Source organism: Ruegeria sp. HKCCD6426, assembly GCF_057221115.1.
In genome coordinates, this window is sequence record NZ_JBWVBF010000001.1 from 226,859 (window position 1) to 283,399 (window position 56,541).

At 58.1% G+C, this 56,541-nt stretch carries 53 protein-coding genes; 31 read left to right on the plus strand and 22 right to left on the minus strand.

All coding sequences use genetic code 11. From position 1 onward, the window contains the following. Positions 1-9: 9 nt before the first annotated feature. The 3 genes from topA to tldD form a co-directional block, all read right to left on the minus strand. The gene (gene topA, locus AC2TDA_RS01100) at positions 10-2,649 is read right to left on the minus strand and encodes a type I DNA topoisomerase (protein ID WP_480878392.1); all 2,640 of its coding nucleotides are present in this window, start codon (positions 2,647-2,649) and stop codon (positions 10-12) included. Positions 2,650-2,801: 152 nt separating this feature from the next. Beyond that, complete coding sequence (gene dprA / locus AC2TDA_RS01105; protein WP_480878394.1) at positions 2,802-3,938, minus strand: DNA-processing protein DprA; 1,137 nt, start codon at positions 3,936-3,938, stop codon at positions 2,802-2,804. A gap of 238 nt (positions 3,939-4,176) precedes the next feature. After that, positions 4,177-5,598 carry a metalloprotease TldD gene (gene tldD, locus AC2TDA_RS01110; RefSeq protein WP_480878396.1) on the minus strand — a complete coding sequence of 474 codons (1,422 nt, stop codon included), beginning with the start codon at positions 5,596-5,598 and terminating at the stop codon, positions 4,177-4,179. Positions 5,599-5,774: 176 nt separating this feature from the next. On the opposite strand from tldD, the gene coxB reads away from it, so the two are divergent. From coxB to AC2TDA_RS01165, 11 genes are all read left to right on the plus strand, one after another. After that, complete coding sequence (gene coxB / locus AC2TDA_RS01115; protein ID WP_480847650.1) at positions 5,775-6,686, plus strand: cytochrome c oxidase subunit II; 912 nt, start codon at positions 5,775-5,777, stop codon at positions 6,684-6,686. An 83-nt stretch (positions 6,687-6,769) separates the two neighbouring features. Then, a complete protein-coding gene (cyoE, locus tag AC2TDA_RS01120; RefSeq protein ID WP_480878398.1) occupies positions 6,770-7,726 on the plus strand; it encodes a heme o synthase in 957 nt (318 codons plus the stop codon). Continuing rightward, complete coding sequence (locus AC2TDA_RS01125) at positions 7,723-7,884, plus strand: hypothetical protein (RefSeq protein WP_480878400.1); 162 nt, start codon at positions 7,723-7,725, stop codon at positions 7,882-7,884. The genes cyoE and AC2TDA_RS01125 overlap by 4 nt, the downstream gene beginning before the upstream one ends. Next, on the plus strand, positions 7,884-8,459 hold the full coding sequence (locus AC2TDA_RS01130) for a cytochrome c oxidase assembly protein (protein WP_480878403.1): 576 nt from the start codon (positions 7,884-7,886) through the stop codon (positions 8,457-8,459). The genes AC2TDA_RS01125 and AC2TDA_RS01130 overlap by 1 nt, the downstream gene beginning before the upstream one ends. A 22-nt stretch (positions 8,460-8,481) precedes the next feature. After that, positions 8,482-9,297 carry a cytochrome c oxidase subunit 3 gene (locus tag AC2TDA_RS01135; protein ID WP_480847647.1) on the plus strand — a complete coding sequence of 272 codons (816 nt, stop codon included), beginning with the start codon at positions 8,482-8,484 and terminating at the stop codon, positions 9,295-9,297. Between the two features lie 156 nt (positions 9,298-9,453). Then, complete coding sequence (locus AC2TDA_RS01140; protein WP_480878957.1) at positions 9,454-10,131, plus strand: SURF1 family protein; 678 nt, start codon at positions 9,454-9,456, stop codon at positions 10,129-10,131. Further along, complete coding sequence (gene thrC, locus AC2TDA_RS01145) at positions 10,128-11,516, plus strand: threonine synthase (RefSeq protein ID WP_480847646.1); 1,389 nt, start codon at positions 10,128-10,130, stop codon at positions 11,514-11,516. Before AC2TDA_RS01140 ends, thrC begins: the two co-directional genes overlap by 4 nt. Then, positions 11,513-12,775: a M16 family metallopeptidase gene (locus tag AC2TDA_RS01150; RefSeq protein WP_480878405.1), complete on the plus strand. Its 1,263-nt coding sequence runs from the start codon at positions 11,513-11,515 to the stop codon at positions 12,773-12,775. The genes thrC and AC2TDA_RS01150 overlap by 4 nt, the downstream gene beginning before the upstream one ends. Beyond that, positions 12,775-13,359, plus strand: coding sequence for a GNAT family N-acetyltransferase (locus tag AC2TDA_RS01155; protein WP_480847869.1), 585 nt, complete (start codon positions 12,775-12,777; stop codon positions 13,357-13,359). The genes AC2TDA_RS01150 and AC2TDA_RS01155 overlap by 1 nt, the downstream gene beginning before the upstream one ends. A gap of 103 nt (positions 13,360-13,462) precedes the next feature. Then, positions 13,463-14,281, plus strand: a complete 819-nt coding sequence (locus AC2TDA_RS01160; RefSeq protein ID WP_480847868.1) for an MBL fold metallo-hydrolase — start codon at positions 13,463-13,465, stop codon at positions 14,279-14,281. 38 nt (positions 14,282-14,319) lie between these two features. Next, a complete protein-coding gene (locus AC2TDA_RS01165; RefSeq protein ID WP_480878406.1) occupies positions 14,320-15,732 on the plus strand; it encodes an FAD-binding oxidoreductase in 1,413 nt (470 codons plus the stop codon). Positions 15,733-15,773: 41 nt separating this feature from the next. Here the strand turns inward: AC2TDA_RS01165 and AC2TDA_RS01170 are convergent, their stop codons facing one another. Both AC2TDA_RS01170 and AC2TDA_RS01175 read right to left on the minus strand, forming a co-directional pair. Beyond that, complete coding sequence (locus tag AC2TDA_RS01170) at positions 15,774-16,256, minus strand: fasciclin domain-containing protein (RefSeq protein ID WP_480878408.1); 483 nt, start codon at positions 16,254-16,256, stop codon at positions 15,774-15,776. Between the two features lie 169 nt (positions 16,257-16,425). Next, the gene (locus AC2TDA_RS01175) at positions 16,426-16,965 is read right to left on the minus strand and encodes an adenine phosphoribosyltransferase (RefSeq protein WP_480847642.1); all 540 of its coding nucleotides are present in this window, start codon (positions 16,963-16,965) and stop codon (positions 16,426-16,428) included. 326 nt (positions 16,966-17,291) lie between these two features. Here AC2TDA_RS01175 and AC2TDA_RS01180 point away from each other — a divergent pair, with 326 nt between their 5' ends. Next, on the plus strand, positions 17,292-17,465 hold the full coding sequence (locus AC2TDA_RS01180; protein WP_480783324.1) for a hypothetical protein: 174 nt from the start codon (positions 17,292-17,294) through the stop codon (positions 17,463-17,465). A gap of 5 nt (positions 17,466-17,470) precedes the next feature. On the opposite strand, the gene AC2TDA_RS01185 is transcribed toward AC2TDA_RS01180, so the two are convergent. Together AC2TDA_RS01185 and AC2TDA_RS01190 are read right to left on the minus strand one after the other, a co-directional pair. Then, the gene (locus AC2TDA_RS01185; protein ID WP_480878410.1) at positions 17,471-18,100 is read right to left on the minus strand and encodes a LysE family translocator; all 630 of its coding nucleotides are present in this window, start codon (positions 18,098-18,100) and stop codon (positions 17,471-17,473) included. 50 nt (positions 18,101-18,150) lie between these two features. Beyond that, positions 18,151-19,167 (minus strand): DUF418 domain-containing protein, encoded by a 1,017-nt coding sequence (locus AC2TDA_RS01190; protein ID WP_480878412.1) that lies wholly within the window; start codon positions 19,165-19,167, stop codon positions 18,151-18,153. A 250-nt stretch (positions 19,168-19,417) separates the two neighbouring features. Here AC2TDA_RS01190 and AC2TDA_RS01195 point away from each other — a divergent pair, with 250 nt between their 5' ends. Continuing rightward, entirely contained in the window at positions 19,418-20,275 is an 858-nt protein-coding gene (locus AC2TDA_RS01195) for an alpha/beta hydrolase (RefSeq protein ID WP_480847639.1), read from the plus strand. Between the two features lie 18 nt (positions 20,276-20,293). Here the strand turns inward: AC2TDA_RS01195 and AC2TDA_RS01200 are convergent, their stop codons facing one another. After that, a complete protein-coding gene (locus AC2TDA_RS01200) occupies positions 20,294-21,166 on the minus strand; it encodes an S-methyl-5'-thioadenosine phosphorylase (RefSeq protein ID WP_480878414.1) in 873 nt (290 codons plus the stop codon). A 219-nt stretch (positions 21,167-21,385) separates the two neighbouring features. On the opposite strand from AC2TDA_RS01200, the gene AC2TDA_RS01205 reads away from it, so the two are divergent. Beyond that, a complete protein-coding gene (locus AC2TDA_RS01205) occupies positions 21,386-23,020 on the plus strand; it encodes a SulP family inorganic anion transporter (protein WP_480847637.1) in 1,635 nt (544 codons plus the stop codon). 34 nt (positions 23,021-23,054) lie between these two features. Here the strand turns inward: AC2TDA_RS01205 and AC2TDA_RS01210 are convergent, their stop codons facing one another. Then, the gene (locus AC2TDA_RS01210; protein WP_480878416.1) at positions 23,055-23,693 is read right to left on the minus strand and encodes a CatB-related O-acetyltransferase; all 639 of its coding nucleotides are present in this window, start codon (positions 23,691-23,693) and stop codon (positions 23,055-23,057) included. Further along, positions 23,693-24,298 carry a flavin reductase family protein gene (locus AC2TDA_RS01215; RefSeq protein ID WP_480847635.1) on the minus strand — a complete coding sequence of 202 codons (606 nt, stop codon included), beginning with the start codon at positions 24,296-24,298 and terminating at the stop codon, positions 23,693-23,695. The genes AC2TDA_RS01210 and AC2TDA_RS01215 overlap by 1 nt, the downstream gene beginning before the upstream one ends. Before the next feature lie 72 nt (positions 24,299-24,370). Between AC2TDA_RS01215 and AC2TDA_RS01220 the strand changes: the two genes are divergently transcribed. From AC2TDA_RS01220 to AC2TDA_RS01235, 4 genes are all read left to right on the plus strand, one after another. Beyond that, entirely contained in the window at positions 24,371-24,865 is a 495-nt protein-coding gene (locus AC2TDA_RS01220; RefSeq protein ID WP_480847634.1) for a GNAT family N-acetyltransferase, read from the plus strand. Between the two features lie 53 nt (positions 24,866-24,918). Further along, positions 24,919-25,668: an EcsC family protein gene (locus AC2TDA_RS01225; protein WP_480878418.1), complete on the plus strand. Its 750-nt coding sequence runs from the start codon at positions 24,919-24,921 to the stop codon at positions 25,666-25,668. Between the two features lie 358 nt (positions 25,669-26,026). Continuing rightward, positions 26,027-26,479 carry a DUF1178 family protein gene (locus tag AC2TDA_RS01230; protein WP_480878421.1) on the plus strand — a complete coding sequence of 151 codons (453 nt, stop codon included), beginning with the start codon at positions 26,027-26,029 and terminating at the stop codon, positions 26,477-26,479. 3 nt (positions 26,480-26,482) lie between these two features. After that, the gene (locus AC2TDA_RS01235) at positions 26,483-27,121 is read left to right on the plus strand and encodes an SDR family NAD(P)-dependent oxidoreductase (RefSeq protein ID WP_480878422.1); all 639 of its coding nucleotides are present in this window, start codon (positions 26,483-26,485) and stop codon (positions 27,119-27,121) included. Here the strand turns inward: AC2TDA_RS01235 and AC2TDA_RS01240 are convergent. Further along, positions 27,115-27,471: a hypothetical protein gene (locus AC2TDA_RS01240; protein ID WP_480847630.1), complete on the minus strand. Its 357-nt coding sequence runs from the start codon at positions 27,469-27,471 to the stop codon at positions 27,115-27,117. The genes AC2TDA_RS01235 and AC2TDA_RS01240 overlap by 7 nt on opposite strands. A 166-nt stretch (positions 27,472-27,637) precedes the next feature. On the opposite strand from AC2TDA_RS01240, the gene AC2TDA_RS01245 reads away from it, so the two are divergent. The 6 genes from AC2TDA_RS01245 (at position 27,638) to AC2TDA_RS01270 (ending at position 36,469) form a co-directional block, all read left to right on the plus strand. Further along, entirely contained in the window at positions 27,638-28,876 is a 1,239-nt protein-coding gene (locus AC2TDA_RS01245; protein WP_480847629.1) for an aspartate kinase, read from the plus strand. A 46-nt stretch (positions 28,877-28,922) separates the two neighbouring features. After that, positions 28,923-31,166: a phosphoenolpyruvate--protein phosphotransferase gene (gene ptsP / locus AC2TDA_RS01250; RefSeq protein ID WP_480878424.1), complete on the plus strand. Its 2,244-nt coding sequence runs from the start codon at positions 28,923-28,925 to the stop codon at positions 31,164-31,166. A 162-nt stretch (positions 31,167-31,328) separates the two neighbouring features. After that, positions 31,329-32,774 (plus strand): glucose-6-phosphate dehydrogenase, encoded by a 1,446-nt coding sequence (gene zwf, locus AC2TDA_RS01255; RefSeq protein ID WP_480847627.1) that lies wholly within the window; start codon positions 31,329-31,331, stop codon positions 32,772-32,774. Between the two features lie 2 nt (positions 32,775-32,776). Further along, positions 32,777-34,582, plus strand: a complete 1,806-nt coding sequence (gene edd / locus AC2TDA_RS01260; RefSeq protein WP_480878426.1) for a phosphogluconate dehydratase — start codon at positions 32,777-32,779, stop codon at positions 34,580-34,582. Positions 34,583-34,585: 3 nt separating this feature from the next. Next, positions 34,586-35,221: a bifunctional 4-hydroxy-2-oxoglutarate aldolase/2-dehydro-3-deoxy-phosphogluconate aldolase gene (locus tag AC2TDA_RS01265; protein ID WP_480878429.1), complete on the plus strand. Its 636-nt coding sequence runs from the start codon at positions 34,586-34,588 to the stop codon at positions 35,219-35,221. A gap of 51 nt (positions 35,222-35,272) precedes the next feature. Then, entirely contained in the window at positions 35,273-36,469 is a 1,197-nt protein-coding gene (locus tag AC2TDA_RS01270) for a pyridoxal-phosphate-dependent aminotransferase family protein (protein WP_480878430.1), read from the plus strand. On the opposite strand, the gene AC2TDA_RS01275 is transcribed toward AC2TDA_RS01270, so the two are convergent. Continuing rightward, positions 36,466-37,578, minus strand: coding sequence for a pyridoxal phosphate-dependent aminotransferase (locus AC2TDA_RS01275; RefSeq protein ID WP_480878432.1), 1,113 nt, complete (start codon positions 37,576-37,578; stop codon positions 36,466-36,468). The two genes, AC2TDA_RS01270 and AC2TDA_RS01275, sit on opposite strands and share 4 nt — an antisense overlap. Positions 37,579-37,704: 126 nt before the next feature. On the opposite strand from AC2TDA_RS01275, the gene AC2TDA_RS01280 reads away from it, so the two are divergent. Together AC2TDA_RS01280 and AC2TDA_RS01285 are read left to right on the plus strand one after the other, a co-directional pair. After that, positions 37,705-38,487, plus strand: a complete 783-nt coding sequence (locus AC2TDA_RS01280; protein WP_480878434.1) for a crotonase/enoyl-CoA hydratase family protein — start codon at positions 37,705-37,707, stop codon at positions 38,485-38,487. Between the two features lie 83 nt (positions 38,488-38,570). After that, positions 38,571-39,377, plus strand: coding sequence for a hypothetical protein (locus AC2TDA_RS01285; protein WP_480878435.1), 807 nt, complete (start codon positions 38,571-38,573; stop codon positions 39,375-39,377). Between the two features lie 150 nt (positions 39,378-39,527). Here the strand turns inward: AC2TDA_RS01285 and AC2TDA_RS01290 are convergent, their stop codons facing one another. The 4 genes from AC2TDA_RS01290 to AC2TDA_RS01305 form a co-directional block, all read right to left on the minus strand. Then, positions 39,528-39,860, minus strand: coding sequence for a DnaJ family domain-containing protein (locus AC2TDA_RS01290; protein ID WP_480847621.1), 333 nt, complete (start codon positions 39,858-39,860; stop codon positions 39,528-39,530). A 39-nt stretch (positions 39,861-39,899) separates the two neighbouring features. After that, positions 39,900-41,063 carry a benzoate/H(+) symporter BenE family transporter gene (locus AC2TDA_RS01295; RefSeq protein ID WP_480878437.1) on the minus strand — a complete coding sequence of 388 codons (1,164 nt, stop codon included), beginning with the start codon at positions 41,061-41,063 and terminating at the stop codon, positions 39,900-39,902. A gap of 138 nt (positions 41,064-41,201) precedes the next feature. After that, positions 41,202-44,363: a valine--tRNA ligase gene (locus AC2TDA_RS01300; protein ID WP_480878439.1), complete on the minus strand. Its 3,162-nt coding sequence runs from the start codon at positions 44,361-44,363 to the stop codon at positions 41,202-41,204. Positions 44,364-44,468: 105 nt separating this feature from the next. Beyond that, positions 44,469-45,368 (minus strand): phytanoyl-CoA dioxygenase family protein, encoded by a 900-nt coding sequence (locus AC2TDA_RS01305; protein WP_480878441.1) that lies wholly within the window; start codon positions 45,366-45,368, stop codon positions 44,469-44,471. 164 nt (positions 45,369-45,532) lie between these two features. On the opposite strand from AC2TDA_RS01305, the gene AC2TDA_RS01310 reads away from it, so the two are divergent. Next, complete coding sequence (locus AC2TDA_RS01310) at positions 45,533-47,824, plus strand: xanthine dehydrogenase family protein molybdopterin-binding subunit (protein WP_480878443.1); 2,292 nt, start codon at positions 45,533-45,535, stop codon at positions 47,822-47,824. After that, the gene (locus AC2TDA_RS01315; protein WP_480878444.1) at positions 47,802-48,878 is read left to right on the plus strand and encodes a DUF2235 domain-containing protein; all 1,077 of its coding nucleotides are present in this window, start codon (positions 47,802-47,804) and stop codon (positions 48,876-48,878) included. Before AC2TDA_RS01310 ends, AC2TDA_RS01315 begins: the two co-directional genes overlap by 23 nt. Positions 48,879-48,882: 4 nt before the next feature. Here the strand turns inward: AC2TDA_RS01315 and AC2TDA_RS01320 are convergent, their stop codons facing one another. Together AC2TDA_RS01320 and AC2TDA_RS01325 are read right to left on the minus strand one after the other, a co-directional pair. Continuing rightward, a complete protein-coding gene (locus tag AC2TDA_RS01320; protein WP_480878446.1) occupies positions 48,883-49,527 on the minus strand; it encodes an NUDIX hydrolase in 645 nt (214 codons plus the stop codon). 5 nt (positions 49,528-49,532) lie between these two features. Next, complete coding sequence (locus AC2TDA_RS01325) at positions 49,533-50,102, minus strand: GcrA family cell cycle regulator (RefSeq protein ID WP_480878958.1); 570 nt, start codon at positions 50,100-50,102, stop codon at positions 49,533-49,535. A 126-nt stretch (positions 50,103-50,228) separates the two neighbouring features. Between AC2TDA_RS01325 and AC2TDA_RS01330 the strand changes: the two genes are divergently transcribed. Further along, positions 50,229-51,032, plus strand: coding sequence for an ABC transporter permease (locus tag AC2TDA_RS01330; RefSeq protein WP_480878448.1), 804 nt, complete (start codon positions 50,229-50,231; stop codon positions 51,030-51,032). Here the strand turns inward: AC2TDA_RS01330 and AC2TDA_RS01335 are convergent. Together AC2TDA_RS01335 and AC2TDA_RS01340 are read right to left on the minus strand one after the other, a co-directional pair. After that, positions 51,029-52,264 carry an MFS transporter gene (locus AC2TDA_RS01335; RefSeq protein WP_480878450.1) on the minus strand — a complete coding sequence of 412 codons (1,236 nt, stop codon included), beginning with the start codon at positions 52,262-52,264 and terminating at the stop codon, positions 51,029-51,031. The genes AC2TDA_RS01330 and AC2TDA_RS01335 overlap by 4 nt on opposite strands. 111 nt (positions 52,265-52,375) lie before the next feature. Then, positions 52,376-53,260 (minus strand): DMT family transporter, encoded by an 885-nt coding sequence (locus tag AC2TDA_RS01340; protein ID WP_480878959.1) that lies wholly within the window; start codon positions 53,258-53,260, stop codon positions 52,376-52,378. 294 nt (positions 53,261-53,554) lie between these two features. On the opposite strand from AC2TDA_RS01340, the gene AC2TDA_RS01345 reads away from it, so the two are divergent. Both AC2TDA_RS01345 and argF read left to right on the plus strand, forming a co-directional pair. After that, on the plus strand, positions 53,555-54,742 hold the full coding sequence (locus tag AC2TDA_RS01345; protein ID WP_480878451.1) for an acetylornithine transaminase: 1,188 nt from the start codon (positions 53,555-53,557) through the stop codon (positions 54,740-54,742). 73 nt (positions 54,743-54,815) lie between these two features. After that, complete coding sequence (argF, locus tag AC2TDA_RS01350) at positions 54,816-55,742, plus strand: ornithine carbamoyltransferase (protein WP_480878454.1); 927 nt, start codon at positions 54,816-54,818, stop codon at positions 55,740-55,742. A gap of 87 nt (positions 55,743-55,829) precedes the next feature. On the opposite strand, the gene AC2TDA_RS01355 is transcribed toward argF, so the two are convergent. Continuing rightward, positions 55,830-56,048: a GDCCVxC domain-containing (seleno)protein gene (locus AC2TDA_RS01355; RefSeq protein ID WP_480847610.1), complete on the minus strand. Its 219-nt coding sequence runs from the start codon at positions 56,046-56,048 to the stop codon at positions 55,830-55,832. Beyond that, a complete protein-coding gene (locus AC2TDA_RS01360) occupies positions 56,045-56,434 on the minus strand; it encodes a GFA family protein (protein ID WP_480847609.1) in 390 nt (129 codons plus the stop codon). Before AC2TDA_RS01360 ends, AC2TDA_RS01355 begins: the two co-directional genes overlap by 4 nt. Between the last annotated feature and the right edge of the window lie 107 nt (positions 56,435-56,541).

Genomic DNA, 56,541 nt, shown 5'->3' on the forward strand with positions numbered 1-56,541 from the left:
CTGACCGATTCAGCCGGCAGCCTTCTTTGTTGTTTTCTTGGCGGCGGTTTTCTTTTTCGGGGCAGCCTTCTTCTTTGTGCCCTTCTTGGCAGCCTTTTCATTGGCCAGTTCTACAGCCATTTCCAGCGTCACGTCTTCGGGCTTCATGTCCTTGGGCAAGGTTGCATTGACCTTCTCCCATTTCACATATGGCCCGTAACGCCCGTCCAATACCTGGATCGCGCCACCGTCTGGGTGTTCCCCCAGTTCCTTCAGCGGTTTGGCAGCTGAACTGCCACGTCGCCCGGGGTTCGCGCGTTTTTCTGCAAGCAGTTCAACCGCCCGGTTCATCCCGATCTCGAACACGTCGTTCGGGTCTTTGAGGTTGGCATAGACCGGTTTAGCCTCATCCGGTAGTTGGTGCATCAGATACGGACCAAAGCGCCCGAAATTCGAGGTGATCGTACCGCCATCAGGGTGCTCTCCGATCTGACGTGGCAGGCTGAGCAATGTTAGCGCCTTTTCCAGATCCATGTCATCCTTGCTCCACCCTCGTGGTAGCGAAGCACGCGGAGGCTTCTTGTTCTCAGGGGTTGGCTCACCCCGCTGAACATAGGGGCCAAAGCGCCCGGATTTCAGCCAAATATCATCGCCTGCATCTTCGCCCAGCAGACGCTCGTCACCTTCTGCACCTTCGCCGGCGATAGGCCGGGTATAATTGCATTCGGGATAATTGCCGCAGCCAACAAAACCGCCCGTTCGGGAGGTTTTCAGGTGCAACTGCCCGACACCGCATTTCGGGCAGATTCGCGGGTCCGAGCCGTCTTCGCGTGGAGGATAAAGTTGCGGTGCCAGCGCTTCGTCCAGTTTGTCCAATACTTCGGAAATCCGCAGTTCGGACGTTTCCCCAATCGCGGCAGAGAAATCACGCCAGAATTTTCCCAACAGATCCTTGTAGTCGCGATCACCGGCGCTGACATCGTCAAGCTGTTCTTCCAAATTTGCGGTGAACTCATAGCCCACATACTGGCGGAAGAAGTTCAGCAAGAATATCGTGACGATCCGTCCCTTTTCTTCAGGGATCAGCCGGTTCTTATCTTTGCGCACGTACTCGCGGTCCTGGATCGTGGTCACGACCGAGGCGTAGGTCGATGGTCGACCGATTCCCAGTTCCTCCATCCGCTTGACCAGAGTGGCCTCTGTATAGCGGGGCGGCGGTTGCGTATGGTGCTGCAGGGCCAGAACGGATTCGTTTTCGGAAAGAACTGCCTCTTTCGCGACCTTGTCACGACTGTCGCTGGTCGCCTTGGCGAACTGATCGCGCAGCGAGGATTTGGCAAAGGGTGCCGGATCACCCTGCAGGATCTGCGGCAGGCGCTTTTCGTCGTCATCGGCTACATCATCGCGACCTTCCTCGTAGACACGCATGAAACCGTCGAACAGAACTACCTGACCCGTGGCACGCAGACCGACCTGGCCGTCATCGCTGCCAATCTCAACTGTCGTACGCTCCAACCGCGCGGCGGCCATCTGGCACGCGATTGTGCGTTTCCAGATCAGATCATACAGTTTGCGCTGATCTTCATCTGTCACTTTCAATGCCTTGGCGTCGCGCGCCATATCAGTGGGGCGGATACATTCGTGCGCTTCCTGTGCGTTCTTGGCCTTGTTCTTGTAGATGCGGGGGCTGTCGGGCACGTATTCCGCACCATAGCGATCGGCAATCGTGCCACGCGTTGCCGCCACGGCCTCGGGCGCCATATCGATGCCGTCGGTCCGCATGTATGTAATGTATCCGGCCTCATAGAGCCGCTGTGCCACCTGCATCGAATGACGCGCACCCATGCCGAACTTGCGGCTGGCCTCTTGCTGCAGCGTCGAGGTCATGAACGGCGCACTTGGATTGCGCGCCGCGGGCTTGGCTTCGACCGAGGTGACACTCAGCGCGCGGCTTGTGATCGCCTGCACCGCCAGTTCAGCCTGCGTTGCATTAGACAAGTCGTGCTTGTCCAGCTTCTTGCCGGCCAGCGTGACCAGACGCGCCTCATAGGTCTGACCGCGCGGAGTTTCAAACAGGGCGCGTACCGACCAGTATTCGACTGGGTTGAACGCTTCAATTTCCATCTCGCGTTCTACGATCAGACGCAGGCAAACCGATTGAACGCGCCCCGCCGATTTTGCGCCAGGTAGTTTGCGCCACAGTACGGGCGACAGATTGAAGCCTACTAGATAATCCAGCGCACGGCGGGCCAGATAAGCCTCGACCAGGGGCATGTCGATCTGACGGGGATTCTGCATCGCCTCGGTCACGGCATCCTTTGTGATAGCGTTGAAGGTAACGCGACTGACGGGCGTGTCCTTCTTGATCGAGCGGCGCTTGGTCAGCGCCTCTTGCAGATGCCAGCTGATGGCTTCTCCCTCGCGATCAGGGTCGGTGGCGAGGATAAGGGCGTTATCTTCTTTCAGGGCGTCGGCGATCGCCTTGACGTGTTTGCGGCTGTCGTTTCCCACCTCCCATTTCATCGAGAATTCATGCTCGGGATCGACCGAACCGTCCTTGGGCGGCAGGTCGCGAACATGGCCGTACGAGGCCAGAACCGTGTAGTCGGGGCCGAGATACTTATTGATCGTTTTTGCCTTGGCCGGGGATTCTACAACAACTACGGGCATTTAGGGGAAAACCTCGCTCGACGAATATGGCGCCTTGTATGGCCGTGCAAAATGTGTGGGACAAGGCGAAATTGTCAATGCGTTCCTTTCAATCGTCGAAAGGTGTGGTGATTTCAGTTAGATAACACCAGTTTTCAAGGGCTGCACATACGTCAACCGGCCAGTGACAGAAGGCCCCCGGGTTGTCTCAGGATTCGCCCGTCCAACTCCAAATCTACCAGCGCCGGGCCGATTTCACCTGCCGAAGCCGAGACATCGCGGAGCAACTGATCCTCGGCGATTGGTGATGGACCGAGCCGAGCCAGTATCTGTGCATGAAGCGTTTGAGTGTCCGTGTGGACCCGTTCAGTGTCGTTAGAAATTGCATTGGGTGCGAGAGGGGCAATCAGTTCATCTTGCGTCGGCAACGCGTCAATCACGTCAGCGGCGGACCGGACCAGGGTTGCTCCATCACGGATTAACAGGTTGCAGCCTGCAGCCCGCGCGTCGAACGGATGACCGGGTACGGCCAGAACTTCACGCCCCTGATCCAGCGCGTCACGCGCCGTGATCAGACTGCCAGATTTCGCGGCAGCCTCGACCACGATGACCGCTTGTGCCAGCCCGGAGATGATCCGGTTGCGGCGCGGAAAATGACGCGCCTGCGGGGTGACACCCATGGGCTGTTCCGACAAGCGCACTCCTGTTTCGGTTATCTTGTGCGCCAAATCAGTGTTTTCCGCCGGATAGATCACGTCCGCGCCACCGGCCATTACGGCAATGGTTCCGGCTTCCAAAGCAGCAAGATGAGCCGAGGTGTCGATGCCACGGGCCAGCCCGGACACTACAATATATCCCTTTTCTCCAAGCTCCTTCGCTAGACCTCGCGCCATTCGTGCTCCCAGAGACGAGCAGTTTCGGGCCCCAACCATGGCGATCGTCGGGCGTTTCAATACAGAGATATCACCAATCGCCCACAGCATCGGCGGGGCGTCGGTCACGTCATACAAGGCAGCCGGAAAATCAGCGGCCCCAAGGCACAAAAGCCGGGCTTTTGCGGCTTTTGCGGCCTTGAGTTCCGCCTCGATAACGCCGGGAGGGCAAGTTTCATACCCTTCGATTCCGGCGGCGCGTGCCATTTCCGGCAGCGCGGCCAGCGCATTCTGCGCCGAGCCATGGTCTCGCAGCAGGCGACGGAACGTCGCCGGGCCAACCTTGCGCGAACGCAACAGACGGAGCCAGGAGAACCGGTCCTCTTCCGTGGTGGGTGGGAGTGGGGGGTGATTGGAAGAAAGCTGCTCTTCGGTCATCCATTGCTCCGCCTGATTGCAGAACAGGTTTACGGGATGCAGGGTTAACAGCCTGTGAATCCCTGAAAATTCTATGCAAAACTTTCGGGATTTTTGATGCGTAATCTGCTAAGGCATTGAGTTAATAAAATTAATTCAACCGCTTTTCTAGGGTTGGCGAATGCCGATTGAAACCTTTGGTACGAATTTGCGGCGCAGTGTTAACCCTGCGCCGCGTGAGTAGCGTTTGACAAACGACTCAGGCAGCTGATCCGCCGACAGTTAGTCCATCCATCAGAACCGTCGGTTGACCAACGCCCACGGGCACCCACTGGCCATCCTTGCCGCATGTTCCCATGCCTGGATCCAGCGCCATGTCGTTGCCCAACCCTCGGATGCGTTTCAAGGCCGACGGCCCGTCGCCAATCAGTGTGGCGCCTTTGACCGCAGCTCCGATCTTGCCGTTTTCGACCCGGTAGGCCTCGGTGCATGAAAAGACGAACTTGCCGTTGGTGATGTCCACCTGGCCTCCGCCAAAACCGACAGCCCAGATGCCATCCTTGATATCGGCAACCAGTGCTGCCGGATCGGCAGTGCCGCCCAGCATAATCGTGTTGGTCATTCGCGGCATGGGTTTATGCGCATAGCTTTGCCGCCGTCCGTTGCCCGTCGATGAAACGCCCATGAGACGCGCGTTCTGGCGGTCTTGCATATAGCCGGTCAAGACGCCGTCTTCGATCAGAACCGTACGTGAACTGGGCGTTCCTTCATCGTCTACAGTGATCGACCCGCGCCGGTCGGCGATTGTACCATCGTCGACAACGGTCACGCCCTTCGATGCAATCTGCTGACCCATAAGTCCGGCGAATGCAGAGCTGCCTTTTCGGTTGAAATCACCCTCCAGCCCGTGACCGATGGCCTCGTGCAACAGAATACCCGGCCAACCTGGCCCAAGCGCGACCTCCATCACGCCGGCAGGAGCGGGGATGGCTTCCAGGTTGACCTCTGCGATCCGTAAAGCCTCACGCACTTTGCCTTGCCAGTCGACCGGATCGATTAAACCGTCCAGACCGACCCGCCCGCCGCCACCGGCCGAGCCGCTTTCACGACGCCCGTTCTGCTCGACGATGACCGAGACATTCAGCCGCGTCATCGGACGTACATCGCGGACCACGACCCCGTCGGGGCGCAGGATTTCCACCTCTTGCACAGCTGCGGCGATGGTGGCGCTAACCTGAACGACCCGAGGGTCGAGGTCGCGTGCAAAACTGTCGATGGCGCGCAAAGTTTCGATCTTGACCGGGAAATCTGCGGATTCGATTGGGTCCTCATCTGTGTAGAGACGTGTGTTGGTTGCGCGCGGTGCCTCGGCCAGTGTTCCTCCGCCATCCCCAACGGCCAGGCGTGCGGTTTCTGCGGCCCGCTTCAATGAGGGAATCGATACATCGGTAGAATGTGAATACCCAGCGACCTCGCCTTGTATGGCACGCAGTCCGAACCCCTCGGAAGCATCATAGGACGCCGTGCGCAGCCGCCCATCGTCAAAGACAAGAGACTCGGATTTCCGGCGCTCCACGAACAGCTCGCCATCCTCGGCGCCGGCGGTCGCGCCCTGCAGAATTGACAGGGCTTCGTCCTGTGGAAGGGCGCTCTCAAAGGGGCGAAACGGGTCGTTGGGCATCGGTTGGGACCTTTCGAGTTTGATCCAGATCAAAAATAGCGTCTGTTTGACGCAAGCATTTTGCTTTATCTACCCGCATGAATATGGTTTTTAACACGGTCAAAGACAACGGGTGAGGTGTGACCGATTCACGCCTTTTCGCCAGGGACGTAAAGATCAAACGATCAGGACAGAACATGAAGAATGCTTTGATGCTTTCGGGGTTTGCAACAGCCCTCTCCAGCCTTCCCGCCATGGCTCAGGAGCTTGAGATTATTGGCAAGCCGGTCGATGGCGCCATGGGTTTTCAGCCCGCAGCCACCAGCCTTGCCGATGGGATTCAACGGCTGGATGGAATGATTCTGGTGATCATCACCGCGATCTGCCTGCTGGTTGCCGGCCTATTGGTGTATTGCATCGTCCGTTACAATCAACGCGTTAATCCGACACCGGCACGGTTCTCGCACTACACACCAGTTGAGATCGCGTGGACTTTGGGTCCGATCCTGATTCTGGTTTTTATCGGTGCCTTCTCACTGCCGGTTCTGTTCAAGCAGCAGGAGATTCCCGAAGGCGACGTTGTCATTAAGGTTGTAGGCAACCAGTGGTACTGGACATACGAATATGTTGACCATGATTTCGCGTTTGACAGCTACCTGCTGGGACACCCCGCGACGCTGGACGAAGGTGCTCGCCCTGCCGACGCAGATGTAACACCGTTTGTTCTGGACGACGCGATGCGTGCCAAACTGGCGGATGCTGGCTATAGCCAGGATGAGTGGCTGCTGGCCACCGACACCGCCGTGGTTGTGCCGGTTGGCAAAATCGTCGTCATGCAAGTCACTGCGTCCGACGTGATCCATTCCTGGGCAATTCCGTCATTTGGCGTCAAGCAGGATGGTGTTCCGGGTCGTCTGGCCGAGCTGTGGTTCCAAGCTGACAAGGAAGGCATCTACTTTGGTCAGTGCTCGGAACTGTGCGGCAAGGACCACGCCTATATGCCGATCACGGTCAAAGTGGTCAGCGAAGAGGCCTATGAGCAGTGGTTGCAAGGCGCACAGGAAGAGTACGCAGGTCAGCCGGCAACCTATCAGGTTGCCTCGAACTGATGCCCTGCGCAGGCAATGGACTGCGCTCTGAATGATGTAAGCTGCGCGTCCTTCGCGCGGCTTTCACCCTCAAAGGACCGGAAATGAGCGACGCAAGCATCAATGCCAGCACGGTGACCGCCAAGGCACACACGGACGAGGCCAGTTTTGGCGATTATTTCGCCCTGCTGAAGCCGCGCGTGATGTCGCTGGTCGTGTTTACGGCTTTGGTCGGTCTTCTGGCGGCTCCGATTCCTGTGCATCCCGTCGTCGGATTCTGTGCGATCCTGTTTATCGCCATCGGTGGTGGCGCGTCCGGCGCGCTGAACATGTGGTGGGACGCGGATATCGACAAGGTGATGAAACGCACCAAGGGGCGTCCAATCCCGTCCGGAAAAGTCGAAGAAGGCGAGGCTCTGGCGATCGGGCTTGCTCTGTCTGGCCTGTCGGTGATCATGCTGGGGCTGGCAACGAATTGGTTTGCAGGCGCGTTTCTGGGGTTCACCATTTTCTTCTACGTTGTCGTTTATACGATGTGGCTGAAACGTTCGACGCCTCAGAATATTGTCATTGGCGGCGCGGCGGGGGCCTTCCCGCCGGTAATTGGGTGGGTCGCGGCGACAGGCTCGATGTCCATTGAGCCGTGGCTGATGTTTGCTCTGACATTCATGTGGACCCCTCCACATTTCTGGGCGCTGGCGCTGTTCATGCGTTCTGATTATGACGATGCCGGTGTGCCAATGCTGACGGTTACCCATGGCCGCCGTGCGACACGCACACATATTCTGGTCTACACCGCGTTGTTGGCGGTGCTGGCTATCGGTACTTCGTTCTCCGATATCGGCGGCCCGGTCTACTTGGCGGCCGCTTTGGTAATGAACGCCCTGTTCCTGCGGGGGGCATGGCAGATTTCGCGCCGGTCGGAAGAAGACGCTGAAATGGACAACTTCAAGGCTGAACGCTCCTTCTTCAAGCTGTCGCTGCTCTATCTTTTCCTGCATTTCGGCGCGATTCTCGCCGAAGCGCTGTTGAAACCTTACGGGCTGGGAGGCTGGTCATGAGCCTGCGTAAAAGTCATGAGCTGCATCAGCGCAGATTCAGCCGCAATCTTGGTGTTGGTCTGACTCTCGCAGCGTTCATCGTAATCATCTTCGGCCTGACGATTGTTAAGGTCTCGGGCACGGATTTTGGCATGGCGACGCAAGAGGTGCAGGACTGATGGCGCTGTCCGGTCCTCAGAAAACCGTTGTGCAGACAGTGGGGGTGGTTGTCCTGATGGGCAGCCTCGCCTGGGCGGCGGTGCCGTTCTACGACTGGTTCTGCCGTGTCACCGGTTTTGGCGGGACAACCGGCGTGGCCGAGACTGCACCCGAGGATATTCTGGACCGCACCGTGACGGTTCGTTTTGATGCCTCGAAAGCCAAGGACATGGCTTGGGAATTCAAGCCTGTCGAGCGCGAGATGGAAATGCGTATCGGCGAAACCGGGTTGGCCTTTTACGAGGCGTACAACCCGACCGACCGACCGATTGCCGGCCAGGCGTCTTACAACGTCGCGCCGTATTCCGCCGGCGGCTATTTCCAGAAAATCGCCTGTTTCTGTTTTGAAGAGCAGGTGTTGGAGCCCGGCGAACGGGTTCAGATGCCAGTGACTTTTTTCGTTGACCCGGAAATGGTCGAAGATCTTGAAGCTAAGTATGTTCATACGATCACTCTGTCGTATACATTCTACGAAATTGACCTGCCCGAGGGCTACGCCGCCCTTGAAGCGCAGGCAAAAACAAAAACGAACTAACGCCTGTAGGTGAGGGACGCTGATGGCACATGCTAAAAACCACGACTACCATATTCTGAACCCCTCGATCTGGCCGCTGATTGGCGCCGCCGGTGGGTTTACGATGCTGTTCGGAGCTGTTCTGTGGATGCACGGGATCACCCCGTGGATGTTCTGGGCCGGATTGGTAGCCGTTCTGTACACCATGTTCGCCTGGTGGTCCGATGTCGTGGCCGAGAGCCGCGCCGGGGATCACACACCGGTTGTTCGCATCGGCCTGCGCTTAGGTTTCATCCTGTTCGTGATGTCCGAGGTGATGTTCTTCTTCGCCTGGTTCTGGTCGTTTTTCAAACACCGCATGTACCCGATGTACGATTATGCAGGCACCGAATACATCCAGCCGGACATTCACGCGGTTGATCCGTTCCACCTGCCGCTGATCAACACTCTGGTCCTGCTGCTGTCGGGCTGCGCGATCACCTGGGCGCACCACGCCTTGGTTCATGGCAATGACCGCAAGGCACTTGTGCAAGGTCTGGCGATCGGTATCGCGCTGGGCATCGCGTTTACCTTCCTGCAGGGCTTCGAATACTATGAGCTGCTGGCCCACGATGGCTGGAAGTTCGGTGGCGACCAGTTCTACTCGAACTTCTTTATGGCCACCGGGTTCCACGGTGCCCACGTGATCATCGGGACGATCTTCCTGTCGGTCTGCCTGATCCGCGCACTGCGCGGCGACTTCACCCCCGAAAAGCATATCGGTTTCGAGGCCGCCGCTTGGTACTGGCACTTCGTGGACGTTGTCTGGCTGTTCCTGTTCTTTGCAGTTTACATCTGGGGTCAAGCTCCGCTGATGTAACGACGATCAGGTGATCCAATTGTAAAAGCCGCCCCAAAGGGCGGCTTTTTCTCTATCTGGGGCGCAAGATTGCGCCCCGTACAATTGGGTGGTTGCAATTCGGTCGGCGCCCCCCTTAACAAGACGCCGGTTCCTGCAATGAGATATGGTTCTGTCATGCGCCGCATTCTGTTCCTGCTGATATTCGGTCTCGCCGGTCTGGGCGTGCTGCTGTCGCTGGGGGTGTGGCAAGTTCAGCGGCTGGCGTGGAAGCAAGGGGTGTTGGCTGAGATCGAAAGCCGGATATCCGCCGATCCCGTAGCCTTGCCGCAGCAAGTCTCCCAAGACGCTGACAAATACTTGCCCGTAACGATCTCGGGCGAGATGGAGCCGGGGGAAATCCACGTTCTGGTTTCGGTCAAGCAGGTTGGGGCAGGGTATCGCATCATCCAGTCCTTCAGCATTGATGATCGGACCATTCTGGTAGACAGGGGATTTGTTCCGACAACCGCTAAACAGGCCAAGCGCCTTAACGGTCCGATGGAGATCACCGGCAACCTTCATTGGCCTGACGAGATCGACGGCTATACGCCCGAGCCTGATATCGATGACAACATCTGGTTCGCCCGGGACGTGCCCAATCTGGCTGCGGCATTAGGGGCCGAACCAGTGCTGCTGATCGCACGTTCGGAAACCGACCCGGGGGTGAAACCTCTGCCGGTGGACGCCGCAGGCATTCCCAATGATCATCTGCAATATGCAATCACCTGGTTTGGCCTGGCCCTGGTCTGGGCTGCAATGACCGGATACTTCCTGTGGCGCCGCCGCGCCCCAACTGAGAGTGACACGCAATGAAATACATCTCGACCCGTGGCCAAGCGCCCGAACTGACATTTGAAGAGGCGATGCTGACGGGACTGGCCCGTGACGGTGGCCTTTACCTGCCTGCTGAGATTCCGGTGATGAGCCAGGACGAGATCGCCGCTTTGGCTGGGTTGCCCTATGAAGAGATCGCCTTTCGGGTGATGTGGCCGTATGTCAACGGTTCATTCGCCGAGGGCGAGTTCAAGGAGATCATCGCCCGTGCCTATGAAGGCTTTGGCCACGACGCCCGCGCGCCGCTAAAGCAGTTGAACGAGAACCATTTTCTGTTGGAACTGTTCCACGGTCCGACGTTGGCCTTCAAGGACTTTGCTATGCAGCTGATCGGTCAGCTGTTCCAGGTGGCACTGAAGCGGCGCGGGGATCGCGTGACCATCGTTGGTGCGACCAGCGGCGATACCGGATCGGCAGCGATCGAGGCGTTCCGTGGGTTGGACGCGGTGGACGTGTTCATCCTGTATCCGCATGGCCGCGTGTCCGAAGTGCAGCGTCGTCAGATGACCACCCCTGCGGACGGCAACGTGCATGCTTTGGCCGTGGATGGCGATTTTGATGATTGTCAGGCCGCGTTGAAGGATATGTTCAACGATTTCGATTTCCGCGACAGTGTGAAGCTGGCGGGCGTAAACTCGATCAATTTCGCGCGTGTACTGGCGCAGATCGTCTACTACTTCTCCGCCGCAGTCAGCCTTGGCGCACCGCACCGCAAAGTCAGCTTTACTGTTCCGACCGGCAACTTCGGAGATATCTTCGCAGGTTACCTCGCCAAGCGCATGGGCCTGCCCATCGACCGACTAGTGGTTGCGACCAACCAGAACGACATCCTGCACCGCTGCCTGTCGGGCGAGGGGTATTTCAAGGGCGACACCATCCCCTCGATCAGCCCGTCGATGGATATCCAGGTCAGCTCGAACTTTGAACGTGCGCTGTACTACGCCTATGGTGAGGATGGCGGCGCCGTCGCGCAATTGATGGATGAACTCAAGAATGGCGGCTTCAACGTCAGCCAGGGTGCGATGGAAGCGCTGCGCGAGAGCTTTGACTCGGGGCGTGTGTCCGAGGACGAAACTTTGGAGACTATCAAGCACACATTGGATCACAGCGCCGAGCTGGTCTGCCCGCACACGGCCGTCGGTATCATGGTTGCCGAAGAACATCGCGCAGCGGACGTGCCGATGATCACTCTGGCCACAGCGCACCCGGCAAAGTTCCCGGCCGCGGTAGAGAAGGCCAGCGACGTACATCCGCCTCTTCCCTCTCGCATGTCTGATCTGTATGAACGTCCGGAACGGGTGACCCGCATCGCCAACGATCTGGGCACTCTCGAGGATCATATCAAAAGGCATATTGCTGAGTGACTGTCAGACAAGACCAACTGAAGAACGGATTTCGTATCGTCAGTGAACATATGCCGGGGCTGCAATCTGCGGCCATCGGCATCTGGGTGACCGCCGGAGGGCGGCATGAACGGATCGAGCAGAATGGTATCGCCCATTTCCTTGAGCATATGGCCTTCAAGGGAACTCAACGGCGGTCAGCGTTGCAGATCGCCGAGGCGATCGAGGATGTCGGCGGGTACATCAACGCCTATACGTCGCGCGAAGTGACGGCTTATTACGCTCGCGTTCTGAAAGATGACGTGGCACTGGCGATGGATGTCATCGGGGATATCGTTCTGAACCCTGTTTTCGACCCGCGTGAGATCGAGGTCGAGCGTGGCGTGATTCTGCAGGAGATCGGTCAGGCTTACGATACACCTGACGATGTGATCTTTGATTGGCTGCAGGAGCAGAGTTATCACGATCAGCCCTTGGGCCGCACCATTCTGGGCCCGACCGAGCGGGTCAGTGCGTTTTCTCGCGAGGACCTGTCGGGCTTTGTAGCCGAGCATTATGGACCCGATCAGATGATCCTGTCCGCAGCAGGCGCGGTGGATCACGACGCACTGATGAAAATGGCCGAAGAGATGTTTGGCCACTTGCAACCGCGCAAAGGACTGATCCCCGAGACCGCCCGCTTTACTGGCGGTGAGGCCCGTCAGGAGAAAGAGCTGGAGCAAGCCCATTTCGCACTGGCGCTGGAAAGCCCCGGCTATCGCGATGATGCGATTTATACAGCGCAGATATACTCTACCGCTCTGGGCGGAGGGATGTCTTCACGCCTGTTTCAGGAGGTGCGTGAGACTCGCGGCTTGTGCTATACGATCTTTGCGCAGACCGGCGCTTATGCCGATACCGGGACGACGACGATCTATGCCGGGACATCAGCGGATCAGGTCGCGGAGCTCGCCACCATTACAGTCGATGAGATGAAGCGCGCCGCCGAGGACATGAGCAACGAAGAAGTTGCCCGCGCCCGGGCACAGATGAAGGCCGGGATGCTGATGGGGCTGGAAAGCCCGTCGAACCGGGCTGAACGTCTGGCGCGGCTGGTGCAAATCTGGGGCCGGGTGCCGTCGCTTGAGGATACCGTTGCCAAGATCGACGCGGTCAGCATGGAAGATGTGCGCTTGTTTGCCGAACAGATGGCCGTTCAGGCTCCGGCAGCGTTGGCTCTTTACGGGCCGGTTTCAGGCGCGCCGACATTGGCTGAATTGCAGGAGAGGCGCGCGGCGTGATGCTGTTGGGCAGACGCAAGCTTAAACTCGAGACCGAGCGGCTGAGCCTGCGTCCGCCTGTCCATTCCGATTTCAATGATTGGACCGCATTGCGACGGGCGTCAAAAGAATACCTGACCCCGTGGGAGCCGATCTGGGCATCGGATCATCTGACGCGCAAGTCGTTTACCAACAGGGTGTACTGGGCCCAACGCTCGGTTGCCAGCGGGACTGCCATTCCCCTGTTTCTGTTTCGACGCAGCGATAACGTTCTGTTGGGGGCAATTACGTTGGACAATATCCGGCGAGGGCCGGCGCAGGCCGGGACTCTTGGCTATTGGACAGGGCAAACCTTTTCACGGCAGGGATATATGCGCGAAGCCATCGGCGCCTTGGTGCATCACGCGTTTACCCGGCTGGACCTGAGCCGGATCGAAGCTGCTTGCCTGCCAGAAAATACCGCTTCGCGCGGGCTGTTGGAGAGCTCCGGGTTTAAATACGAGGGCGTGGCTCAGTCATATCTGCAGATCAACGGTAGGTGGCGCACGCATGTGCTGTATGCCAGCCTGCGATCTGATCGGCGGGGGAAGACAGACGCGGGTTAGGTGGCCCTGCAGGGGCACTGGGATTATGCCTCAAACCTCGTGGTGTTTTGGGTCATTTGAACAAGGGGCATGACTTGTGAGCGCAGTGCGCTACACTCAGGAGATGCGCTGGGTTGTTGTGGCATTGATGGTGATCTCTGGGGCGGCTGCGGCGCAGGAACGGCGGCCGAGCCATTGTATAGCAATCGCAGACGCCGCGCCCGGGATCGAATACCTGCGCAAAGCTGCCTGGAGTGATCCGGTTCCCGAGTTTTCGGTTCGGATCAGCTATATCGCCCATGCCTCGTTTCTGATCCAAACACGCGGCGGGTTGAACGCGGTAACGGATTTTACGGGCTTCATTGGTGCGGCAGATATGATCCCCGACATTGTTACCATGAACCATGCCCACAGTACCCATTGGACCGCGCATCCCGATCCGGCTATCCCGTATGTCCTACCCGGCTGGGGCGAGTTTGGTGAGGGTATCGACCATCACCTCGACTTGGGAGAGTTGCTGGTACGCAATGTGTCGACGGATATCCGCTCAGGGTTTGGCGGTGTCGAAGAGCGCGGAAATTCCATCTTTGTGTTCGAGATTGAAGGGCTGTGTGTTGGCCATCTGGGACATCTCCATCATGTCCCCTCAGACGCGCAATTCGCCGCGTTGGGACGGTTGGATGTCGTGATGGCAGCCGTCGACGGCGGCACCACCATGCCGTTGCCGGAAATGATCGAGGTTCTGAAACGGCTGAAAAGCTCGATCATCATTCCGATGCATTGGTTCTCAGGGTTTTCTCTGGAGCGGTTCCTGACTGATATCCGGGGTGAGTTCCCGGTTGAACGAGATGGGATATCCGAAATTGTCGTCTCTCTTCGTACCTTGCCGGACCGGCCGACGGTTGTGGTTTTGGAGCCCCGGTACCTGATCGAATTGGAATAAGGCTTGTCGCGAGGCACAGGCTTGGGCAAGGAATGGGTATGACATTGAATCCCGCCGATGAAAGCCTTGCCGAAAAAATCCGGGCGCACCTGCCCGAAGATGTCCTGCGCCCCGTCGCTGCGCGCTATCTTGAGGAGCCACGAGGTCGTTTTGCGGGGCGAGCAGGGCTATTGGCGCTGCCCAAAACGGTCGAACAGGTCAGTGCGGTAGTCCGGCTTGCCTCGGACGCCTGCGTACCGATTGTTCCCTACGGCGGTGGCACTGGATTGGTCGGTGGGCAGGTGGTTCCCAGCGGACCTGCACCGCTTGTGATTTCGCTCGAACGGATGACCGCGATCAGGTCTGTCTACCCGACCGAAAACATATTGATTGCCGAGGCCGGCGCCATTTTGGCGGACATTCAGACTGCTGCGGATAACGCAGATCGATTGTTCCCGCTTTCGCTGGCGGCGCAGGGGTCCTGCCGGATCGGCGGGAACCTTGCCACCAACGCTGGCGGCCTCAACGTACTGCGTTATGGCAATGCGCGCGATCTGTGTTTGGGACTTGAGGCAGTCATGCCCAACGGCGATGTCTGGCATGGCCTTAGCCGACTTCGCAAAGACAATACGGGTTATGACCTGCGCAACTTATTGATCGGCTCCGAAGGCTCGTTGGGGATCATTACCGCGGCGTCTCTGAAGCTGTATCCAAAACCTGCGGGTGTAGGAACAGCGGTCTTCGAAGTAGCGTCGCCAGACGCCGCTATCGACCTGCTGGCGGTGTTGCGGGATCAGGTAGGTGAAGGGGTCAGCGCTTTTGAGTTGCTTCACCGCCAAGGGCTTGAGTTTCTGGCAGAGGTGCTGCCGAATACCCGACAACCTTTTGATACGCCACCTGAATGGTGCGTCCTGGTTGAACTGGGTCTGGCGGCAGGTCTGGATCCAGTTGCAGCGCTGGAAGGCTTGTTCGAGGCGGGGCTGGCGCGGGGGTTGGTGACTGACGGAGTCATCGCCCAGAACTTGTCCCAACGGAACGACTTGTGGTCTGTGCGCGAGCAGATACCTGAGGCCAACCGGATCATTGGCTCTGTGTCCAGCCACGATATCTCGGTTCCGATTTCGACCATTCCCGAATTCATCCGGCGCGGTGCCGAAGCCGTTGCGGGACTTGGGGATTTTCGCGTCAATTGTTTCGGGCACTTGGGCGACGGCAATCTGCACTACAACGTGTTTCCGCCCAAAGGGTGCGACAGGGAAGAGTTCGAAAGTCAAAGATTGATCGTTAAGCACGCGGTACATGATCTGGTGCACAAATTTGGAGGCTCCGTCAGTGCCGAGCACGGAGTGGGACGCCTGAAAACCGAAGATGTGGCGCGTTATGGCGACCCCACAAAACTGGCTGCCATGCGTGCCATCAAAGATGCGCTGGACCCCAAAGGGATCATGAACCCCGGTGCTGTTCTTCGGTAAGGAAGGCGGCCCAGATGCTCCGGGCCGCACCACGGCAGCGGTTAAGACGCAGGCAGAATAACTTTGTCGATCACATGAATCACACCGTTGTCGGCTTCGATATCGGCCTGAACGACGTTGGCGCCGTTAACCATAACGCCGTTATCCAAATCGATTGTGATCTCTCCCCCCTGAACAGTAGCTGCGGACATATCATCGGACAGGTCGGTCGACATCACCTTTCCCGGTACCACATGATAGGTCAGAATGGCCACGAGCTGATCCTTGTTTTCCGGCTTGAGCAGGGTTTCTACCGTACCTTCAGGCAAAGCGGCAAAGGCTTCGTCCGTGGGCGCAAACACGGTAAATGGCCCTTCGCCCTTCAGGGTGTCAACCAATTCGGCAGCTTGAACAGCTGCGACGAGGGTGGTGAAGCTGCCAGCACCCACTGCGGTGTCGACGATGTCTTTCTTGTGACCGTCGGCAAAGGCGGTTGTCGTCAGAAGAACGGTTGCGACGCTAGCGAAAGCGGTTTTGCGGAACATCGGATATCTTCCCTTGTTGAAAATGCCTCAGGTGGCATCGTCACAAATACGGCGCGGGACCGGGATAAGATCACCAGCTGCAACAGATCAGGGGAGTTGAAATGAAAAACGCCCGCGCTAAGCCCGGGCATATAACATTTACCAATCACGTTCTTGTGATGTGAGGGCTTTACAAACCTTCAAATTCACACAGGACGTGAACGTCCATTCCCAGATCCTCAAGCACCTTTCGGCCGCCCAGTTCGGGCAGATCGATGATGAACGAGCACGAGACGATCTCACCTCCCAGACGTTCGATCAGCTTGATGCCGGCCTCTGCCGTGCCGCCAGTAGCCAGCAGGTCATCGACGACCAGAATTTTTTCGCCGGGCTGGATGGCATCATCGTGGACTTCGACGATAGCCTCGCCATATTCCAGTTTGTAATCCTGACTGATGGTTGTGCCGGGCAACTTGCCCTTTTTGCGGATCGGTACGAAACCCACGCTTAGCTGGTGCGCAATAGCGCCGCCCAGGATAAAGCCGCGCGCCTCAAGCCCCACAACCTTGTCGATCCGTTCGCCTGCATAGGGATGCAGCATCTGGTCGATAGCAATGCGAAATCCGCGCGGATCCGCAAACAGGGTGGTGACATCACGGAACATGATCCCCTCATGTGGGAAATCAACGATCGTCCGGATGTAATCCTTGACGGTTTTGTTTCTGGACATGGGCACTCTTCTTCGCGTCAAAAAAACACGCCAGTGTTTGGCCCATCAGGTCCTGTCATGCAAGGAAAGTCTTTCGCCTGCGGTTATTTGCGGCGGCGTGCCAGGGTGTTCGGCAGGCTATAGTAGCGGTACAGCGTAGCCGGTAGCCAGGAGAGGTGCGGTTTGCGCCAGTTTCGCTGGTCTCGCAAAAGAAATGCCTGAGCCACATTAAGATTCATTGCCATAATCCCATTTTTGTTGTTTGGTGCCCGATAACTACAATCTATATGCCATGTATATACATTGCATCTCGAAAAGAATCAAGTTTTTTAATAGGATCAGAACGCGTGGCAAAAAAAGATGGTAAGGTTTCCACCAAGAAAAACAGTCAGTTGGTCCTGCGTCTGGACAAGGATGAACGGGATGCATTTGTCGAACTGTGCAAAGAGCTCGACACTTCAGCCGCGCGAGAAATTCGGCGGTTTATCCGCGGCTTCATGAAAGAGAATGCGGAAAACTAGGTGTTTCAGGCCGGGCGACGCAAGATGGCGGTTGCCACGCCCATTCCAATCAGTGTCAGCCCGCCAACGCGCGTCAGTGCAGTAATGACACCTGAGCGGCCGATCGTCCTGCGCAGGCGATCCGCCAGCAGCGCATAGGCCAGGGCATTCACCCATGCCAGACCGACAAAGGTCGCAATCAGGATTGCGAATTGTGGGCCCAGTGGGTCGGTCGGGTGCAGGAATTGGGGCACGAAGGCGATGAAAAAGGCGATGGATTTAGGGTTCAGCGCCGTGACCGCTGCCGCGTGGCCGAAAACGCTGCGCGAAGTGACGTCTTTGCCGGTATCCACCGGGTTCAACCCGCCCGAAGGCGCGCTGCGCAACAATTTGAACCCCAGCCAAACCAGATAGGCGGCCCCCACCCATTTCAGTGCGGAAAACAAGGTGGCCGACGCCACAACCAGCGCACCCAACCCCAGCAGCGAAGCCGTCATTGCAATCAGATCGCCAGCCGCCACACCAGTGGCCGAGGCGACGGATACACTGCGCCCTTTGGACAGCGCATAGCTTAGCACCAGCAACACCGTCGGGCCGGGGATCAGCAAAAGCGCGGTTGAAGCAGCCACAAAGGCCAGCCAAAGGTCAAGTTCCATGGGACGTCCTTTTCGTTACCGCGCCAGCAAGCCTCGGCAACACTGTAACGTCAAGCCCTTCGAGGGTCAGTCACGCGCCGCATCAGCGCCTCAAGAGGACCACGCTTGAACCAGCGGGACCAGAAACGCGCAAAGATGGATGAAGCCGCGAAGAACAAAAAGGCATAACCGGCGATTTCCGGTGCGCTCAGCGAACCATTCAGCAGGCCTGCCTCTTCCAGCAGCCCCATTCCGATCAGGATATGGGCCATGTACAAGGTCAGGCTTTGTTTTCCCGGGGCCGTCAGGGCGCGGGCAAGGTGCAAGCGTTCGATCAGAGGCCAATATTTCAGGAGCATCCCGATCACAAGGCACGCGGTACCGGTGCCTGCAAGAACGTAGAATGGACCGGGCGGAATGGCCTCGGTTCCCAAATAGGCTGCAAGTTCTGCATCCGAGACCAGCATCTGCGGTAACAATGCCAGAACAGCTGCACCTGAACCCCACATGATCAGGCGGTGCTGAATGCACAAGTCACGCAGGTCTGACCGGCCAATCGCCATGCCGATCAGCAGAAATGCGGCCCAGGGCAGCACGGGGTGCCAGCCATTGAACAGCGCGTTGCGCAGAAATCCGGGCAGGGTCCAGAGGTCGGAATAGGTCAGATTGGTCCAGTCCCACCCCCTTTCGTAATCAAAGAGCAGAACGGCCAGAACAGACAAGCCCACAATCGCGAGCGCACCCAGCCACAGCGACCGTTGGGATGTGGTCAGGAAGGCCGCGCCGACTACGAAATACAGCGCGTAAAAGTGCAGGATATCCGCCTCAAAAACGGTCATATTGACCAAACCCAGCACGAATAAAAACGCAGCCCGGCGCAACAGCAGCACGGCGGGTATTCGGGCCAATCCCAAACCAATCCCGGCCAACACCACAAATAAAGCCGCAGCACGCCCCTCCAGCGCATCGATCAGGATCGAGGCCCAGTCATTGCCCGGTGCGACCTGAGCTGCGACGCGGAAGTTGACCAGCACCATGCCGCAGAAGGCCAGAAACCGCGCACCGTCCAGTGCATCGAGACGTTTCATGCTGCGTCCTTGTTGTGTGCCGCCGATTCCCAAGCCGCTCGGGCTCGATTGCTGGAGACCTGTCCTCTCATTGTATATCTGACCCAACATGGCTTAGCTCATACGCGATTCAAGTTGTGAAGCATGATTTGGTTTCATTGTTGGTAACGGGGTAACAGGTTAAAGATTGCATTAACCTTTGCAGGCGTTTCTTGAATTCTCCCGATGAGTTCCCAGACTTCTGGAGCAGTCCACACTGACGGAGGAACTGATGACACAGACGCGGGATATGGAGCCCAAAGCCTTTTTCCGCTTTCGGCCGATCAGGGTTCGGAAGGCTCTGATTGGTGTTGTCGTGCTCGGCTGCGTTCTCTACGCTTTGGCGGTCGCTTACATGTACGTTAACCAACAGGCATTGCTGTACAAACCTGATGGCGAATTGCCTGAGCCCGGCGCGATCGGCCTGGCGGATGTTGATGTTGTATCGCTTCCTATGTCAGACGGTGTTCAGTTGACAGGCTGGGTCGCGCCAGCGGCCACAGATGGGGCTCCCACAGTTTTGTTCTTTCACGGACAAAGTGGAAATCTGTCTGACCGGGCCGACAGATTTCGTGAAATTCTCAATAGCGGCTATGGCCTTCTGGCCCCAAGCTATCGAGGGTTTCCGGGCAGCGGCGGCGAACCCTCGGAAGAAGCTTTGATTTCAGATGGGCTCGCGCTGTTCGATTATCTTCAGGAGCAAGGTGAAGAGGTCGTGCTCCACGGTCAGAGCCTTGGAACCGCAATAGCAGCCGCAGTGGCCGAGCAACGACCAAACGCTGAATTGCTGGTTCTTGAGGCTCCGTTCACTGCGACCGTCGATGTTGCGGCGGAAAGATACCCGTGGTTGCCTGTACACACCCTGATGAAAGACCAATTCGCCACTCGCGACATCATTGGAGCAATCGAAGTGCCCACAATGATTTTCCATGGTACAGATGATGAAACCGTCCCTGTGCATCACGGTCAGGCGTTGGCGGACCTGACGGATGAGTCCGCGCTGCTTTTTGTAGTTCCAGGCGGAACGCACAACGATTTGTGGTCACGCGGATTGTGGCAGGATGTACGCCAGCAATTGTCGCAGAAATAAGGTAACCCGGCGCAGACGTCAGAGGATTCTTCCGGCAACGGCATCCAGTTTGGCCAGCAACACCGGGTCACGTTTCTCGGGCGCGGTCAGGATGGCGTATTCCAATGCCCGGTCGCATCCATGCGGGCAGGGCTTGCGCTCGGCACCCAACAGGGCTGGCAATCTTTTGACCAAAGCGCGCCCTTTGTCGGCATTCCCAGTCAGAGTCGCTATGATTGCCGCCACGTCGACCTCTCCGTGGTCCGGGTGCCAGCTGTCGTAATCTGTGACCATTGCAACCGAAGCATAGCAAAGCTCGGCTTCGCGGGCGAGTTTAGCTTCGGGCATGTTGGTCATGCCGATCACATCGCAGCCCCACTGCTCGCGATACATTTTTGACTCGGCCAGCGACGAGAATTGCGGCCCCTCCATTGCCAGATAGGTACCGCCGCGATGGATAGTGATGCCCGCGGCTTTGCCCGCGGTTTCACAGGCATCTGACAGGCGCGGGCACGTTGGATGGGCGACGCTGACATGCGCCACGCATCCGCTGCCGAAGAAGCTTTTCTCACGCGCGAACGTCCGATCGATGAATTGATCAACAATGACGAAATCACCCGGCGCCATATGTTCACGAAACGACCCGCAGGCGGAAACCGAGATTATGTCCGTCATACCGAGACGCTTCAAAGCGTCAATATTAGCGCGATAGGGCACTTCTGTCGGGGAATGCAAGTGGCCACGACCGTGACGTGGCAGAAACGCCATTTCTATCCCGTCCAGCGATCCGGTCAGAATTTGATCCGACGGCTCCCCCCAAGGCGTTTCAACCGTAACCCATGCGGCACCTTCCAGACCTTCGATGTCGTAGATGCCTGATCCTCCGATAACGGCGATTTTTGTTTGGGTCACGTGTCGTCTCCGCTTGATGTCTATGTTCGAATTATCTGCGCATCATGGGCTCATTTGGCAAGTGTGTTCAGCGGTTTGCGTGGAATGAATCCGAAGTCAGGCAAAATGAGTTATGCGCCCGGTGCATACCAGCATCCCACCTAGTGCGGTATCCCACATTGTGTGGGGTATGTAAAAAGGCGCTTTCGCGCCAACAGACCCAATCCACAGGACACACCCATGCCTCGAGCCATGCTGGCAAGTTTTGCCAAACGCCTTGCCATTCCCGATTTGCGCTGGTCGCCGGACGAAGGGCTGACCGTGTCCCGCCTGCGGATCGAGCTGTTGTCGGGCCTGACCGTGGCGCTCGCACTGGTGCCCGAAGCAGTGGCTTTTGCCTTTGTCGCTGGTGTTCACCCGCTGGTGGGCCTTTATGCGGCGTTTCTGGTTGGTCTGATCACAGCGCTGATCGGTGGACGCCCTGGCATGATTTCCGGCGCAACGGGTGCCTTGGCGGTGGTCATGGTGGCGCTGGTGGCACAGCATGGTGTTGAATACCTGTTCGCGACGGTTGTGTTGATGGGCATTTTGCAGGTCATTGCCGGCGCGATGCACTGGGGGCGGTTTATCCGTCTGGTGCCGCACCCGGTGATGTTGGGTTTCGTAAACGGCCTGGCGATTGTGATCTTTTTGGCCCAGATGGGGCAATTCAAAGTCCCCGGTACCATGGAAAACACCGGCCACGGTATGAGCGGGGGAGAATGGCTGTCCGGCATGCAGCTCTACACGATGCTGGGGCTTGTTGCGTTGACCATGGCGGTGATCTGGGTCATGCCGCGTATCACACGTGTCATTCCTGCTCCGTTGGCCGGGATCGTCGTGGTTGCGGCCATCGTGATCGGCATGGGACTGGATGTGCCGCGAGTGGGTGACTTGGCCTCGATCGAAGGTGGTCTGCCTTCGTTCCACATTCCGATGGTGCCGTTGAACTGGGAAACCTTTGAAATCATCTTGCCTTACGCGGTTATTCTGGCCGCCATCGGCCTAATAGAATCTCTGCTGACACTGAACCTTGTGGGCGAAATCACTGGTAAGCGCGGCGGTGCCTCGCAAGAGTGTATTGCGCAGGGTGCAGCCAACGTTGTGACCGGATTCTTCGGTGGTATGGGCGGTTGTGCGATGATCGGTCAGTCGATGATCAACGTGAAGTCCGGCGGTCGGACCCGCATCGCCGGTATCGCCGCAGCGCTGTTCCTGTTGGTGTTCATCTTGTTTGCGTCACCCTTGATCGAGCGGATTCCGCTGGCCGCTCTGGTTGGGGTAATGTTCATGGTGGTGATCGGTACCTTCGCCTGGAACTCGTTCAAGATTCTGCTCAAGGTTCCGTTGATGGATGCCTTCGTGATCGTGCTGGTGACTGTTGTCACGGTGATGGAAGACCTTGCCGTTGCGGTCGTCGTCGGTGTGATCGTCTCGGCGCTGGCCTATGCCTGGAACAACGCCAAGCGGATTCACGCCGTAACCCGCGAGTCTTCCACCGAAGAGGGTGCAAAGGTTTATGAGATCCAAGGGCCGCTTTTCTTTGGATCCTCCGATGGGTTTGTCGAGTTGTTCGACGTAGCGAACGATCCGGAAACCGTGATTGTTGACTTTGCAGACAGCCGCGTGGTGGACCAGTCCGCATTGCAGGCGATCGAGAACATTGCCGGCAAATACGAGGCTGCGGGCAAGCGTGTAATGCTGCGCCACCTGAGCCGCGATTGCCACAAGCTGCTGACCAAAGCCGGCCATCTGATGGTCGATAGCGATGATGACCCGGATTACGAACTGGTGGTGGATTATTCGGTCCGCACCGGTATTCTCGGCGGGCACTGAATGTTAAAGGGCGGCCGATCTGGCCGCCCTTTAACTATGGAGCGAGGCGCTCCAGCAGTTCGATGTCCCCCGATTGCAGGGCGCTTTCAGCCTGGGTAACAGCTTCAGCTGGCCAATCCCACCAGCACAATGCTTGAAGCCTGCCGATCACATCGGCATCGAACCGAAAACGCCGGACCTCTGCGGGGTTTCCGGTCACAATTGCATATGGCGGAATCTCACCCCGAACGACCGAACCTGCCCCAATGATGGCGCCATTTCCGATCTTTGCACCCGGTAAAATCAGAGACCAGTAACCGATCCAAACATCATGCCCGATGATGGTGTCACGCGTATCAGGCTGAAAGCCAGTCATGCGTTCCGGGTCGAAAACAGAAAACGGGAAACAGGTCAGCCCATCCATTGCATGGTTTGCAGACGACGTGATGAACCGCACCCCATGCGCGATTTGACAGAATTTCCCCAGTACCAGCTTTTCCCGGGAGAACGGAAACAAGTAGGGAGCCAGATGCGACGCCCAATCCTCTGGCGCAGCAAAATCCGAGGCATAGCTGAAAGCTCCAGCCAAAAACCGAGGATGATCAACCGCCTCAGACAGGAATACGGTGCCCTTGTGATCGGAGCCATCTGGCAAAGTGATAGGGTATTTGCGGGTAGGGTCGGGTAGAGGCATCAGTCATCCGGTCTTGAAAGGCTGAACAGTTCTGTGACCACCGAGTAATCTCGGTACCCAAGCCGTGCCAGCGGTTTGAAGGATGTGACGTCGAACTTTCCGTCCCGTATATGAGCGTCATGCAGGTGGATACCCGTCACTTCACCGAAAACAACCCGGTTGGCTTCGCCGGGTAACGTGACGATCTGCGTCAGCTTGCATTCCAGTGCAGCCGGGGCACCCTCGATCCGTGCGCAGGGGATGGTTTCACACTCAATTGGCGTCAGTCCGGCATGATCGAATTCGTCGATGTTTTTCGGTAGCCCCGCTGAACTGGCATTCATCGCGTCGCGTTGGGCATGCGCCACGACGTTGACGCAGAACACGCCTGTCGCCTCGATATTGGCGACGCTGTCCTTGCCGCCATCCTGATCGTGCTTGGTGCCGGTTGTGGCAAACATGACCTGTGGCGGGGTGTAGGCAACGCCATTGAAGAACGAATAGGGCGCCAGATTGTTGATCCCTTTCGCGTCGCGGGTCGATATCCAGCCAATAGGGCGGGGGGTTATGATGGCGTTAAACGGGTTATGCGGCAGGCCATGACCGTCTTCGGGGCGATAGAACATCTGATCTCCAAGCGTTTGCCCAAGGCGTAACGAAGTGCTAGGGCGAATTCCAGCAAGGAAAAGAGGGCTGGGGTGCAGCAGTTCAATATCAGGCCGGAAGAGCCAGAGGATTGGTGGGAGGTCGAAGCCCTTTATGACCTGTGCTTTGCGCCCGGGCGCGAGGCCCTGTCGTCGTACCGTCTGCGCGATGATGTTCCACCGGTTTCTGGTCTGTCACAGGTGGCACGCGACGGTGAAGGCATTCTGGCCGGCGCCATCCGGTTCTGGCCTGTTCATATCGGCAAGTACGATGCGCTGTTGCTGGGGCCGGTCGCCGTTCACCCGACCCATCAAGGTGAAGGGTTGGGGGGGTATCTGATCCACCAGGGGGTCGAAGCCGGGCGCGCGCAGGGTTGGGACCGTGTCATGCTGGTCGGCGACGCGCCCTATTACGCCCGGTTCGGATTTGATCGTTTGCAGGGGATCGAAATGCCGCCTCCGACAAACCCGGACCGTGTTCTTGGATTGTCACTGAAGCCCGGAGTTTGGGCGGGAATTCAGGGTTCTGTCACCCGGTGGACCCGCTGAACCATTGAAAACCTGCTGCAAAATGCCGATCTTTCCAAGACAGGAGGGTGCAGATGCAGAACGTTGTTCTTATCGAAGAAATCGATACCGAGGCCGAACTCGACCGTTTGGCAGCGCATTACAGCGCCGCTGGAGGGGCAGGGATCAAGCTGCTGAACAAGCTTGGAGGGTCGGCAGAGTCCCTGTTGGAACAACTTCCCGAACCTGTGCGGCAAGGATTGACTGGCGCGACTGAACAAGCCCTTTGGGTGGCTATGCATGCGGCGCAGGGCTCTCGGCACGCAGTACCTGATCAGCCACCGTGGGTGGACACTGTTGTGACTACCGCGATGGGAGCCGCTGGCGGACTTGGAGGCGTATCAACTGCGTTGATGGAGTTGCCTGCGACCACGACGATGTTGTTGCGATCCATTCAGGGCGCGGCTGCGCGCGAAGGGTTTGACCCTGCCGAGGAAGGGGTCAAATTCGACTGTGTCCGAGTATTGTCCGCTGCGGGTCCGCTTTCATTCGATGATGGCGCCGATACGGGATTTTTCTCGGTGCGCCTGACCTTGACTGGCCCGACAATGCAACGGCTGATCGCCGCCGTAGCGCCACGCTTGTCGGTTGTTCTGGGGCAAAAACTTGCGGCTCAGTCAGTGCCGATTCTGGGTGCGTTGGCAGGCGGAGGTACGAACTATGCCTACACGCGCTATTACCAGCAGATCGCTCACGTTCATTTCGGCCTGAGGCGATTGGCCGTGGACGCCGACATTCCGCACGAAGAATTGGTCCAACGCCTGTCGACCCGCATGTTGCGCTGACAAAGGGCAGATTTAAGGCTTTCTGAGTGCTTCAGCCTGCACCCCAAAATGGTCATAAGCCACTGCAGGGCATATGAAAACGGGATATGGGGGCGGCATTTCGGATTGCGCCGTGCAGCTGGTTTCTATTGCATTTGTTTCAAGGAAAGTGGGGCATATTTCTTTGAGACCGCAGGCTACGGTATTGTTTTTTTACGCTTATTGGGTGCGAATTGAGCCTGCCACATGCCGGGCGTATCTTCTGAACCAGGTGCGTGATATAAAAACGCTTATCCTTCCTGTTGCGATCCGATTTCGGAAGGGCTTGATATTACCATTCCGGTTGGTATCTATTCGCCGACCGACAATTGGACCGAACATGATTCAATATGCGTTGAAATGCAAAGATGGCCACAGCTTTGACAGCTGGTTTCAATCAGCCGCAGCCTTTGACAAACTTGCTGCGGCTGGTTTGGTGACATGCGCCGTTTGCGGATGCGGGGACGTCGAAAAAGCAATCATGACACCGCGGGTGCGCCCCGCTCGTGCAGCAGAGCCCCCTATCGCGAAAAAGCCCGACGCCGAACGTATCGACGTGACGACACCCGCGCCCGAAATAGAACGGGTTCTTGCAGATTTGCGCCGCAAGGTCGAAGAGAATTCGGATTATGTAGGTCAGGAGTTTGCTGCCGAGGCCCGGAAGATGCACCTGGGTGACGCGCCCGAACGATCGATTTATGGCGAGGCCAAACCCGAGGAGGCGCGGGCATTGATCGAAGACGGGGTTCCCGTTGCGCCGCTTCCTTTCATCCCCAGCCGCAAAACGAACTGAATTATGCACATCGTTATCACCGGCGTTAATCGCGGTATCGGAAAAACTCTGGCCAACCACTATCGTGCGCAGGGGGACGAAGTTACGGGAACCGCGCGCAGCGACGGTGCGGAGGTGGTTCTCGATGTCACTGATCCGGCACAGCATGCAGCCATGTCCGAAACGCTGACAGACCGACCTGTCGATCTTCTGGTCTGCAACGCCGGAGTGTATCTGGACAAAGGGCAGAGTATCGATGGTTACCCGGTCGAGATGTGGGCGCAGAGCTTTGCTACAAATGTGACCGGCGTATTCCTGACAATTCAGGCCCTTCTGCCAAACCTGCGCGCCGCGCGGGGTAAGATCGCGATTATTTCGTCACAGATGGCGTCGCACACGCGCGCGCCAGGGGGCAGTTACATCTACCGTGCATCCAAGGCCGCAGTTCTGAACCTGGGTCGAAATCTTGCCACTGACCTGCGGCAAGATGGCATTTCCGTGGGCATTTACCACCCCGGCTGGGTGCAAACTGACATGGGCGGTGCGGTGGCCGAAATCACGGTGGACCAAGCCGTAGCTGGGCTGGCTGCGCGATTTGATACTTTGTCGCTGGATAATTCCGGCTGTTTCGAAACCTGGGACGGTCGCCCCCACGACTACTGAGATTTCAGGGCCGCTATTGGAATTTCGTAGACTTCGCCCGGTTCAATAAAGATCACCATCAGGTCTCTGGGTGTCTCATATGTGATTTTCGCGGTCGAACTGCTGGAATCCGGTACGCCATCGGTGAAATAGATCCTCCGCACTTCACCCGTATTCAGCTGAACGGCCAGTGTTGCCGTGCCGTCCTCTTTGTGGCGCAGTTCGGCAGGGCAACTGGACAAAGGCTCTCCGGCGATTGCGGCGCAGGGCACCGTTCCAAGTGAATTCTGGCCGTCCGTGCCCGACAAGGTTGCCACCTGCGCCAAGGCTGGAGACGAAATCAGGGTGAGGGCGAAAGCAAAGCGATACATGGAAATCCTCGTGGATTAAACGGTTAGCGCCACGCTGACATCGCTGCCCGGCAATGTAAAGCGGCCCCGTGCCGCAGTCAGAGTGTCTATGCGCACTTGCCCTTACGCCCCCCCTCGCATAAGAGGCACGAGATTGGAATTCCAAGGCGCGGAGACACTAGCCCCCATGCCCGTACTCGTGATGAAATTCGGCGGCACTTCGGTCGCCAATCTTGACCGCATCCGCCGCGTTGCCAAGCGCATCGGCGTTGAGGTGGCAAAAGGCTATGACGTGATTGTCATCGTGTCCGCCATGTCGGGTAAGACGAACGAGTTGGTGGGATGGGTCGACGAGATTTCGCCGCTGTATGACGCCCGCGAATATGATGCGGTTGTGTCCTCGGGCGAGAACGTGACTGCCGGCTTGATGTCGCTGACTTTGCAGGAAATGGACATTCCGGCCCGCAGTTGGCAGGGCTGGCAGGTGCCGTTGATCACTAACGGCGCCCACTCGGCGGCCCGGATCGAAGAGATTCCAACTGACAACATCAACCAGAAATTCGGCGAAGGTATGCGGGTTGCCGTCGTGGCTGGTTTCCAGGGCATCAGCCCAGAAGGCCGTATCACTACGTTGGGCCGGGGCGGGTCGGACACTACCGCCGTGGCCTTCGCTGCCGCGTTCGATGCCGAACGTTGCGACATTTATACGGATGTGGACGGGGTCTACACCACCGACCCGCGCATCTGTGAAAAGGCGCGCAAACTGGATAAGATCGCGTTCGAGGAGATGCTCGAACTGGCCTCGCTGGGGGCTAAAGTGCTGCAAACCCGCTCGGTCGAGCTGGCGATGCGCTACAAGGTGAAATTGCGCGTTCTATCGAGCTTTGAAGAACAGTCCGACGAGGCCGGAACGCTGGTCGTCGACGAGGAGGATATCATGGAATCCAATGTAGTGGCCGGTGTGGCCTATTCGCGGGACGAGGCAAAGATGACCGTTGTTTCGGTCGCAGACCGTCCCGGTATCGCCTCGATCATCTTTACCGCGCTCAGCGAAGAGGGCGTGAATGTCGACATGATCGTCCAGAACATTTCGGATGAGGGTCGCACTGACATGACCTTTTCCTGCCCGACCAATCAGGTGGCGCGCGCCGAACAGGCGCTGCTGGCGATCAAGGAAAAGGGCGAGCTGAACTACGCGGAACTGGTCGCGGATGAGGACGTCTGCAAGGTGTCCGTCGTCGGTATCGGTATGCGTTCGCAGTCAGGTGTTGCGGCCAAAATGTTCAAGATCCTCTCGGATGAGGGGATCAACATTAAAGTCATTACAACCTCCGAGATCAAAATTTCCGTCCTTGTTGATCGGAAATACATGGAACTTGCGGTTCAGGCACTGCATGATGCCTTTGAACTGGACAAGGCGGCCTGAGCATTTCAGCCAAAGGTCTCGCCTGACACCATAAAGCGATTGGCCCATGGCGGACGGCACCGAAACAGAATCCCGCAAGCTGCTGGGACGGCTACGTGAAGAGATGGCGAGCGAAGCCGCCGGTCAGGAACGTCTTGACCGGATCACGCATCTGATTGCGGACAGTATTCGGGCCGAGGTCTGCTCGATCTACCTGTTTCGCGATGAAGAAACGCTGGAACTTTGCGCGACCGAAGGGCTGTCGCCTGAGGCCGTACACAAGACCCGGATGCGCATGGGCGAGGGGCTGGTGGGTCGCGTCGCCAATAGCGGCAAAGTGGTCAACGCTGCTGATGCGCCTTCGGCCAAAGGTTTCCGCTACATGCCCGAAACGGGCGAAGAACGGTTCTCGTCTTTCCTTGGCGTTCCTGTGCAGCGTCTGGGCGAAAAACTGGGTGTATTGGTCGTGCAGTCGCGTGAGGCCCGTGAGTTTTCAGCGGATGAGGTCTATGCGCTGGAAGTGGTTGCCATGGTTCTGGCTGAAATGGCTGAACTGGGCGCCTTTATTGGCGAGGGCGCGGCCCTGTCACCGCTCCACCAGCAATCAGTTCTGTTGCGTGGTGGTCCGGCTCAGGAGGGTTCGGCCGAGGGCCACGTCTGGCTGCACGAACCTCGTGTTGTCATCACTAACCCCATCGCCGACGATCCGCACCGAGAGCTTGAGCGTCTGTCAGAGGCAGTGGACGAATTGCGTGTCGGCGTCGACAAGATGCTGGAAATCTCGCAGGACGGCGACAAGGAACAGTTACAGGTTCTCGAAGCCTACCGAATGTTTGCCAACTCCAAGGGCTGGATGCGGCGTATGGAGGAAGACATCTCCCGCGGTCTCAGCGCCGAGGCTGCTGTGGAGATGGAGCAATCTCAGGCCCGCGCCCGCATGAGCCAGGTTTCAGACCCCTACCTGCGCGAGCGGTTGGCGGATCTGGACGATCTCAGCAACCGGTTGCTGCGCATTCTGACGGGGCAGGGCAACGCTAACGGGGCGGATTTGCCCCCCGATCCGATTTTGATAGCGCGTAATATCGGCCCCGGCGACCTGCTGGAATACGGTCGGTCGCTAAAAGGCATTGTGCTCGAAGAAGGCTCGGTCGGCAGCCATGCCACCATTGTTGCCCGCGCACTGGCAATTCCACTGGTGGTCCATGTCGGGCGGATTACGACCGAAGCACTGAACGGCGACCATGTTTTGGTTGACGGTGATAATGGCGTTGTCCATCTGCGGCCCGAGGACACGGTTGTCAGTGCTTTCCGCGACAAGATCGCGATGCAGGCCAAGGCGCAGGAACGCTATGCCTCGATCCGTGAAACCCCGACCGTTACGCGGGACGGATCGCGGATCAATCTGGTGATGAACGCCGGGCTGATGGCCGATCTGCCATCGCTGGGCAATTCGGGCGCTGAAGGTGTGGGTCTGTTCCGGACCGAGTTGCAATTCCTGATCCGCAACCAGATGCCCAAACGCTCGGAGCTGGTCCAGCAATATCAACGGGTTTTGGATGCGGCCGGGGACAAGCGTGTGGTGTTCAGAACGCTGGATATCGGCTCGGACAAGGTTCTGCCTTATATGAAACATGTCGCAGAACCGAACCCAGCATTGGGCTGGCGTGCAATTCGTGTCGGTCTGGACAAGCGTGGTGTGATGCGGATGCAATTGCAGGCGCTGCTGCGTGCCGCCAATGGTCGTCCGTTGACGATCATGTTCCCCTTTGTCGCGCAGGCCGAAGAATACCGCGAAGCCAAGTGGGAAGTGAACAAGACCATCGAGCGGGAAAAGCGTCTTGGCCATGTTCTGCCGGAATCGCTCGAGGTGGGTGCAATGCTGGAAACGCCATCGCTGGCCTTTGCGCCGCAAAAGTTCTTTGATGAGGTGGATTTCATCTCGATCGGCGGTAACGATCTGAAACAGTTCTTCTTCGCCGCCGACCGCGAAAACGAGCTGGTGCGCCGCCGCTACGATACGCTGAATGTCAGTTTCCTGAGCTTCATCGAACGGATTGTCGAGCGCTGCAACATATCGGATACGCCGCTCAGCTTCTGTGGTGAAGACGCCGGTCGCCCGATCGAAGCGCTCTGTCTGGCGGCTATGGGCATACGGTCTCTGTCGATGCGGCCCGCCTCAATTGGGCCGGTCAAAAGCTTGCTTCTGCGGTCCGATTTGCAGGCTGTGCGCAAAATCATCGCCGACGCCCGACACCGCGGTGAGCAATCAGTGCGCCCGGCAGTGATGGATTGGTTGCGTAACCAGGCATGAGGCCTCGGGGACCCGTATTTTTTTGCTTGCAAGTCAGAGCTTGATTTTCCTGATCAGTTTCCCTATCCACGGGGCAATGTTAGCGATAACATGGCCTGAGTTGCCGATGAGGCGGGATAGTCGTGTTAAATTGGATCAGGTGGCCACTGAAGGAGCCCGGCAATGGTTTCACGCGTAATTCCGGTTGATCCGTTCGACCTTGTACTGTTCGGTGCGACCGGCGATTTGGCGCAGCGCAAGATATTGCCAGGCCTCTATCACCGGTTTGAAGTGGGTCAGATGCCGTCAGAGGCCCGGATCGTCGCAACCGCTCGTTCGGAGCTGGACGATGATGGCTTTCGCGAGCAAATCAGATCGTCGATGCGGGATTTTGCTCCCGGATTCGACAAGGATGTTCTGGATCGTTTCTTAAACCGCGTAGAGTATGTTCCGGTCGATGCATTGGGGGATTCCGGCTGGCCCGAGCTTGCCAAGACCTTGCGCCCGGATGTCGTGCGGGCTTTTTACCTTTCGGTAGGTCCCACCCTTTTTTCTGGCATTGCGCAGCGCCTCAATGAACATGAACTCGCCACGCCGGACAGCCGGATTGTGGTTGAAAAGCCTTTTGGCCACGATCTGGAGTCAGCCAAAGCGCTGAATATAGGGCTGCGGGCCTGTTTTGAAGAGCATCAGATTTACCGGATCGATCATTATCTGGGTAAGGAAACCGTGCAGAACCTGATGGCCCTACGTTTTGCCAACTCCTTGTTCGAACCGTTGTGGAATTCTACCCATATTGATCACGTCCAGATCACCGTAGCGGAAACTGTGGGGGTCGAGGGTCGCGGGGCATATTACGACCAGTCGGGTGCGATGCGGGACATGATCCAGAACCATCTAGTGCAACTGCTGTGTCTGACTGCGATGGAACCGCCTTCGAAGTTCTCACCTAACGCGGTGCGCGACGAAAAGGTCAAGGTGATCGAAGCACTGGAGCCTGTTGCCCAGAGCGACATCGCGCGCGGGCAATACAGGGCGGAAAAGGGCGGCGACGGCTATTTCGATCATGTTGGCAATCCGGACAGCCGCACCGAGAGCTTCATCGCCCTTAAGGTTCACTTGGGCAACTGGCGTTGGGCAGGGGTTCCGTTCTACCTTCGTACTGGTAAACGCCTGCGGGCTCGAGAATCCGAGATTGCGGTGTATTTCCGCGATCCGCCGCATACGATCTTTCCCAATGTTGGCCCACTGCGCGGCAACGTTCTGGTCATCCGGCTGCAACCGGACGAAGGCATCACTCTGCGCACCACCATCAAAGATCCCGGCCCGGGCGGTTTCCGCTTGTCCGATGTGTCGCTGGACATGAGTTTCGCCGAGGCGCTGGGCGCGGACGTGCGCGCGCAAGATGCTTATGAACGGTTGGTCATGGATGTCATTCGCGGCGATCAGACCCTGTTCATGCGCGGGGATGAAGCCGAGGCCGCCTGGGCTTGGGTCGATCCCATCATTAAGGGCTGGGAAGAACGCGGAGACCGTCCGGCGCACTACGATCAGGGTAGTTCCGGGCCGGAAGACGCATTGATGCTGATGCATCGCGATGGACGCCGCTGGCGCCAGATTGGGGGTTAGTCATGGTTCACAAGGTCATCAGCGATGTCACTCAGCGAATTATTGACCGCAGCGCACCTCAGCGTTCGCTGCATCTGGAGCGGATGGAGCTCGCCAGCTCTAAAGGTCCCGCGCGCGGCCATCTGTCGTGCAGCGGCCAAGCTCACGCTTATGCGGGTGCTGGCGAAGATCAGCAGGCCATGGTCACCGGCACGGCTGGCAATCTGGGCATCGTCACCGCGTACAACGACATGCTGTCGGCGCACCAGCCCTTCGAACGCTATCCTGGTCTGATCCGCGACGCGATCCGCACCGCAGGTGGCACTGCACAGGTTGCGGGCGGCGTGCCCGCCATGTGCGACGGCGTCACGCAGGGCGAAGCTGGAATGGAGCTGTCGCTTTTTTCGCGCGATGTGATCGCTTTGGCTGCAGGAGTGGCACTCAGCCACAACACGTATGACGCTGCCGTGTTCCTTGGGGTTTGCGACAAAATCGTGCCAGGTCTCGTAATCGCGGCTCAAAGTTTTGGTCACCTGCCAGCCGTCTTCCTGCCAGCCGGTCCGATGACCAGCGGGCTTCCCAACGACGAAAAAGCCAAGATACGTCAGAAATTTGCCGCCGGTGAAGTGGGCCGCGAGGAATTGATGGCCGCCGAAATGGCCGCCTATCACGGCCCCGGGACCTGTACCTTCTATGGCACGGCCAACACCAACCAGATGCTGATGGAGTTTATGGGTCTGCACCTGCCGGGATCCAGCTTCATCAACCCCAACACACCCCTGCGTGATGCGCTGACGGAAGAAGGCGCTCGTCGCGCTCTGTCCCTTAGTGCGCTGGGCAACAATTACACGCCGGTCTATCAGGTTCTGGATGAACGTGCCTTTGTAAACGGCATTGTCGGGTTAATGGCAACGGGTGGTTCAACCAACCTGCTGATCCACCTGATCGCGATGGCGCGCGCCGGAGGGATCGTGCTGGATTGGCAGGACTTTTCTGACGTTTCCTCCGTGGTGCCTTTGGTTGCCCGGGTTTACCCCAATGGTCTGGCCGACGTGAACCATTTCCACGCCGCAGGCGGTCTAGGTTACTGTATCGGTACGCTGCTGGAAGACGGTCTGTTGCACCCCGACACGTTAACTGTGGCGGGACAGGGCCTGCAGAATTACACGAAAGAACCCAAGCTGATCGATGGCGAGCTTGTCTGGCAAGACGGCGCAGGCCACAGCCTGAACGAAAAAATTGTCCGCTCGGCCAAAGACCCGTTTCAGCCGACCGGTGGCTTGTCTCGCCTGACCGGCAATCTGGGGACGGGTGTCATGAAGGTATCAGCTGTTGCCCCGGAGCATCAGGTCGTTGAAGCACCGGTTCGCGTATTCCAGGATCAGGACGAAGTGAAAGCGGCATTCAAGGCCGGGGAATTCACCGACGACGTTATCGTCGTTGTGCGCTTCCAAGGACCAAAAGCAAACGGTATGCCGGAATTGCACTCGCTGACCCCGATCCTGTCGATCCTTCAGGGCAGGGGGCAAAAAGTAGCCCTGGTCACGGATGGCCGCATGTCTGGTGCATCCGGTAAGGTTCCTGCCGCGATCCATATCTGCCCCGAGGCGCTGGACGGTGGCCCTATCGCGTATCTTCGGGACGGCGACGTCCTGCGCGTCGATGCGGTTAAGGGTGAGCTGGAAATCCTGACACAGGGCGTTCTGAGCCGAGCGCCCGCTACAGCCGACCTTTCGGCCCACCAACATGGCGTCGGACGGGACCTCTTTGGCACCTTTCGCAACACTGTCGGCTCAGCCGACACCGGTGCCAGCATTTTCGGAGTTTAAACCATGTCCGCCAAAACCCAGCGCACTCGTGAAATCTGTGCCCTTGCGCCCATCGTCCCGGTTCTAGTCGTGGACGACGCGACACATGCACGGCCGTTGGCCGAAGCATTGGTTGCCGGTGGTCTTCCCGCGTTGGAGGTCACCTTGCGGACCCCGGCGGCTCTGGATGCGATCCGCGCGATGGCCGAAGTGCCCGGTGGTGTCGTAGGTGCAGGCACGCTTGTCACGCCTGAAGATGTCCGTGCCGCAAAAGAGGCTGGCGCTCAGTTCGGTGTCTCGCCTGGCGCGACGGACACCTTGATCGCCGCCTGCGAGGCCGAGGGCCTGCCCCTATTGCCTGGCGCTGCTACGGCCAGTGAGGCGATGCGCTTGCTGGAACAAGGCTATGACATGTTGAAGTTCTTCCCAGCCGAGGCTTCCGGAGGTGCACCCGCGTTGAAGGCGATCGGTGCGCCTTTGCCACAGATCACATTCTGTCCTACGGGCGGGGTATCTCCGTCCAACGCTCGCGATTACCTGTCACTGTCCAACGTCGTCTGTGCGGGTGGCAGCTGGGTTGCGCCCAAGCAGATGGTGCAGGATGGCAACTGGGCCGGGATCGAAAAACTTGCCCGCGAGGCTGCTCAGCTGATGGATTGACGCCGCCCGGTCACGCGCTAGGGTGGGCGACAATTCAAACAGGTTGACCCCATGACAAACCGCATTTCTCTCGCGCAGGGGCGCGAGTATCTGGCAATTCCGGGCCCGTCCGTCATGCCCGATGTAGTGCTGCAAGCGATGCATCGGCCATCGCCCAATATCTATGAGGGCGAGCTGATCGACATGATGCCCGCGTTGACGACCGATCTGCGCCGCGTGGCAAGGACTGAACACAACGTTGCCATTTACATCGCCAACGGGCACGGAGCGTGGGAGGCCGCGCTTTCCAACGTTATCGCCCCGGGTGAGACCGTTCTGGCTCCGGCTTCCGGTCGTTTTACCCACGGCTGGGCCGAGATGGCAGAGGGGATCGGAGCCAAAGCGGAGCCGGTCGATTTCGGGACGTCTGCGGCGTGGGATTTCGACCGGATCGCCGAGGTGTTGCAGGCGGACAACGCCCATCAGATCAAGGCTGTTCTAGCCGTCCACGTAGATACCTCCAGCTCGATCCGAAACGACATCCCGGCGCTGCGGGCTTTGCTGGACGATCTGAACCACCCGGCGTTGCTGATGGCCGATTGTATTGCCTCGCTGGGCTGCGACCGGTTTGAAATGGACGCCTGGGGCGTCGATGTCACCGTTTCCGCCTGCCAGAAAGGGTTGATGACCCCGGCTGGAATAGGCTTTGTTTTCTTTAATGAAAAGGCGCAGGCCAAGCGGGCTGCGATGCCGAGAGTCTCGCGGTACTGGGATTGGCAAACCAGGACAAATCCCGATCTGTTCTACCAGTATTTTGGCGGTACGGCGCCCACACACCACCTTTATGGGCTGCGCGCGGCGCTGGACCTGATCCACGCCGAAGGCATCGACCATGTCTGGGCCCGCCACGCGCGTCTGGCCAAGGCGGTCTGGGCCGCCTGCGAGGTCTGGGCCGAAGGTGGCGCGTTACACCTGAACGTTGCCGATCGCGCCTACCGCAGTCACGCAGTGACCGCCCTGAGGCTGACGGATGGTCGCGGTACGCTTCTGCGTGAATATACCGAGGCCAATCTGGGGCTGACTTTGGGTATCGGTCTGGGCATGGAGGACTGGGATTCCTGCTTCCGCCTCGGCCATATGGGGCATGTGAACGGGCAGATGGTGATGGCTATGCTGGGTGGGACCGAGACTGCCATGGCGGCGCTGAATGTCCCACGTGGGTCAGGCGCTCTTGAGGCGGCGGCCGCCGTATTGGCGGAACAGGGCTAGTTCTGCTGTCGTGCCGTCGCCAGCGCTGTCGGAAGGGCGGCGGCAAACGCGTCCAGATCGGCCTCAGTTCCGCAACTTATCCGGATACAGCGGTTTTGTGGCGCGGCGAACGGCATTCGGACGAACACGCCCTGTTCCACTAGCGCCTCCAGCACTGTCTTGGCGAAATCCCCATCCCGCCCACAATCTATGGCCACGAAGTTGGTGGCCGAAGGCAAGGGATCCAATCCATTTTCCTGCGCGATCCGGCAGATCCGTTCCCGTGCATGAACAATTCGGGTCTGAACCTGAGCCAGCCATTCCTCATCCTGCAACGCAGCCAATGCCCCGACCTGCGCCGCCCGGTTCATGCCAAAGTGATTACGAACCTTGTTGAAAGCCGAAATCAGCCCCGGCGCACCGATTGCATAACCCACCCGAGCACCGGCCATGCCGTAAACTTTGGAAAATGTCCGCATTCGGATCACACGCGGGTCATCGGCTTCGATCTGGGCCGCGGTTCCGTCGGGGGCACATTCCACATAGGCTTCGTCCAGTACCAACAGGCATCCGTCTGGCAGGGCTTCCATAGCAGCCACGATATCCGCACCGGGATGCCAACTGCCCATCGGGTTGTCGGGATTGGCGAGGTAAACCAGCTTGGCATCGACCTCGACCGCTTTGGCAAACAGTACGTCCGGGTCTTCATGATCGCCGGAATACGGGACCTTATGCAGCGTGCCGCCAAATCCCGCCACGTGATAGTTGAAAGTCGGATAAGCGCCCTCTGAGGTCACGACCGCATCACCCGGTCCAACCATCAGCCGAACCAGATAGCCCAGTAAACCGTCGATCCCTTCTCCAACCACAACATTCTCGGATGCAACACCATGGTATTTCGCCAGTGCCTGGCGCAGATCATGGTTCTCTGGGTCACCATACATCCAAATGTCGCCAGCAGCTTGACGCATCGCCTCAATCGCACGGGGCGAAGGGCCAAACACGCTTTCGTTCGCACCTAGCCGCGCCTTGAATGGCGTACCGCGTTGGCGCTCTTGCGTTTCCGGGCCGACAAACGGAACCGTGGCAGGCAGGGAATGGGCAAGCGGGGTGTAGCGCGGATCGGTCATATGCGCAGATAAGCGTAGTGGGCAGGGTTGGGCAAGCGCCCCGTTAGTCGATCTGCCCTGACGTCGCAGTGGAACTGCCACCACCTTTCAGGGCATGGTTGCAGAAACAGGATCTTGGAGGCCCGCATGGCGCGCGTATCTGTCGATTACAAGGACCACATAGCCCACGTAACATTGACCCGGGGCGACAAGATGAACGCGCTGGATGACGCCATGATCAAGGCGCTGCTGTCCGCCGGGCAAGAGGTCGAGGCCTCGGATGCCCGGGCCGTAGTACTGTCGGGTGAGGGTAAAAGCTTCTGCGCTGGGCTGGATATGGCGAGTTTTGCCAAGATGGCCCATATAGACCCGACCGAATGGCTGATGACGCGCAGCCACGAAGATGCCAATGAGATGCAGGAACTCGCCCTGATCTGGCGGCGAATTCCGGTTCCGGTGATCTGCGCCATTCAGGGCGTGGCCTATGGCGGCGGTCTGCAAATCGCGCTGGGGGCTGATATCCGTATTGCACATCCCGAAAGCAAACTCGCAGTGATGGAGATGAAATGGGGCATCATCCCAGACATGGGCGGCATGGTCCTGCTGCCAAAACTGGTGCGGTCTGATATCCTGCGCCTACTAACCTATACTGCGAGACCTATCGGAGCGGCTCAGGCGGCGGAATGGGGGTTGGTCACGAAGCTTTCGGACGATCCGCTCACCGAGGCATGGGCTTTGGCTGAAGATATTGCTGGCAAAAGCCCCTCGGCCATTCGCGCAGCGAAGCGCGTGATCGAAGTCGCTGAGGTGAAATCCCGCGCCGACGTGCTTTTGGAGGAATCTGCCGAACAAGTCGAACTGATCGGTAAGCCGGATCAGTTGGAAGTCATTGCTGCCCAATTGCAGGGTCGAAAGCCCGAATTCAAATAACAGCTCTCCCGTTTTGGCGTGTTACTGTTTGATGTTGCATATTTTTCCCCGCTCACTGTAGTTGACAGGCTGCGACAGGCGCGGTGAAATTGCTGTCATTACCGCAGCAAGTAAATGTGTGCGAAATAACGCACAAAACGAATAGTTTGGCGGCATTTGGCGCAGGCTTTTTCCTTTCCATTGCAACCCCGGGCATCGCTGGCGACCGGGCAAGCCATCGGAAACATCAACCCAGCTGTTCTGAAACAGGAACGCGACAAGCTGGACGCCATAGTTCAGGTGGTGCTGTCGGAACAGCAGAGGAAATGCTATGGATCAACGGAGTCATGGCGGGCGTCGAGGATATTAGTCGCACCCGCGACTTGTTTGATCAGGAGCTGGAAAAATTTGGATGGCCGCCGGAAATAACGGCGCTTTCCGTCGGATTGCCGGAGCTTGTCGAGGAATACCTAAAATTCCTCGCCGACGAGGACCTGATTGAAGATTTGGAAACGGTCAGGAATTTAGCGTATGAACGGATTTACGAATTCGGTGGGCCCTCATTTGATGACCTGCAAAAGCTGAAATCCAATTTCGAGAATTTGGTTGAGCTGGATGAATATTCCAAAGTGGATTTGCTTGACGGTCTCACACTGACCGGCGACCCGGCCTTCTTGACTGTGTATGAGAATACAAAGGTCGAGCGTGGCGAAAGAGCGACCATGGCAATGGTGACCTACCAGTTCGTAGCCGGCGAACCTTCAGAAGCGGTGGGATATTTTCAGGAACTCAGGCCGCAGACCTCAGGACAGGCATTGCGTGGGTTTGCCGATCTCACTCTTCCCCGCAAGGGCACGCGACGTGCAATCGGCAATGAAAACCCTAACCAAAAGCTCTCTGCTGGCCAATAAATCCGTAATTCAAAGCACCCATAGCTCTGACCAGGCGGAGGCCATCGAACTCGCGATTTATGGGGAAAAATCTGGCGTCTTGTTAATGGTTTCGGGGGTTTTGCAATGAACCTCTGGAAGTTGACCAGTCTGAATTTGTGCTGAGCACGGCTACCGCATAAAGGCCCGCCTTGCGTCGCGTGCCATATTGTACCGCATCTCAAGATCGGCCAGCCGTGCCATCGTGGCCTTGCGTTCCTCGGGATCACTGAGGTTCGCATAGTGTTTTCGGGCGGCATCCAGCTCCTTCTTGATCTGGAACTCCTCGGGCAGAACTCCGGCCTGGGCCATGATCCTGTGACCTGCCGCCAGCGCGGGATCGGTCTGAGCCTCGGATGAACGGTCGGGCAGGGGTTGTCCTTCGCCCTCCAGCCCCTCCAGTTGGCCTTCAGCCTGCGCCTTTTTGATCTGGCGTTCGATCAGTTTTCCCAGTGATCCAAGCATGATTGCATTATACTTCAACGTTGTGGCTGGTGATAGTGCTCAACGAACTCGCATGGTGACAAGATAGGCAATTCCGCCCGCCGCCAACCCCCAGACTGCAGCGCCAAGCCCAAAGACTGTAATACCAGAGGCAGTGACCGCAAAGGTCAGGATGGCGGCCTCGCGTTCAGCAGGAACCTCCAGTGCCGCAAAGGTGGCGTTTGCCATCACGCCAATCAGCGCGATGCCAGTGAGAGTTCCCATCAGCAATGGGTCGGCATGCGTGGCAAAGCCGGTTATTGCAACGGCAAAAACACCGAACAGGCAGTAGAACACTCCTGCCATAATCGCCGACCAATAGCGCTGGGTCGGATCCGGGTGGCTGTCCTCGTTCGAACACATTGCAGCCGTGATAGCGGCCAGACAGGTTGCAGGAGCGCCGAACGGGGCGGACAGGATACTGGCCCCACCGACCGACGAGAACAGCTTGCCGGGGTTGGGTGTGTAGCCAAAGCTGCGCATCACCGCGATGCCGGGGATGTTCTGGGTCGCCATGGTGACAATAAACAACGGTATGCCCAATCCGATAGCCGAGGCCAGTGAGAAACTGGGCATCGTCCAGACCGGGGCGGCCAAGTACTGTGCCGGACGTACCGAAGCGTCGCCCGCACTGAAGATGACGGCCAGTGCGGCAGCAACCACCGCAGCCGGAACTGCTAACAAGCGGTTGAACTGTCCTGCGATGAACCAGGTCAATATCACGGGAAGGGCCTGCCACGGTAACTCGGCGGCTGCTTTAAACGGAACGATGCAAAGCGGCAGCAAGACACCGCCCAGCATCGCCTGCGCCAGTGTTGTCGGAATTGCGGCTGCCAGCCGTCCGAGAGGGCGCCACAGCCCGGCAATGACGGTTAAAGCCCCCGCGCAGAGGAACGCGCCGATTGCGCCTGAGAACCCCTCGGCCGGTGTCGCCGAAACTGCCAGCAGTGCAGCACCCGGCGTGGACCATGCGACGCTGATAGGTTGACGGTGCCAAAGGCTGAGAACGATTGCGGCCAGCCCCATGGCAATTGCCGCCATCATCAGGCCCGAGGCCGATTCAGCCGGGGACGCGCCCATGGCGGTCAGCCCTTGCAGGACAATGGGAAAAGAACTGAAGAACCCGACAACTGCTACGACCAGCCCGGTTGAGACAGTTTGCATCGGTGGAAATGTCTGCGCCATCAGGTCCTCGGGTGTTGCCACCCGCACTTGCTAACAACCGCAAGCGGCTGTGAACAGGGGCAAATGACTGGCCCAAAACAAAACCCCGCCGACGTAGAAGTGGCGGGGTTCGGAATTTCTGTTGTTACGCGAAATAGATCAGGCGATTTCTTCCAGACGCGCGAGAGCTTCGTTTAGTTTTGCTTCTTCTTCCTCGCGGGCGGCAAGGTTGGCTTTGGCCTCTGCCACAACTTCTTCCGGGGCCGAGGCCACGAATTTCGGGTTGTTCAAGCGCCCGCGCAGGCCGCCCAGCTCCTTGGCCAGCTTACCCTTGGCCTTTTCCAACCGTTCCTTTTCGGCGCCGATGTCGATAATATCCGCTAGCGGTAATCCGAAGGAGGCTCCGGGCGCGGCGATCGAGATGGTACCTTTGGGCAGATCATCCGCCTTGGTCAGGCTGTCGATCCGTGCCAGCCGTTTGATCAACGCTTCGTTGCGGTCCCACGCGGCTTGTCCGTGTGCGTCGATCTCAGTCACCAGCATTGGCACATAGAGGCCCGCCGGAACCCGCATCTGCGCGCGCGCCGAGCGGGTGTTTTCGATCACCGAGATCACCCAGTTCATCTCACGATCTGCTTCCGCGTCGATCAGATCTGCGGCGGCATAGGCTGGCCAATCTGCGTGGACGACCATCTTGGCGCGGTTGCCGGTCAGGCCCCACAGCTCTTCGGTGATGAAAGGCATGATCGGGTGCAGCAAGACCATGCACTGATCCAGTACCCAGCGCATGGTGGCGCGGGTTTCGGCCTGTGCTTCGGCGTCGTCGCCCTGCAACAGCGGCTTGGACAGTTCCACGTACCAGTCGCAGACTTTGCCCCAAACAAAAGCATAAAGACCGTTGGCGGCGTCGTTGAAGCGATAGCTTTCCAGCGCCGCGTCGACCTCTTCCCGCACGCGGGCGGTTTCGCCGATGATCCAGCGGTTCACGGCGGCCTTGGGGTTCAGGTCGGCAACGTCCAGTTGCGGAACGGCGTCGGTGAAGACTTCGTTCATCTCGGCAAACCGGACGGCGTTCCACAGTTTGGTGCCGAAATTGCGGTAGCCGGTGATGCGTTCTTTGGACAGTTTCAGCACACCGCCAATCGCCGCCATTGATGCGTTGGTAAAGCGCAGCGCGTCGGCTCCGAATTCGTCCACGATCTCCAACGGGTCGATGACGTTGCCGGTGGTCTTGGACATCTTCTTACCCTTCTCGTCGCGGACGAGCGTGTGCAGGTAGACCGTGTGGAACGGAATCTCGTTCACCACGGCCAGCTGCATCATCATCATCCGGGCGACCCAGAAAAACAGGATATCCGCCCCGGTGATCAGAACGTCGGTCGGGAAGTAGCGCTCCAGCTCCTCTGTCTGCTCAGGCCAGCCCAGTGTACCGATGGGCCAGAGGCCGGAGGAGAACCACGTGTCGAGAACGTCGGGATCGCGCCAGACCGGGTAGACCAGCTTGGTCGGATCCTGTTCGACTGCATATTGAGCGAGGCTTTCCGCAAACTGATGGATTGCTTCCTGCTTGTTTGCGACTTCGATAACCGTCGCGTGGCTCAGCGGGCTGGGTATGTTGGCGTTGTCGTCCAGGAATTTCTCGACAACGGCATCGAAGTTTGACGCACATTCCATGACATTGCCACGGTGCAGCATGCCGCCTTCGTTCAGAAGGCGGCCAAGTTCGACCAAATCAAGGTCGCCGTCGTTCTCGTCATCCTTGAAATCTTCCGCAGACAGATCAAGGCCATACCAGACCGGGATCTGATGTCCCCACCACAGTTGGCGCGAAATGCACCAGGGTTCGATGTTTTCCAACCAGTGGTAATAGGTTTTCTCGCCAGATTCTGGGATGATCTTGACCGTGCCATCTTTGACCGCGTCCAGCGCCGGGCCAACAACCTTTTCGGCATCGACGAACCACTGATCGGTCAGCATCGGTTCGATCACAACTTTTGAGCGATCGCCAAAGGGCTGCATGATCAGCTTGGATTCGACCAGCGGCACCGCATTGTTCGCGCCCTCATGATCAGGTTTCAGAGCGGTCGAACCCAATCGCACGTCATCCGCACGGGTCATGACAGCCAGACCTTCGCTGGTAATCTCTTCTACAACCTTGGTTCGTGCCTCGAACCGGTCCAAACCCCGCAGGTGATCTGGTACAAGGTTGATTGCGTCGATCTCGCCTTCGGTAAAGGACTGACCGCGTGCATACTGCCCTGCCTTGTAGGCCTCGTTGGCGTAAGGTGCCCCATCTGCGCGCATGTGGCCGCTTGTGTCCATCAGGCGATAGCAGGGGATGTTGCCACGTTTGGCGACGCCATAGTCATTGAAATCGTGCGCCCCGGTGATTTTCACCGCGCCCGAGCCGAAATCGGGATCGGGGTATTCGTCGGTGATGATAGGGATCTGGCGGCGATGTTCCTTGGGACCGACCGGTATTTCACACAGCTTGCCGACGATAGGTGCATAACGCTCGTCCGAGGGATGAACGGCAACCGCGCCGTCACCCAGCATAGTCTCGGGTCGAGTGGTCGCGATCGAGATGTAGTCGCGCTCTTCCTCAAGCACGATATTCCCATCTTCGTCCTTCTCGACGTAAGTATAGGTCTCGCCACCGGCCAGCGGGTATTTGAAGTGCCACATGTGGCCCGCGACTTCGATATTTTCGACCTCAAGGTCCGAGATCGCGGTCTCAAAATGCGGGTCCCAGTTGACCAGACGTTTGCCGCGATAGATTAGGCCCTTGTTGTACATCTCAACAAAGACCTTGATCACCGCATCATGGAAGTTCGCTGAATTTTCGTGCCCTGTGCGCGGGTCACGTGGCGCGCCTGCCATGGTGAATGCATTGCGCGACCAGTCGCAGGACGAGCCCAGACGTTTCAGCTGTTCGATGATCGTGCCGCCGTATTCGCCTTTCCATTCCCAAACTTTGTCGAGGAATGCTTCGCGGCCCAGCTCACGCCGTCCAGGCTGCTGGGTTGCGGCGAGCATCTTTTCCACCTGCATCTGCGTGGCGATGCCCGCGTGGTCCTGACCGGGTTGCCACAGCGTGTCGAAGCCGCGCATCCGGTGCCAGCGAGTCAGAATGTCCTGCAGGGTGTTGTTGAAGGCATGACCCACATGCAAGGCACCCGTCACGTTGGGTGGCGGGATCATGATGGTGAAGCTTTCGTCGCGCGATTTGTTCGCGCCTGCCTTGAAGGCTCCGGCCTCTTCCCAGGCCTGATAGATGCGGGCCTCGGCCTCGGCCGCGTTGAATGTCTTTTCCATCGCCATGGGGTGCGTCCTGCGTCAACGATTTCGGGTCAGCGCCTGCAATAGCGAATGCGCGCAGGAAGGGGAAGGGTCTGCGCCCGACCACAGCGACTTATCCCGACAGATTCAGCGATTGCCTGACGAAATGACCTCATACAGGCGGGTTTTGTCCTGTGCGCCCTCGGCTAGCGCTTTGGCTTGATCCTGCCGGATGCGTTCGTGCAGATTCAGCGCCTCAGACGAGAACAATTCGTCGGGCACGGGGATATGTATGAAATTCCCGCTCCGGTCTTCTCCACGTGCCGCAACGGCATAGTCGCGGTCCGCAACCATCTGCTGAGCATTCGGGTTTAGGTACCGGATTGCCAGCCCGATCCGTCGATCATCTGACAAATTAGGCCCGGACCCGTGTATCGTCAGCCCGTGATGCAGCGACATCTGTCCAGGTTGCAATTCGATGTGAGTTTTCTCATCTTCGGCCACATCGACCGCCACTTCCTGCCCTCGCGATAACAGGTTGTTGTCGGAAAATGTATCAATATGCGGCAGGATCGGGTTCTTGTGGCTGCCTTTCACGAAATCCATGCAGCCACTTTCCGTTGTGGCTGGGGACAGCGCGATCCACGCGGTCACTTGATCCGGCGTCTCACCCATACCCCAATAGGTCAGATCCTGGTGCATGCCCACCACATGCGTCGAGTGCGGTTCCTTGATAAACAACTCAGCTGACCAAAGCAGCAGGTCGGGGCCCAGCACCCCCTCGACCACATCCAGAATCCGTGAATCCAGAGCGATACGGGCCACGAGCGGCATAACCACATGTGCGTTCACCCGTTTGTACATGTTGAGCGGCAGGGGCAGATCTTCCTCGCCCCATGTTTGTTCGATGTCTTCAAACTCAGCGCGCAGAGTGGCCGCTTCGGACTTATCGAACACGTTTACCGGGAAGACAAAGCCGTTTTCCCAGTAGGCGTCGATCTGATCGGGCGTCAACCGGCCATTCGTCAGGGCAATTGGGCGTGTCATGAAACCTCCGTCAGGCTGAACCGCACGATCAGTCTACGGAACGTTTTTCTGATACAGCTACGCTGTTTGCGACACGCACGTGGCCTTTTTCATTTGTGCAAGGCGCTGGACATCAATTTGCTGAAGGCTAGTTTCGCGTCGGTGGGCAGTCAAAGGATCAGGCAATGAAAAAATTTGGCAAAAGCCAGTCGGTCCCGCGGACCGAAGATCAGCGGTTTCTGACGGGGCAGGGCCAATACATGGATGATGCTGTGCCCACAGGTGCTTTGCATGCAGTGTTCTTTCGTAGTCCGGTTGCGCACGCAGAAATCACTTCGCTGGATCTGGATGCCGCGCGCGAAGCTGAAGGTGTGCGTCTGGTCATGGCGATTGATGATCTGGCAGCAGCAGGCATTGACACGGTGATGAATGCCACCGTGGTGCCCAATCGGGACGGATCCAAAGGCGCTGCGCCAGAGCGGCACATGCTGGCCAAAAGGCGCGTCCGTTTTGTAGGTGAGCCGGTGGCCGTGGTCATTGCCGACACACGGGCTCAGGCCCATGATGCGGCAGAGCTGATCTGGATGGACGCCAGCGACCTGCCCGCCAAGATCGACGTGGCACCGGGCGGAGAGCCCCTGCATGAACAAGCCCCAAACAACCGAGCGTTTGACTGGGGGCTGGGCGACGAGGCCGCGACCGAGGCAGCCTTTCACGCCGCTGCCCATACCGTCTCGCTAAATGTTCTGGATAACCGAGTGATCATCAACTCGATCGAACCGCGCGGTTGCCAAGCCGATTGGTCAGACGGGCGACTGCGTTTCGCATATGGTGGTCAGGGCGTTTGGGCGATGAAAGCGCAATTGGCGCAGAAACTGAAACTGGACCCGAAGGCTCTGCGCGTTACCACCCCGGATGTCGGTGGCGGGTTTGGCATGAAGGTGATGCCGTACCCCGAGTATTTCTGTGTCGCAGTCGCTGCGATGAAGCTGGGCCAGCCGGTTCACTGGATGTCCGACCGGACCGAGGCGATGCTGTCCGATCACCATGGTCGCGACCTGACTTCATTGGCAGAGCTGGCCTTCGATGAAAACCACAAGATCACTGCATACCGCGTCCACAGCAAAGTCAACTTAGGGGCCTACAACAGCCATTTCGGGCAGGCAATCCAGACCGACCTTTTCAGCAAGGTCCTGATGGGCGCCTATGACGTGCAGACCACCTATCTGCGCGTTGAAGGCTTCTACACCAACACAACGCAGGTCGATGCCTACCGCGGCGCGGGCAGGCCCGAGGCGATCTATGTCCTTGAACGGGTCATGGACCGCGCTGCACGTGAACTTGGCGTTGACGCTTGGGAATTGCGCCGCAAGAACTTTATCCGCCCTGAGAAGTTCCCGTACAAAACTGCCACTGGGGAGACTTATGACGTAGGCGACTTTGATATGGTGTTGAGCCGCGCGGGCGATCAGACCAAGGGCTTTGCTGCCCGCAAAGCCGCAGATGCGGAACAAGGTCTGATTCGGGGGCGGGGGCTTTGTTACTATATCGAAAGCATTCTGGGTGACCCTTCAGAAAATGCAAAGATCGAATTTTGCGACGACGGTAGGGTGAACATCTATGTCGGCACTCAATCGAACGGGCAGGGCCACGAAACAGTCTATACCCATTTTTTGTCCGACCAGACAGGTATCCCGGTCGACCGGATTACAGTGGTTCAGGGCGATACTGATAGGTTGGCCCATGGCGGAGGGACCGGCGGGTCGCGTTCGGTCACGGTGCAGAGCACCGCAACTCTGGCCATGATTGACAAGATGATCGCCGCATTCACGCCTTATCTGGCTGATAAAATGGGTGTGGAGGAGGCAGATGTGCGTTTCGATCATGAAACCTTCCGTGCACCGGGTTCGAACCTGACGCCCACCTTGACTGAAGCAGCGGATATGGCCCGCACCGATGGTCGTACCGATCTGTTACAGCACGAGGCCCGCGCGAATCTGGATGCGCGCAGCTATCCAAATGGCGCCCACGTTGCCGAAGTCGTGATCGATTCTTACACTGGCGAGGTGAAGGTGGATCGTTACACCGTGGTGGATGATTTCGGCAATCTTATCAATCCGATGTTGGCTGAAGGACAGGTGCATGGCGGTGTCGTACAGGGTATCGGGCAAGCGCTGAATGAGCACGTCGTGCATGATGCCGACGGGCAACTGCTCACGGCTTCGTTCATGGATTACGCCTTGCCCCGCGCGGCTGACATACCCATGATTAAGTTTACCTCGGCGCCCGTTCCGTCAACCTCTAATCCGATGGGTATGAAAGGATGTGGCGAGGCTGGCACCGTGGGCGCGCTGGCCGCTGTAGCAAACGCGGTTCAGGATGCGCTCTGGGATCACGGGGTGCGGCAGGCAGATATGCCTTTCACGCCTCACAAAACATGGGAATTGCTGACGTATGGTTCTGTCGCAGCTGAGTAAAAAGGTTCTGGGATGGCTCGGACGGCCTCTGCGTTCCGAGCATTCTGCCGAGGCGCTGCACCGCGACCCGATCAGCCACGTCATCATACTCGACGGCACCATGTCCACTCTGGAACCGGGGTATGAGACCCATGCAGGCCAAGCCTATCGCCTGTGTCGGGAGATGGGCAGCCAAGTTTCGGTCTTCTACGAGTCCGGCGTTCAATGGGAAAGTTGGAAATCCTCGCTGGACGTTATGATGGGGCGGGGTATCAACCGCCAAATCCGCCGCGCCTATGGCTATCTCGCCTCGCGTTACAAACCGGGGGACCGTATCTATTTCATCGGATACTCGCGTGGCGCCTACGGGGTACGAAGCCTGGCAGGGGTTATCGACATGATCGGGTTGCTCAAAGCTGAACATGCCACCGAGCGGAACATCAAACAGGCCTATCGCCACTACGAATGCAACTCCAGCGGAACAGCAGCGCGCGATTTCCGCCGGAAATTCTGCCACGAAGACGTCGCCATCGAGATGATCGGCGTTTGGGATACGGTCAAAGCGTTGGGCTTGCGCCTGCCACTGCTCTGGCGTTGGGCTGAGGAGCGTCATTCCTTTCACAGCCATCAACTCGGCCCGGCAACTCGCCATGGCTATCACGCGATGGGTCTGGACGAGACACGCGAAGTGTTCGAGCCGGTCCTGTGGAAGTGTACCCCCGATTTCAAGGGCCATGTCGAACAGGTCTGGTTTCGCGGAACACATGGCGATGTCGGCGGACAACTCAACGGGTTCGAAGAAGCGCGCCCTCTCAGTAACATTTCCCTGATATGGATGCTGGACAAGGCCGAGTTGCATGGTCTCCCTTTGCCAGGCGGCTGGAGAGATCGGTATCCCACCGATACGTCCGCCCCGTCCGTCGGAACATGGCGCGGCTGGGGCAAGATTTTCCTGCTGCGCAAGCATCGCAGGGTGGGCAAGGACCGGTCAGAGAAGCTGCATGTCTCGGTTTCTCCGGATGAATTGCCCCGCTGGGTGCCAATGCCGGATTTGCCTTCACATCCGGCGCAGTAGGCACCTAGTCGAACTCGGCGGCACGGTTGGCTGAATTTGATGCATTGAATGCGGTCATGATATCAGCTTGGATATTCCGCCCCAGTGAAAGCGCAGGCAGTTCGTCTGCCGCAAAAAAGGCTGCATCTAAAGTCTCGGCACCCGCAACCGGAGCGTCCATTTCAATTTCGTCGCAAAGGAAGAACAGCTTATAGAAATCCCGGGCATCAGCGGGATAGGGGTGTCGTGCCTTGTGGCGCAGTGCGTATAATTTCCGAGCTTGCACCCTTAGCCCAGCCTCTTCCCAAACTTCGCGTTCAATGTTTTCCGCAGGTGAACTTCCAATATCTGCAAATCCGCCGGGCATAGCCCAGCAACCATCGCTTCGCTCTCGCACCAATAACAGTTTTTGATCACGGAAAACTGCACCGCGAATATCAATGCTGGGCGTGGCGTAGCCGGCTGCATGTTTTGAAATCAGTCCGTCGATCCGGGACAGCGGAACATGGCCCAGATCAGCAAGCATAGCGCGGGCGATGTCAGCGAGCTCGTCATATCGCTCGCGGTCAAAAGAATCTTTGGTGAAATGCTGGCCGGTTTCGGCCAGCGCCAACAGGCGTTTTGCGCGTGCCAGCCAGGTATCCTCCATCGCTGTCGGATCCTGGCGCATTGGCCTTACCGCCGCCGATCTCTGCGCGAGCTCATCGGCTGGAAGGCCACGCCCACATGTGCCTCGCAATAGGGCTTACCAGCCTCAGTTGGCAGGCCGCAGAACCAGAAATCCTCGGTCGCGGGGTCGCCAACGGGCCATTTGCAGGTCTTTTCGGTCAGCTCCATCAGCGTCAGCTTCTTGGCCTTTTTCTCGATTTCGTTGACCTTGGCAAGCGCCTCAGGACTGATTTCATTTGCCGATGGCTGCGGTGGAAGAGGTTGCCCCGCCGGGATGATCTGGCGACGTGCCGGAATAGCCGGTTTCGCCTCGGGCGCCGGGGTTGGGCGGGCCGGTTCCGTCTTGGGGGCGGGCTTCGGTTTGGCTTCGGCCTTGGGCGCTGGTGCCGGCTTTTCCTTGGGTTCCGACTTGGCCGGGGTCGCGCCAGTTGCGCGGTTCGACAGACCCAGGCGATGCACTTTGCCGATCACGGCGTTGCGGGTAACACCGCCCAGTTCCTTGGCGATCTGGCTGGCCGACTGGCCCTCGCCCCACATCTTCTTCAGCAGTTCTACGCGCTCGTCAGTCCAGGACATCATTTGCCTTTCAAAAGCGGAAAGCGGCCCCGGATTCGGGCCGCCTTGGGAATTCGTCTCAGCACCCTATTTTAATCACTGCGGCCCGAGTTACAAGCGGTCTTCGAATCAGGTAAGGGGCAGAACATGCAGATTCACACTGATCACGACCCGCGTCGTTTCGGAGCAGTCAACTGGATGGGGCTCTACACGCTGGCTCAGCGCGAAACTCTGCGCTTTCTGGCCGTTTGGACACAGACCCTGGTGGCGCCGCTGGTGACAGCGGGATTGTTCCTGCTAATCTTCAATATCGCCGTCGGCCCAGGGCGGCCAGATGTGATGGGTGTACCATTCCTGACCTTTCTGGCGCCGGGGATCATGATGATGACTGTGATTCAGAACGCCTTTGCGAATACGTCGTCGTCAATGGTGATCGCCAAGGTTCAGGGCAACATCGTCGATACGCTGATGCCCCCACTGTCGCCGCTGGAAATTCTGTTGGGCTATCTTGCTGGTGGCATTGTTCGAGGCGTCCTGATCGCCTTTGTTGTGGCAGTGGCCCTGGCGCTTGTTCTGGGGTTGGTACCTCAGAACCCTCTGATCGCACTTCTTTTTGTCATTCTCGGCGGTGCATTCATGGGGGCGCTAGGCCTGTTTGCGGGGATTTTCGCCAACAAGTTCGACCAGATGGCAGCCATCACCAATTTCATCGTGACTCCTTTGGCGTTTCTGTCCGGCACGTTCTATTCGGTCGAGGCCTTGCCGCCCGTCCTGAACCGGCTGAGCCACGCAAACCCGGTCTTCTATCTGATCGACGGTTTGCGCAATGGCATGATCGGAGTTTCCGACAGTTCACCCTATCTGGGTATGGCAGTATGCAGTGGCGCAACCCTTCTGGTTGGGGCTGCGACCTGGCAAATGTTGCGGACAGGGTATCGGCTTAAGGCCTAAGCTGCCTCGGCCAGCGATCCCGGCTGCAATGCGATCCTTGGCCGCCCCAGCCGGGGATGAAGGCGAGCGGCCACTGCCCAAGCCCCGAACAGAGCAAATCCGCCAGCAGCAAACACGCCGGCCACAGGTGCAAACAGCAGAACCAGAGACGCGGCACCGGGCGTTAGAATGCCTGAAACGTCACGATAGCTGGAGTAAATTGCCGACATTTCGGTACGCTCGGACGGTTTTACTGCCATCAGAAACGGCAGTCCCGCACAGATATCCAGCACGATCAGCCAGACCGAGCCCAATACCAGCGCCGCGACCGAGGCGACAGGCCACCCGGCAAGCACACCGGCGACGACAAAACAAACGCCGCAGGCAGCAAACCCCACGCGAACCGCGGTTCGCAAAGACCGCCCTTGTACCCATCGCAAAATCAGTGGGGCAACGAATAGCATCGCGTTTGTTGCCGACAACAGGATACCACCCAATTGCTCACCCAGCCCGTTTTGAATTGCGAAGATAGGCAGATAGACAACGTAAATCCACCAGCCGCAGGACCGGATCATTGCGAACAAGTATCCGGCAACCAATCTGGGTTGTGCAAAGAACCGAGGTAAAAACACCAGTGGGTTGTTGGCAGGTCCGCGTGCCTTTGTGATCAGTTTTCCATTACCCAGGCGCATACGCCAGAACAGGGCCAGCATGGCGACGGCCGCAATCGCGCTGATGACAAAGGGGGCAGGGGCCCAGACCTCCATCAGCAATACGCCCGCCATCGGGCCGCCGGTCCACCCCAAAGCGCTGTAAAACATGCGGCTGGTCTCGCATCGGCCCAGTTCAATTTTATTGATGTAGTCAAGTACATAGGCGTTGAAGCAGATAAAGGTTACGACCGTGGCGACTGTGTTCAGCGCCAAAGCACCCACAACTGCTGCAGGGCTGCCCTCGATCGCCAGCAACGCGCCGCAGATGAACATGATACAGCCAACGCTGTAGGCCCATCTGCGTGGTACAAACCGTATGATAAACGGCACCATCAGTCCGGCGATCAGCGAGATGATCCCGACCAGAAAGTACAAAAAGGAGACCGAGGACGCGTCGCCCAGCGCACGATACATCACCAGCGGAAAGACTGAGATCAGGATTCCGCGTACAATGGCCTCGAACCCGGCAAGGATGCCAAAATCGCGGACTGAAGGGGCAGGGGCGTGGCGAACCCATTCTGGGATGCGTCGTTCATGCATGGGCAAACTCTCAAATCAACTCGGGCCGGTTAGCATCCGGGATCAGAGTGTTCATGAGGGTTTGCGACATGGGCGTCGCCCTCAGGCTAAGCGCAATGAATTTTTGTATGATTAGCTGTGACGCGCGCGGGATTCCCGCCAAACCATGATCAGCGCGCCGGTCAGGATGATGGCCGATCCTGTCAGGCTGATTGCATCCGGAATAACGTCAAATACAGCAAAGTCGTAGAATGCTGCGAAGATAAGCGTGGCATAGCTGATCGGAGCCACAAATGAGGCGTCCGCTCGCGCCATTCCGTTCACGAAACAGGCCTGCGCGCAAGCCATCAACACGCCGATTCCCGCCAACGCCGCCCATTGAGCAGGGGTGGGCATTTGAAACACGAAACTCACCGCAACTGTCGCGATGGTCAGCCCCATAGCGTTGTTCACAAGCAGGATCTGGATCGGCATCTCGCGGCCCGAGAGTTTCTTGATGAAAATCAGCTCCATCCCGATCACCGCTGCAGCCGTCAGCGCCAGCAATGCGGCGGGCTGAAAGCTATCGGGTGTCGGTCGCAGAAGGATCAAAGCGCCCGTCAACGCCACAGTGGCGGCAAGCCAGCGCCATGGTCCCACGCCCTCCTTCAGTAGAGGAATGGCGAGGACCATCGCGAAGACCGGGTTCAGAAAGGAAATCGCCGTGGCGTCGGCTATCGGAATATAGGCGACCGAGGCGAACATCAGTGTAATCCCCAGCCAGCCAAAACTGGTTCGCCCGATGTGCAGGCCCCAATGCGGGCGGCTCACGCGCGGACGCAGAATGCCGACCGCGCTGATGATCACCAGAAATGCGAACAGAAATCGCCCATGGCTGATCTGCATCGGATGCAGCGCGGGGCCTAGCGTATCCGTCCCCAGCGCCTTGGCGAGCAACGTGGTTGCCGCAATGAAGGCGCTGGCCGCAAAGATCAACGCGGCCGCGAGGGGCGGGTTATGTCTTTGGGCGACAAACATGGCCAAGCGGTGCGCCAGCGCGGGCCGAATGGCAAGTGGCAAAGCTTTGTTTCAGGGCGAAATTTTCGAAACGTCGATTTTCAGGGTTTTCAGATCCTGCACGCCCCGCTATACGGCGTCTCATGATCAAACATGCACATATCCTGCGCCTCCGACGCCGACGCATCTTTGCGTAACCGGCCCGTTTGATCCATTTGCGCTGTCCAAATCGGCGCAGTCCCAACCAAATCTGTTGACGAACCCGGCCTTCGTGTATCACTCACGGGGCTTAACCTACCTGAAAAGGATGATCCGATGATCCCGTCCGTTCTGCCGACCTATAACCGCGCGCCCCTTTCTTTCGTGAAGGGCGAAGGCGCCTGGCTGACCGAGGCAGACGGCCGACGTTTTTTAGATCTTGGCGCCGGGATCGCGGTGAACGCATTGGGCCACGCGCATCCAGCGCTGGTGAATGCGCTAACGGAACAGGCACATGCGCTGTGGCATGTCTCGAACCTCTATAATATCCCGCAGCAGCAGGCGCTGGCTGACAAGCTGGTCGAACACACCTTTGCCGACACGGTGTTCTTTACCAATTCCGGCACGGAATCCTGCGAACTGGCCGTGAAAATGGCGCGGAAATATTTCTACGACAAAGGGCAACCCGAGCGAGTCGAGATCATCACCTTCGACGGCTCTTTTCATGGCCGTTCCTCGGCAGGAATAGCAGCCGCGGGGTCTGAAAAGATGACCAAGGGTTTTGGTCCGCTGTTGCCCGGTTTCGTCCACGTTACCTTTGGCGATCTCGATGGCGTCACAAACGCCATCACCGAAAAGACCGCCGCAATCTTGATCGAACCGATTCAAGGCGAAGGTGGGATCCGCCCTGTGCCGGACGCGGAACTCAAAGCCCTGCGCCAGATCTGCGACGACAACGGCTTGTTGTTGATCCTCGACGAGGTTCAATGCGGCGTCGGTCGGACCGGCAAGTTGTTCGCCCATGAATGGGCGGGCATCACCCCGGATATCATGATGGTCGCCAAAGGTATCGGCGGCGGCTTCCCACTGGGTGCGGTGCTGGCCGCTGAAGATGCGGCCAGTGGCATGACCGCAGGAACGCACGGTACGACTTACGGCGGCAACCCGCTGGGCTGCGCAGTTGGCTGCGCGGTGATCGATCAGGTCGCTACCCCTGCGTTTCTCGAAGGGGTCAATCGGAAGGCCGGAATGCTACGCCAAAAACTCGAAGGCCTGATTGCGGAACATCCCGAAGTCTTTGAAGAGGTACGCGGCGCCGGCCTGATGCTGGGCCTGAAATGCAAGGTGCCCAATACCGACATGGTGAACGCAGGCTATGACAACGAGGTCATTACTGTTCCTGCTGCTGATAACGTTATCCGCCTGCTGCCTCCGCTCACGTTGACCGAGGATGACATAGCACTAGCCATGATTCGTCTCGACAAAGCCGCCGCGCAGGTCGAGGCCAAACTGACCACAGCCTGATCTTCAGCTTCATCGCAATTCTCCGAAGGGTCGTGGCGGTGCCCCGACATTCGACAGTTAAAAGTGAAATGATATGAACCACTTCCTTGATATCCACAAAACCGACGCAGCGGACCTGCGGTCTATGATCGATCAGGCCAGTGCAATGAAGCAGGCCCGTCTGGGTCGCCCTAAGGCTGCCCCCGACGATGAACAGCCGCTGGCGGGCCGCATGGTTGCGCTGATCTTTGAAAAACCTTCGACCCGGACGCGCGTGTCCTTTGACGTGGGTGTGCGTCAGATGGGCGGCCAAACCATGGTGCTGTCGGGCAAAGACATGCAGCTGGGGCATGGCGAAACCATTGCCGACACAGCCCGCGTGCTTTCGCGCTATGTCGACATGATCATGATCCGGACCTTCGATGAAACTATTCTGACCGAGATGGCGGAATACTCGGACGTGCCCGTAATCAACGGCCTGACCGACCGCACTCACCCTTGCCAGATCATGGCCGACATCCAGACCTTTGAGGAACATCGCGGCACCATCACGGGCAAAAAAGTGGTTTGGACTGGTGACGGCAACAACGTGTGCGCTTCGTTCCTGCACGCTGCGGCCCAGTTCGGCTTTGATTTGACTTTCACCGGACCGGCTCAATTCGACCCCGAGGAAGAATTCATGGGCCTCGCGCGTCAAAAAGGATCAAAAATCGTGGTCGAACGGGACCCGTTCAAAGCCGTAGAAGGCGCCGATCTCGTTGTCGCCGATACCTGGGTTTCAATGCATGATTCCCAATCAGCCAAGGAACGTCGCCATAACATGCTGCGCCCGTATCAGGTCAATGCCGAGCTTATGTCTCACGCCAAGCCCGATGCGCTGTTCATGCACTGCTTGCCTGCACACCGCGAAGAAGAGGCGACCTCAGAAGTCATGGACGGCCCCAACTCGGTCATTTTCGACGAGGCCGAAAACCGCCTGCACGCGCAAAAGGCAGTGATGCGCTGGTGTCTCGAGGTATAAGAGGCGACTTTACGAAATCCACCTGCCATGGGGCTGCGCGTCAAAAAGCCGTGTTGCCCCACGAATCTTTGAAACGTTTGCTCTGACTCACCCGCAACAGCTGTCGCCAGCTTGGATGGGCGGGCAGGGAACTGTTCCGTACGAGCAATAGACGCAGCAATCCCCTTCTTTCGGCTTCAGAACCGAATTGCAGCCTTTGCATTCATAAAACCACTGGCAAGCGTCCGTCGGCATCGTTTCGATTGCTACGTGCCCGCATTCCGGGCAGGTGAGTGAGCTTGCAAGCTCAACGGGTGGTTCTGTCATTCATGCGCCTCCTCATCATTGTGATTGAACTCAAAAGTCTTCGTCTCGGGAAATGGCGGTAACCAGTCTTCTCGCCGAGCTGTCCAGAGTTCGTAGGTGGGCTTTAGTTGGCAGGGTTGATCCAGAGTGCCCAGATGCACTTCGATCTCGTCGTCCGACCGGGCAAAAACCGACGAGCCGCATTTGGGGCAAAAGTACCGTCCTGCGTAACTGTGAGTTTCCCCATCGATTGTCACCGCGTGATCAGAGAAGACCGCAGCCGCATAAAACACAGCGCCATGATGTTTGCGGCAATTCAGGCAATGACAGATGCCTACCCGAAGCGGCGGCCCCTTGGCCTCGATCCGTATGCAGCCGCAATAGCACCCTCCCGTGAGTTTCTCCAAGCCGCACCCCTTTCGAATAATCCTTCCACCAGATTACCGCGATTGCTGTCCAGGCGTCCATGAAATCACATTGTGATGCGGTTGGCGGTTTTGACGCGCCACCTGTC

Bases quoted from the DNA above. Each gene is read 5' to 3' on its own strand.
- topA (WP_480878392.1), bottom strand. From the start codon at position 2,649: ATGCCCGTAGTTGTTGTAGAATCCCCGGCCAAGGCAAAAACGATCAAT.
- dprA (WP_480878394.1), bottom strand. From the start codon at position 3,938: ATGACCGAAGAGCAGCTTTCTTCCAATCACCCCCCACTCCCACCCACC.
- tldD (WP_480878396.1), bottom strand. From the start codon at position 5,598: ATGCCCAACGACCCGTTTCGCCCCTTTGAGAGCGCCCTTCCACAGGAC.
- coxB (WP_480847650.1), top strand. From the start codon at position 5,775: ATGAAGAATGCTTTGATGCTTTCGGGGTTTGCAACAGCCCTCTCCAGC.
- cyoE (WP_480878398.1), top strand. From the start codon at position 6,770: ATGAGCGACGCAAGCATCAATGCCAGCACGGTGACCGCCAAGGCACAC.
- AC2TDA_RS01125 (WP_480878400.1), top strand. From the start codon at position 7,723: ATGAGCCTGCGTAAAAGTCATGAGCTGCATCAGCGCAGATTCAGCCGC.
- AC2TDA_RS01130 (WP_480878403.1), top strand. From the start codon at position 7,884: ATGGCGCTGTCCGGTCCTCAGAAAACCGTTGTGCAGACAGTGGGGGTG.
- AC2TDA_RS01135 (WP_480847647.1), top strand. From the start codon at position 8,482: ATGGCACATGCTAAAAACCACGACTACCATATTCTGAACCCCTCGATC.
- AC2TDA_RS01140 (WP_480878957.1), top strand. From the start codon at position 9,454: ATGCGCCGCATTCTGTTCCTGCTGATATTCGGTCTCGCCGGTCTGGGC.
- thrC (WP_480847646.1), top strand. From the start codon at position 10,128: ATGAAATACATCTCGACCCGTGGCCAAGCGCCCGAACTGACATTTGAA.
- AC2TDA_RS01155 (WP_480847869.1), top strand. From the start codon at position 12,775: ATGCTGTTGGGCAGACGCAAGCTTAAACTCGAGACCGAGCGGCTGAGC.
- AC2TDA_RS01160 (WP_480847868.1), top strand. From the start codon at position 13,463: ATGCGCTGGGTTGTTGTGGCATTGATGGTGATCTCTGGGGCGGCTGCG.
- AC2TDA_RS01165 (WP_480878406.1), top strand. From the start codon at position 14,320: ATGACATTGAATCCCGCCGATGAAAGCCTTGCCGAAAAAATCCGGGCG.
- AC2TDA_RS01170 (WP_480878408.1), bottom strand. From the start codon at position 16,256: ATGTTCCGCAAAACCGCTTTCGCTAGCGTCGCAACCGTTCTTCTGACG.
- AC2TDA_RS01175 (WP_480847642.1), bottom strand. From the start codon at position 16,965: ATGTCCAGAAACAAAACCGTCAAGGATTACATCCGGACGATCGTTGAT.
- AC2TDA_RS01185 (WP_480878410.1), bottom strand. From the start codon at position 18,100: ATGGAACTTGACCTTTGGCTGGCCTTTGTGGCTGCTTCAACCGCGCTT.
- AC2TDA_RS01190 (WP_480878412.1), bottom strand. From the start codon at position 19,167: ATGAAACGTCTCGATGCACTGGACGGTGCGCGGTTTCTGGCCTTCTGC.
- AC2TDA_RS01195 (WP_480847639.1), top strand. From the start codon at position 19,418: ATGACACAGACGCGGGATATGGAGCCCAAAGCCTTTTTCCGCTTTCGG.
- AC2TDA_RS01205 (WP_480847637.1), top strand. From the start codon at position 21,386: ATGCCTCGAGCCATGCTGGCAAGTTTTGCCAAACGCCTTGCCATTCCC.
- AC2TDA_RS01210 (WP_480878416.1), bottom strand. From the start codon at position 23,693: ATGCCTCTACCCGACCCTACCCGCAAATACCCTATCACTTTGCCAGAT.
- AC2TDA_RS01215 (WP_480847635.1), bottom strand. From the start codon at position 24,298: ATGTTCTATCGCCCCGAAGACGGTCATGGCCTGCCGCATAACCCGTTT.
- AC2TDA_RS01225 (WP_480878418.1), top strand. From the start codon at position 24,919: ATGCAGAACGTTGTTCTTATCGAAGAAATCGATACCGAGGCCGAACTC.
- AC2TDA_RS01230 (WP_480878421.1), top strand. From the start codon at position 26,027: ATGATTCAATATGCGTTGAAATGCAAAGATGGCCACAGCTTTGACAGC.
- AC2TDA_RS01235 (WP_480878422.1), top strand. From the start codon at position 26,483: ATGCACATCGTTATCACCGGCGTTAATCGCGGTATCGGAAAAACTCTG.
- AC2TDA_RS01240 (WP_480847630.1), bottom strand. From the start codon at position 27,471: ATGTATCGCTTTGCTTTCGCCCTCACCCTGATTTCGTCTCCAGCCTTG.
- AC2TDA_RS01245 (WP_480847629.1), top strand. From the start codon at position 27,638: ATGCCCGTACTCGTGATGAAATTCGGCGGCACTTCGGTCGCCAATCTT.
- ptsP (WP_480878424.1), top strand. From the start codon at position 28,923: ATGGCGGACGGCACCGAAACAGAATCCCGCAAGCTGCTGGGACGGCTA.
- zwf (WP_480847627.1), top strand. From the start codon at position 31,329: ATGGTTTCACGCGTAATTCCGGTTGATCCGTTCGACCTTGTACTGTTC.
- edd (WP_480878426.1), top strand. From the start codon at position 32,777: ATGGTTCACAAGGTCATCAGCGATGTCACTCAGCGAATTATTGACCGC.
- AC2TDA_RS01265 (WP_480878429.1), top strand. From the start codon at position 34,586: ATGTCCGCCAAAACCCAGCGCACTCGTGAAATCTGTGCCCTTGCGCCC.
- AC2TDA_RS01270 (WP_480878430.1), top strand. From the start codon at position 35,273: ATGACAAACCGCATTTCTCTCGCGCAGGGGCGCGAGTATCTGGCAATT.
- AC2TDA_RS01275 (WP_480878432.1), bottom strand. From the start codon at position 37,578: ATGACCGATCCGCGCTACACCCCGCTTGCCCATTCCCTGCCTGCCACG.
- AC2TDA_RS01280 (WP_480878434.1), top strand. From the start codon at position 37,705: ATGGCGCGCGTATCTGTCGATTACAAGGACCACATAGCCCACGTAACA.
- AC2TDA_RS01290 (WP_480847621.1), bottom strand. From the start codon at position 39,860: ATGCTTGGATCACTGGGAAAACTGATCGAACGCCAGATCAAAAAGGCG.
- AC2TDA_RS01295 (WP_480878437.1), bottom strand. From the start codon at position 41,063: ATGGCGCAGACATTTCCACCGATGCAAACTGTCTCAACCGGGCTGGTC.
- AC2TDA_RS01300 (WP_480878439.1), bottom strand. From the start codon at position 44,363: ATGGCGATGGAAAAGACATTCAACGCGGCCGAGGCCGAGGCCCGCATC.
- AC2TDA_RS01305 (WP_480878441.1), bottom strand. From the start codon at position 45,368: ATGACACGCCCAATTGCCCTGACGAATGGCCGGTTGACGCCCGATCAG.
- AC2TDA_RS01310 (WP_480878443.1), top strand. From the start codon at position 45,533: ATGAAAAAATTTGGCAAAAGCCAGTCGGTCCCGCGGACCGAAGATCAG.
- AC2TDA_RS01315 (WP_480878444.1), top strand. From the start codon at position 47,802: ATGGTTCTGTCGCAGCTGAGTAAAAAGGTTCTGGGATGGCTCGGACGG.
- AC2TDA_RS01320 (WP_480878446.1), bottom strand. From the start codon at position 49,527: ATGCGCCAGGATCCGACAGCGATGGAGGATACCTGGCTGGCACGCGCA.
- AC2TDA_RS01325 (WP_480878958.1), bottom strand. From the start codon at position 50,102: ATGTCCTGGACTGACGAGCGCGTAGAACTGCTGAAGAAGATGTGGGGC.
- AC2TDA_RS01330 (WP_480878448.1), top strand. From the start codon at position 50,229: ATGCAGATTCACACTGATCACGACCCGCGTCGTTTCGGAGCAGTCAAC.
- AC2TDA_RS01335 (WP_480878450.1), bottom strand. From the start codon at position 52,264: ATGCATGAACGACGCATCCCAGAATGGGTTCGCCACGCCCCTGCCCCT.
- AC2TDA_RS01340 (WP_480878959.1), bottom strand. From the start codon at position 53,260: ATGTTTGTCGCCCAAAGACATAACCCGCCCCTCGCGGCCGCGTTGATC.
- AC2TDA_RS01345 (WP_480878451.1), top strand. From the start codon at position 53,555: ATGATCCCGTCCGTTCTGCCGACCTATAACCGCGCGCCCCTTTCTTTC.
- argF (WP_480878454.1), top strand. From the start codon at position 54,816: ATGAACCACTTCCTTGATATCCACAAAACCGACGCAGCGGACCTGCGG.
- AC2TDA_RS01355 (WP_480847610.1), bottom strand. From the start codon at position 56,048: ATGACAGAACCACCCGTTGAGCTTGCAAGCTCACTCACCTGCCCGGAA.